Origin of the sequence: Ochrobactrum sp. P6BSIII, from assembly GCF_014138065.1 — a bacterium.
Classification (GTDB): domain Bacteria; phylum Pseudomonadota; class Alphaproteobacteria; order Rhizobiales; family Rhizobiaceae; genus Brucella.
Map to the genome: position 1 here is coordinate 168,993 of NZ_JACGXB010000004.1, position 57,671 is coordinate 226,663.

Genomic DNA, 57,671 nt, shown 5'->3' on the forward strand with positions numbered 1-57,671 from the left:
ATGCAGTGCTTTCGGATGAGGATTATCGCCCGACCACGTCGATGCCGCATTTCGCAGCTGCACAGCAGACGGCCAGCGCACCTGCACCGGACGTTGAAACGCTGAGCGTTGCCGAAAACAAGGTTGAGCAGACCCATTCCCTCGATCTGCCGGAAGTCAATTACGGTGAAGAGGAAACCGCTGCCGGTCTTGGCGATCTCGAAGCTGAATTTGCCGAGGTCTTCAATACGGTTGGCGTTGATGAGCTGAACACGCCTACCGAAGCGCAGAGCGAAGCCGACAAGGCCTTTGAGGATATTTTCCGCGAAAGCGCATCCAGCTATCTGCCGAATGCCGGCGTTGCTGCAGGTGCTGCAACAGTTGGTCTCGGCGCAGCCGTTGCCGCCGCTGCAAGCTCTTATGGCCGCTCGCAGCCGCGCCAGACTGGCGATTATAATGCGGGCGAACAGGCTGGCAGCGAAGATGATTTCTACAATCATTGGGCCGCCCAGGGCGCGCAGACCGTCGAAGGCGGCGACTATGGCGCACGTGCCGCCATGCAGCCGGAAGACGATCTTGGCAAAGCGTCGGAAGCCTATCGCAATCGCCCGGTTCGCGGTCGTCGCGGCCTGATTCTGGCCAGTGTTGCCGGTGCTGTCGTATTGCTCGGTGGTATCGGATATCACTTCATGGGCGGCGGTTCGCAGGAGCCGGTCGTCATTCATGCCGACAACCAGCCGATCAAGATGCAGCCGGAAAACCCCGGCGGTGCGACGGTCCCGAATCAGGACAAGGCGGTTTACGATCGCGTTGCCGGTACGTTGCCGAACAATCCGGAACAGAAATCACTGATCACCTCGGGTGAAGAGCCAGTCGATATTTCCGGCACGGACGGCAATGAAGCCATGACTGATACGCCGGACTCATCGGCTGAAAACGGTCAGGCCAATGCTGGTGCTCAAAATGGACAGAACGCGCAGGAAAATGCGCCTTTGATCCAGCCTCGCGAAGTTGAAACCATGATTGTTCGCCCGGATGGCACGATCATGCAGCCGGAACGCGCTCCGGAACCGGCAGCACCGCAGACGGCCAGCAACAGTGCGCAGCCTTCGGCACAGCCATCCGCTCCGGCTGGTGGTGACGAAATCGCGGCAATCGCTTCGGGTAGTGCTTTGCCAGCACCGGCCGCAACTGCACCGCAGGCCCAGCAGCCAGCGGCACAGGCACCTGTCGCTCAGGCACCGGCTGCAGAAACGCCGCGCCTCCCGGCACATGCTCCGGTTGTTCCTTCGCGTCCAGCTGAACAGCCGGTCAACATCGTGGGCAACGTTCCGCAGCGTACGCAGACGCAGGCGCCTGCCGCAGCTGCTCCCGTTGCTAACCAGCAGGTTGCATCGGCTGCCGGTGGCGCTGCTGGTGCAGGTGGATATTTCATCCAGATCGCATCCCAGCCTTCCGCTGAACTGGCGCAGAAGTCCTATGCCAACATGGCGCAGAAATATGCCAATGTGATCGGCGGACGTGGCGTGGATATCAAGCGCGCCGACATTCCGGGCAAGGGCACCTACTACCGTGTCCGCGTTCAGGCTGGTTCGCGTGATGATGCCAATGCGTTGTGCGGTCGCTTGAAGTCGGCTGGCGGCAGCTGTCTCGTAACGCGCTGAGCCATAACAACAGACAAGAACAGGGCGGCTTGAGCCGCCCTTTTCATATGCACTATCGAGCGCATGGAATTTTAGTTAGAACAACTATCTAAGTGGCGGAAAATACGAGGGATATTCGCATGAAACAGTGCAAGGCATGGATTGCCGGTGTGTCGGGTACAAAGCTTACACCGGATGAGGTTGCCTTTTTCCGCGATGAAAGGCCTTGGGGCTTCATTCTGTTCGCCCGCAATGTCGAAAGTCTCGAACAGGTTGCCGAGCTGACCGCGCATATGCGCGATGTGACGGGCCGCGATCAGACGCCGGTTTTCATCGATCAGGAAGGCGGGCGCGTGCAGCGTCTGCGTCCGCCGTTAGTGCCGAATTATCCGTCCGCTGGAGAGATTGGTGCGATCTTTGCGCGCGACCGCGAAGCAGGCCTGCGCGCCGCATGGCTGCACGCACGTTTGCATGCCTTCGATCTTCTGAAGGTTGGCGTCACCTCCGACTGCCTGCCGGTTCTCGATGTGCCCGTCGAAGGCGCGCATGATGTGATTGGCGCGCGCGCTTATTCCAAGAACCCGCATGCGGTGGCCGAGATGGGCCGCGCCGCTGCCGAGGGTCTGCTGGCTGGCGGTGTGTTGCCGGTCATGAAACACATGCCGGGCCATGGCCGCGCCTTCGCGGATACGCATAAGGAACTGGCCCGCGTGAGCGCGCCGCTGAGCGAATTGCTGGCGCATGACTTCGTGCCGTTCAAGGCGCTGAATGACCTGCCCATGGCCATGACGGCGCATGTCGTGTTCGATGCGCTCGACCCAAAGCGTCCGTCCACTTTGTCGCCGACCGTGATCAACACGATCATTCGTGACGTGATTCAGTTCGACGGTCTGATCATGAGCGACGATATTTCGATGAAGGCGCTTTCGGGTGAACTGGGCGATATTGCCGAGGGCATCATCGGTGCAGGCTGCGATATCGTTCTCTATTGTGCAGGCGTTATGGAAGAGCTGGTACAGGTTGCCGCTCGCGTGCCAGTGCTTGAAGGCAAATCGAAGCGCCGCGCTGATCTGGCCGAAGTCTATGCCGGTGATCCGGACCTCTCCGATGAGGCTGAACTGCGCGCCGAATTCAATGGCATGTTCGAAGCGATAGCGTAATCGTTAAAACTTGTTAAACTGCACAGATGCGCCGCCCGGCCTGTCCGGGCAGCGTGAGTGACGACTGCGCATCGAGAGGCTAGCGGCTTGGCAGCATCAGGAACCAACACAGACGGAAAAGACGGCACGCTCGTGCCGATGGATTCGCTGTGGCAAAGCGATGCCGAAAGAGCTTTAAGCGAACCATCATTGCTCATCGACGTGCAGGGCTTTGAAGGCCCTCTCGATCTTCTGCTGCATCTGGCGCGCAACCAGCGTGTCGATCTGGCACGTATTTCCGTTCTGGCGCTGGCCGAGCAATATCTCGAATTCGTGGAGCGAGCCCGGGCAGTCCGGCTTGAGCTTGCCGCCGACTATCTCGTTATGGCGGCGTGGCTCGCTTATCTGAAATCCAAGCTGCTTATTCCCAAGCAACAGGGTGATGATGGCGAAACCGGCGAGGAGCTTGCAGCATCCCTGCAATTCCGCCTGAAAAGGCTGGAAGCAATGCGCGATGCGGCAGCCGCTCTGGTTAATCGCAATCGGCTGGGACGCGATGTCTTTGCACGCGGTATGCCGGAAGTGGTGATGGTCGACCGTGCCAGCCAGTTTTCCGCAACACTCTACGATCTTCTGACGGCCTATGCCTCGCAGCGCCAGAGGCAGGCGGTGTCTCATGTTCAGATCACCAAGCGCTCCGTTTGGTCGCTTCAGGAGGCGCGGGTCGCACTGGTGCGTCTGATGGGCGGCGATATTGAGGACTGGATTTCACTCGACCGTTTTCTGATCGACTATGCGCTGTCGCCGCAGGAGAGGGCGTCGGCACTGGCAAGCTCCTTTGCCGCCAGTCTGGAACTGGTGCGGGAGGGCAAGCTGGAAGTCCGCCAGAATGCGCCATTCGAGCCGATTTATATGCGGGCCAAGCCCGGTTTAAGCGAATTTGACGAGGACGAGGATGTCTGAGGCGGAACGCCAGCTGGCGGAATTCGATATGGATAATGAGTTTGAGGAAGCACAGCTTCCGGCAAGTGGGCTGGCGGATCTGGCGCGTATCGTCGAAGCGATCATTTTTGCTTCCGCCGAACCGGTGTCGGAGCGCGCACTTCAGGAGCGTTTGCCGCCTAATGCCGAACTAGCGCCGATTTTGCAGCATCTCCAGAAGGTTTATGAGTCGCGCGGCGTGCATCTCGTGCAGGTCGGTGCGGCCTGGGCATTCCGCACCGCGCCGGATCTGGCCTTCCTGATGAGCCGTGAAGCGGTGCAGCAGCGCAAGCTGTCGCGCGCTGCAATGGAAGTGCTGGCGATCATTGCTTATCACCAGCCGGTCACCCGCGCCGAACTGGAAGATATTCGTGGCGTCGAAACCTCCAAAGGCACGCTGGACGTGCTGATGGAAACGGGCTGGATCAAGCTGCGCGGACGTCGCCGCACGCCGGGCCGCCCGGTGACATATGGCACGACGGAATCGTTCCTTGATCATTTCGGATTGCCGGAAATCCGCGATCTTCCGGGGCTGGAAGAGTTGCGCGGGGCAGGGCTTCTGTCCGCCCGCATGCCTTCAAGTTTTGCCGTTCCGGTGCCGAATATCGACCCGGATGAGCTGACGGATGAGGAAGAGCCGCTCGAGGATATTGATCTCGAAGATCTTGGTTTGCTGGCTCCCAAGGGGTAAGTCAGCGCCCGACTTCCTTATCATCCACAATTTGCTGCACATAAAGAGGACACATGCGACGAATAAAATCGTCACATCTGCCTTCACAGCTATACTTCCGTTTGAAAGATTGCTTGAAAGCGCTTAAATCACTATCGACATTGCAGGAACAGGCTGCGTTTAAGCGGCGATGAGAGGAATGAAATGGGTAGCTTTTCCATCTGGCACTGGCTGATCGTTCTAGCGGTTGTGCTGCTTCTTTTTGGCCGCGGCAAGATTCCCGAGCTGATGGGTGACGTTGCCAAGGGCATCAAGAACTTCAAGCAGGGCATGAACGACGAAGACGCAGCCAAGGACGCCCGGGACGATGGTCGCACGATCGACGCCAAGGCGGAAGAAACCGTCAACGACGTCAAGAAAACCACCAAGTCCTGATCTATCGGATCAAGAATGCTGCGTGTCAAAACGGATACGCAGCATGTTTGCCATCTGTAAAAGTGCGGTTTTCCGCCGAAAGACGGGACACGCGCGCAGTGCGCGGGGTATAAAATGCTCGATGTCGGTTGGTCTGAATTGCTGGTCATTGCGATCGTGATGATCGTTGTTGTCGGCCCCAAGGATTTGCCGAAGATGCTTAGAGCCTTCGGCAAGGCAACAGCGCGCATGCGCGCGACAGCCAATGAGTTTCGCAACCAGTTCAATGAAGCCTTGAAAGAGGCGGAGCTGGAAGACGTCAAGAATATCATCGACGAAACACGCAAGCTCGATCCACGCTCCAAGCTTACACAGGTTTTCGATCCGATTCGAAGTGCAGGCGAAGACCTGAAATCGAGCATCAAATCCTCGACTTCCATGTCTCCGGCGACACCGGATACGGTTGCAGAAGTGACCACGCCGGTCGACGCGAGCGGAGCGCCCGTTCCTGCAGCAGCGCCTGTTCAGTCTGAAGCGGCTGCGGAAAAGCCTGCGAAGGCGCCGCGCGCTCCACGCAAGACAGCAGCAAAGGCAGCGCCTAAAGCTGCGGTAGCGAAAGCTGAACCCGCTGCGCCGAAGGCTGCAAAGGCCAAGGCCGCGACGGCAAAGCCAGCGGCTGCAAAGCCTGCTGCCGCAAAAACGGCTGCTCCTGCCAAAAAGACCACCAAGAAGACAGGAACCAAAGCGTGACCCGTGACGAGGATGAAATCGAGCAGAGCTCTGCGCCCTTGCTTGAACACCTGATCGAACTGCGCCGCCGCCTTATCTGGGCAATCCTGGCATTTTTCGTGGCATTTGCAGTTTGCTTCGCATTCGCAAAGCACCTCTTCAATCTGCTTGTCGTGCCCTACCAGTGGGCCATCGACTGGGCGGGCATGGATCGTTCCAAGGCGGAGCTGATCTATACCGCGCCGCAGGAGTTTTTCTTCACGCAGGTGAAGGTGGCGATGTTTGGCGGTATTGTGCTCGCTTTCCCGATCATCGCGGCGCAGATCTACAAGTTTGTCGCGCCGGGGCTCTATAAGCATGAGCGCATGGCTTTCCTGCCATTCCTCATTGCATCACCGATTTTGTTCCTGCTCGGCGGCGCGCTCGTCTATTTCTTCTTCACCCCGATGGTGATGTGGTTCTTCCTGGCCATGCAGCAGACGGGTGGTGCTGGCGAAGTGCAGATTTCGCTTTTGCCGAAGGTTTCGGAATATCTGAGCCTCATCATGACGCTCATTTTCGCTTTCGGTCTGGTGTTCCAGTTGCCGGTCGTCACAAGCCTCATGGCGCGTGTTGGTCTCGTGACTTCGGCTGGCCTGAAGGACAAGCGTAAATATGCGATTGTGATCGCGTTCATCGTGGCGGCTGTTCTGACACCGCCCGATCCGGCGAGCCAGATCGGTCTTGCCTTGCCGACGATCCTTCTCTACGAGATTTCCATTATCGTGGCTCGTATGATCGAGAAGAAGCGCGACGAAGCAGAGAACGCAAAAGAAGCTGAAAACGACGCTTCTTCCTCCTGATCGTAGACTACGATTTCCGCTGGCCGCAGTCTTTGCGGCCCGCTTCTGTTCAATTTCACGAAACGGCTTTTCCCATGCTCGACATCAAATGGATTCGCGAAAACCCTGAAGACCTCGACAAGGCGCTTGCAAAGCGCGGGGCAGGGCCGCTCTCGTTCGAATTGATCGCGCTCGACGAAAAGCGCCGCGAAAATGTCGGCAAGGTTCAGGCTGCGCAGGAGCGCCGCAATGCCGCTTCGAAAGAAATCGGCAAGGCGATGGCTGAAAAAGATGCCGCCACCGCCGACAAGCTGAAAGCGGAAGTCAGCGAACTCAAGAATTTTCTTGCTGAGGCAGAAGAAGAAGAGCGCCGTCTGGTCAAGGAATTGAATGACGCTCTGTCGACAATCCCGAATGTTCCGCTCGGCGATGTGCCGCTTGGCAAGGACGAAGCCGACAATGTCGAGATTCGTCGTGTCGGCAATCAGCGTAATTTCTCTTTCCAGCCGAAAGAGCACTATGAGCTGGGCGAAGCACTCGGCCTGATGGATTTCGAACGCGCAGCGAAAATCGCCGGTGCGCGCTTCACCATCCTGAAGGGCGGTCTGGCGCGTCTTGAGCGTGCGCTCGGACAGTTCATGCTCGATCTGCATACGACCCAGCATGGCTATACCGAAACCATGCCGCCGCTGATGGTGCGCGACGAGGCGGTTTATGGCACCGGCCAATTGCCGAAATTCTCGGAAGACCTGTTCCGCACCACCGATGGTCGCTGGCTGATTCCGACGGCGGAAGTGCCGCTGACCAATCTGGTTGCGGACGAGATCGTCGATGTGAAGACCCTGCCGCAGCGCTACACCGCGCTGACGCCTTGCTTCCGTTCGGAAGCCGGTTCCGCCGGTCGCGATACGCGCGGCATGCTGCGCCAGCACCAGTTCCTGAAAGTGGAAATGGTATCGATCACCGATGCAGACAGCTCGGTTGCCGAACATGAACGCATGACGGCTTGCGCCGAAGAAGTGCTGAAGCGTCTTGAGCTGCCGTTCCGTACCGTCGTGCTTTGCACTGGCGATATGGGCTTCGGCGCGCAGAAGACCTATGACATCGAAGTCTGGCTGCCGGGGCAGAACACTTATCGCGAAATCTCCAGCTGCTCGGTCTGCGGTGATTTCCAGGGCCGCCGCATGAACTCCCGCTATCGTCCGGAAGGCGAGAAGTCGACGCGCTTCGTCCACACCCTCAACGGGTCTGGCGTCGCAGTAGGTCGCGCGCTCATCGCCGTCATGGAAAACTACCAGCAGGAAGATGGCAGCATTCATATTCCTGAAGCACTGCAGCCCTACATGGGCGGCATCACGCGCATTGAAAAGGCTGCGTGACTCAGGATTTCAACAATTAGGACAGGAGTGAAGACGTGCGAATTTTGCTGACGAACGATGATGGTATCCACGCTGAAGGCCTCGCAGTTCTGGAGCGAATCGCACGACAGCTCTCGGACGATGTCTGGGTTGTTGCGCCCGAAACCGACCAGAGCGGCCTTGCGCATTCGCTGACCCTCTCGGAGCCGCTGCGTCTGCGCCAGATCGACGACACTCATTTCGCGTTGCGCGGCACGCCGACCGATTGCGTTATCATGGGTGTCCGTCACGTTCTGCCGGGTGCGCCGGATCTCATCCTGTCCGGTGTCAATTCCGGTGCGAATATTGCAGACGACGTGACCTATTCCGGCACCGTGGCCGGTGCAATGGAAGGCACGCTGCTCGGCATCCGCTCCATCGCTCTGTCCCAGGAATATGATTACGAAGGCGACCGCCGGATCGTTCCGTGGGAAACGGCTGAAACCCATGCGCCGGACCTCATTCGTAAGCTGGTCGCTGCCGGTTGGCCGGAAGGCGTTCTGCTGAACCTCAATTTCCCGAATTGCGGTGCCGATGAAGTGCAGGGCACACGCGTGACGGCGCAGGGCAAGCTTAGCCATGATGCGCGTCTCGACGAGCGCCGCGACGGTCGCGGTTTCCCGTATTTCTGGCTGCGTTTCGGTCGCGGCAAGGCTCCGGTCGCCGACGACAGTGATCTTGCAGCCATTCGTTCGGACTGCATCTCGGTCACGCCGTTGCACCTTGATCTGACCGCGCATAAGGTTCGTGCAGAACTGAGCACAGCGCTCGGTCTTGAAGCTTGAAGCGGGGGGAAGCATGAGGCAGGCAACGTCTGAGCGGCCAAGGCTTTCGGACCGGGAAGGATTTGCATCTTTCGTCTTGCGCATGCGCGCGCGTGGCATTGATGATCCGCGCCTCTTTGCAGCCATTGAAGCAACACCGCGCCAGAGCTTTCTTGCTTCGGCGTGGTCGCATCTTGCCTATAGCACTCGCACGGCGCCGCTCGATTGCGGCGAATATATCGAAGGCATTGACGATCAGGCGCGTGTGCTGGCAGCGCTCAAGCTGGAACCGGGTCATCGCGTGCTGGAAATCGGTACGGGGTCGGGCTTTACCGCCGCCGTCATGTCGTCGCTATCGGGCCGTGTGACGACGGTGGAGCGTTATCGCAAACTTTGCGATCACGCCTTGCAGCAGTTCGTTTCGCTGAAGCGTGAAAACATCATGGTCAAGCATGCCGATGGACGCCATGGCATGCCGGGTGGTCCGTTTGACCGAATCATTCTCTGGCTGGCTTGCGAAGAAGTCCCGCGCCATTTTGTGGAATTGCTCGCAACACATGGTGTACTCATCGCGCCGATCGGTCCCGGCGACGGCGAACAGATCGTGACGCGAATCTCGAAGGTCGGTAGCCGCTTCGAGCAGGAAAACCTGATGGTTGTCCGCTATCAGCCCTTCATTGAAGGCGTTTCTTCGGTTCTTTAGAGCACATCCCGAAAAGTGTGAAACGGTTTTCGGATGAGATGTGCGTTTCAATAAACATTTAGAGCGCCGATCTGATTGAATCAGATCGGCGCTCTAAATTGCCATTTTCTAATCTTACCATGCCATCCATTCCGGTTTTCATCGGAAGGGTGGCTGCGCGCCAATGTTCGCTTATGGTGTTTAATTGGTGAATCTTTTTTCAAAGTTGGGTCGTTCTTAACCAGCGAGTAACATTAACGCGCTTTAATCGTCTTACTGAGTTTCGAGTATGGACGAGTTGAACATGCGTTTCCCAATTTTGCAGCATACGTCCGAACGTCTCCTGCGGAATGTCGCAATCGTTCTGATTGCCGGCTTTGGAGCCGGGTGCAGTTCCGATACGATGCGTTTCACCGACGGCATCTTTACCGGTTCGACGTCCAATCAGCGCGTTGCGCAACAGCCCGCAGGCGATGTTTATGCGTCAGCCCCAATAGCGCCGGCTCCGCGGGTTTCCAGCGGAACGGTACAGCGTAATTCGCTGCCGGCACCATCAGCCGTATCTTCCGCCCCAATGGCGGCACCGGTTGCGGCAGCACGTCAGTCGGTTCAGGCCCCTGTCGCTGCAGCCTCCACGCAGATGCAGAATCAGGTTGGTCAGGCCCACACTATGGCAGCCAACCAGGTCAATGGTGCAGAGACCCGCGTGGCAAGCGCGGCAACCACGACCCACAACGCCGTGAACGGTACTGTTAACGGCGCGAAGGAAAAGGTTCTGGGTCAGCTTCCGGCAACGCCGGGGCAGGGTGCTCCGCGTCCGATGGACAACAACATTGCCGTTGTCCCGGCAGCCCCTTCGGTCAACGGCAAGAAGTCGTCTGCCGCTACCGATATGGCTTCCGCAGGTGCAAACACCGCAACACCTCCTGCGCCAAAAGGCGGCTATACGGTTCAGAGCGGTGATTCGCTGTTCTCGATCGCACAGAAGCACAATGTTCCGGTTGAAGATCTGAAGCGGGCTAACGGCCTCTCCAATGGTGCAATCCGCGTCGGTCAGACACTGGTGGTCCCTGCAGCAGGTGCCGCTGCTGTAACGCAAGTTGCCGCTGTCACGCCGCAGCCAGCAAGCCCGGCCAAGGCCGCAGCCGCTGCAAACGATGCGGACGCCGGAAATGTGAAGCCTTATACACCGCCGCAGGCGAGCAACAAGGTGATCGAGGATGCCGAGAAGGATCAGGCCGCAGCGCCTTCCTCCACCGGCATTTCCCAGATGCGCTGGCCGGTTCGCGGTCGCATCCTGGCAAGCTTCGGTCAGCGTGATGGTACGGCAGTCAGCGATGGCATCGACATCATGGTTCCGGAAGGAACGTCGGTTAAGGCCGCTGAAAACGGCGTCGTCATCTATGCTGGTGATGGCCTGAAGGAATTCGGCCAGACGGTTCTGATCCGCCACGACAACGGGCTTGTGACGGTTTACGGCCATAACAGCCAGATACTGGTGCAGCGCGGCCAGAAGGTTCGCCGTGGCGAGGATATCGCCAAGTCGGGCATGAGCGGCAACGCGAAGTCGCCGAAGCTGCACTTCGAAGTGCGCAAGAATTCCTCGCCGGTCAATCCTTCCAAATATCTGGAAAGCTGATCCGGAAAGGACAAGGCAAACAAAAAGGCGGGCTGAAAAGCCCGCCTTTTTGTTGATGCGCGTTTTTTACATGGCCACGCCAAGTCGTCCGGCAAGGTCTTGAACATATTGCCATGCCACACGACCGGAGCGATTGCCGCGCGTGGTTGACCATTCCAGAGCTTCTGCGTGAAGCTTGGCATTGTCGTAGCTCAGTTTGAAATGGGCCGCATAGCCGTCGACCATGGCGAGATAATCGTCCTGGCTGCATTTGTGGAAGCCGAGCCACAGACCAAAGCGGTCCGACAGCGATACTTTTTCCTCGATGGCTTCCGACGGGTTGATCGCTGTAGAGCGCTCATTGTCGATCATGTCACGCGGCATGAGATGGCGGCGGTTCGACGTGGCGTAGAAAATCACATTGCCCGGGCGGCCCTCGACGCCGCCTTCGAGCGCAGCCTTCAGCGACTTATATGACGTGTCGTCATGGTCGAAGGAGAGGTCGTCGCAAAACAGGACAAAGCGGTATTCCGTATCCTTGATCATGTTCATCAGGGTCGGGAGGCTGTCGATATCCTCGCGGTGGATTTCAATCAGCTTGAGCGGCTTCTGGGAGGCCAGTTCGGCGTTGACGCTGGCCTGTGCGGCCTTCACCAACGAGGATTTGCCCATGCCGCGAGCGCCCCACAGCAGAACATTGTTTGCCGGATAGCCATTTGCGAAGCGACGGGTATTGTCTACGAGCTGATCACGCACCAAATCTACGCCACGGATCAGGGAGATATCCACGCGGTTCACCCGCTTCACCGGATCAAGCGTCAGTCGTTCCGGCGCCCAGACAAAACAGTCTGCGGCGTCGAGGTCTGGCGTTTTGGCTTCCGGTGGCGCGATACGTTCGAGCGCGGCGATCAAACGGTCCAGTTTCTGGCTGAGTATGTTTTCGGTCGTCATTTCATGCCCCTAGTGGTCTTATTCCGACATTTGCTTCCCGGTGTTACAATCGGTCCCAGCGAATGTCAGAATCGAAAAGATCACCAGATGCTGTAAGACTCTCGTGGATTTTTCCAGTTTGACGTTTGAACAAGCGTTTGTGACAAACGAAGTTCAACGTTCAAATTCAATCCGCGCGTCGTAGGCGAACGGCTTAACATGCCACAGCGGAGGCGAAAAGTGTGCGACCTTGGCGCAGGCGGGGTGATCGTCGGTTGCAATTGGCGCGCCAACCATTGTAATGCCCTTAACAAATTGTCTTTGAGACTTCAGAGGAGTTCCTAATGTTCGTAACACCGGCTTTCGCTCAAGCACCTGGCGGCGGCGCTTTTGGCCCAGACATGCTGATGAGCATTCTGCCGTTCATCCTGATCTTCGTTATCATGTACTTCCTCATCATCCGCCCGCAGCGGACCCAGATGAAGAAGCGTCAGGAAATGCTGACCGCAGTTCGCCGTGGCGATACGGTTGTGACCGGCGGTGGCATCGTCGGCAAGGTGCAGAAAGTCGTCGACGACAATGAAGTCGAAGTCGAAATCGCCGAAGGCGTTCGCATCAAGGTTCTGCGCAGCACGCTGATGGATGTGCGCGTCAAGGGCGAACCTGTCGCCGATAATAAGAACAAATAATCTCTTTTTGAGATGAAACGGGCTCCGGTAAGCTTTCACTAACCGGAGCCCGTGCAATATTCGGTCGGCGCGACCTTCATAAGCGCGCTTACCTCAAGGCCGGAGAGCGGTGCGCATTCGCACCCCGGCATGCTCTGTCCAGGCCAAAACGGGCCAAGCTGAAACGGAATTGCTGCTCTATGCTCTATTTTTCACGCTGGAAATCGGCCCTGATCTGGTTGGCGGTACTCGTCAGCTTCGTCATCGCTTCCCCTAATTTTTTCTCGCGTGAAACGCTGGCAAATCTGCCCGGTTTCCTGCCGAAGAAACAGGTCGCACTCGGCCTTGATCTTTCCGGCGGCTCCCGCCTTGTTCTGCAAGTTCAAAATGCGGGCAAGAACGATCTGGAACGCTCCGCCGAAATCATGCGTCAGCGTCTGGAAGAGCTGGGTTACGGTCATCCCGTTGTGGAAACCGAAGCGCGCAACCAGATTCGCGTTGAAGTGCCGGGCCTTTACGATGCGCAGCTTCTAAAAGATATTCTGAGCATTCGCGGCGATCTTTCGTTCCACGCTGTGGATGATTCCGTTTCGCCGGACGACGCCATTCGTGGCACGCCGCCAGCGGATAGTGAAATCGTCTATTCCTATGACGATCCGCCAGTTGGCTATCTCGTCAAAAAACAACCAGTTCTCACCGGCGCAAATATCACCGACGCGAAGGCAACGCTTTCTTCCGATGATAATGAGCCGGTTATCACCCTGACCCTCGATGATGCAGGCCGCAAAGGTCTGGCCGCCCTGACCGCCAATGCGACGGGCAAGAGCTTTGCCATCGTGGTCGATAATCAGGTCGTGTCTGCGCCGGTCATCAGCGAGCCGCTCGACACAAACGAATTGCAGATTTCTGGTGCCTTCGATTTGCAGGCCGCCAATAATATGGCCGTTGTTTTGCGCTCCGGCACATTGCCGCAAGCGGTGACCGTGCTGGAAGAACGCACTATCGCATCAGCGCTTGGCGAGGATTATGCCAGCGCCGCCGTGACGGCAGCGCTTCTTGCCGCACTTCTCGTCGGCCTGTTCATGGTGCTGTCCTACGGCATTCTGGGCGTCATCGCGATGGTGGCGCTTGTGGTCAACATCATCATCCTGACTGCGGTCATGTCGCTGATCGGGGCTTCGATCAGTCTTGCCAGCGTTGCGGGTCTGGTGCTGATCATCGGCATGGCGGTCGATGCGAATATCCTGATCTACGAACGCGTGCGTGAAGATCGCCGTAAGGGCTATTCGGTCGTGCAGGCGATGGAATCGGGTTTCTACCGCGCGCTGTCGACCATCGTTGACGCCAATCTGACGACATTGATTGCCGCACTGGTTCTCTTCCTGCTCGGCTCCGGCACGGTGCATGGCTTTGCCCTGACCGTTGCGGTCGGTATCGGCACGACGCTGTTCACCACGCTCACCTTTACCCGTTTGCTGATCGCCCAGTGGGTGCGGACGGCGAAGCCGAAGGAAGTGCCGAAGCGCCGTCTCAAGCTTGTGCCGACGGTGACGCATATTCCGTTCATGCGCCTGCAGTTCATTACGCTTGGCATTTCGGTGCTGGCCTGCGCGATCGTGGTGGCGCTGTTCGTGAATATCGGCTTCAACTACGGCATCGACTTCCGTGGCGGTTCGATGGTCGAGCTTCAGGCGCGCAGTGGCGACGCCAATCTGGAAGACATTCAGGATCGCCTCTCCGAACTGAATATCGACAGTGCCCGCGTTCTGCCTGCCAAATCGCCGCGTTCGGCGCTTGTGATCATCGGCAGTCAGGAAGTGGGCGACGATGCCGAACAAACGGTCGCCGTGAAGCTTCGTGGTGAATTTGAACAGGATTATTCGTTCCAGCGTGTCGAGGTGGTCGGTCCGACCGTTTCTGAACAGCTGTCACGCGCCGGTATTCTGGCCGTTGTTCTGTCGCTGATCGGCATTTTCATCTATGTCTGGGTTCGCTTCCGCTGGCAGCTGGCGCTTGGCGCGGTGCTTTCGACATTGCATGACGTGGTCATTCTCGCGGGCATGTTCATTGTGTTCCGCATGGAATTCAATCTCTGGAGCGTTGCGGCAATCCTGACGATCATCGGCTACTCGCTGAACGATACGGTGGTGATCTATGACCGCGTGCGTGAAAATCTGCGCCGCTATAGCAGCGCGCCGCTGCCTGCGATTATCGATGCTTCGATCAACCAGACCTTGTCCCGTACCTTGCTGACATCATTTGTCACGTTCCTTGCGCATATTCCGCTTTACGCCTTCGGCGGCGCCGATATCCGCATGTTCGCGCTGGCGCTGAGTGTGGGTATTATCGTGGCGAGCTATTCGTCGATCTTCATCGCCGCACCGCTGCTGGTTCAATTCGGACTGAAGCCGCGTGGTCCCGAGCAGGATGAGGAAATGGGCGACGAACTGGCGCAGTCGCTGAATCTGGAAAGCTGAGAATGGCCAAGGGAATAGAAATACGCGAAGCGCATTTTCCGGGGCGCGCTCCGATTGATGCTTACGGCGATGGCGGTTTTCGCTTCGCCGAAATGTCGCATCGCGGTTCAATCTTGTGTCTGCCATCCGGTATTCACGGCTGGAAGCCTGCAACGCCGCCCGTGCTGTCACGCGCCGATCTGGAGCTTATTCTGGAGCAGGCCCCGGATATCGAGATTCTGCTGGTTGGAACTGGTATGGATCTGCGGCGTATTCCGGAAGATGTGCGCGCCGTTTTGCGGGAACACCGCATTTCGTCTGATCCGATGAGCACAGGTGCTGCCGTGCGGACCTATAATGTGCTCCTCGCGGAAGATCGCGCGGTCGCGGCGGCGCTTATTGCAGTAGAATAACGATCATGAACCAGAATGAGGCACATTGCCTGGCCCTTCTTCGTGAGGCTGACCGGGACCGTTACCTGTCGGTGCTCTATGCGCCGGAGGATAAACGCGGCGGTCTGGCCGCACTTTATGCCTTCAATGCGGAAGTGGCGCGCATTCGCGATCTGGTTCACGAGCCGTTGCCGGGCGAAGTGCGCCTGCAATGGTGGCGCGACCTGATCAATGGCGAGGCGAGGGGTAGTGCCGAGGCACATCCCGTTGCCGCTGCTCTGGTCGAAACGATCAACAAATACGAGCTTCCGCGCACCGCTTTCGACAATTATTGCGAAGCACGCATCTTCGATCTTTACGATGATCCGATGCCGAGCCGGAACGATCTTGAGGGCTATTGTGGTGAAACCGCATCTGCAATCATTCAGTTAGCCGGCTTTATTCTGGATCGCGATGCGGCGCAGGCGCATAGCGAAACTGCCGGTCACGCAGGTGTTGCTCAGGCAGTCACGGGGCTGCTGCGTCTTCTGCCGACTCATCGCCGTCGCGGCCAGCTTTATGTCCCGGCCGACATGTTGGCTTCGGTGGGTGTAATGCGGGAGGCATTTTTAGGCAGCGACGATCCGTCGGCGTGCGAGCGCGTGGTCAGTGTGATGCTGGCGCTGGCGCGTGAACATTTGGCGATTTTCGATAAGGCAAAGGCGACATTGCCAAAAAGCCTCGCGCCCGCATTCTTGCCGATGGCCATCGTGCCCGCTTATCTGAAAGCGATTGAACGCCTTGGCGGCAAGGCGGCGGAACGGACAGCCGATATATCGGCTATCCGCAAGCAATGGCTGATGTTTAGCGCCAATTTCTGACCGTCAGGCCAGTTGTTCCAGCCATAGACGGAAATCCGCAAGAGCGCGGGCGGAAAGCGCACGCTTCTTGGCGATGGTCTTTTCCTTGCCACGCAGACGCTTGTCTTCTTCCTTCGGAACTTCGACCGGCGGAAACAGGCCAAAATTGACATTCATCGGCTGGAACGATCGTTTGCCGGGTTCCGCATCATCGGCGACAATGTGGCCGCCGGTAATGTGTCCAAGCAACGCGCCAAAGGCGGTTGTCGGCGGTGGCGGGACGGCGGCATTGCCCAGTCGTTCTGCTGCGGTGAAGCGACCAGCAAGAAGGCCGATAGCCGACGATTCGACATAGCCCTCGCAACCCGTCACCTGACCAGCAAAGCGCAAGGTCGGGCGCGACTTCAGGCGCAGCACGCTGTCGAGCAGCACGGGCGAATTGAGGTAAGTGTTGCGATGTAATCCGCCGAGACGTGCGAATTCGGCATTTTCCAGTCCGGGAATCATCTTGAAGATGCCCGTCTGCGAGCCGTATTTCAGCTTCGTCTGGAAACCGACCATGTTGTAGAGCGTGCCCAGCGCATTGTCCTGACGCAGTTGCACGACTGCATAGGCTTTCACCGTCGGGTTATGCGCATTGGTCAGGCCCATCGGCTTCATCGGGCCGTGGCGCAGCGTTTCAGGTCCGCGTTCCGCCATGACTTCGATCGGCAGACAGCCGTCGAAATAAGGCGTGCCTTCCCATTCCTTGAATTCCGTCTTGTCGCCTTCGACAAGCGCCGCCACGAACGCCTCATACTGCTCCTTGTCCATCGGGCAGTTGATATAGTCCTTGCCGGTGCCGCCGGGGCCGACCTTGTCGTAACGGGACTGGAACCAGCAGACGTCCATATTGATCGAATCGAAATGCACAATGGGCGCAATCGCATCGAAGAAGGCGAGCGCGTCGGCATCCGTTTCCGCAGCGATGGCTTCGGCCAGCGACGGCGCGGTCAAGGGACCGGTGGCAACGATTGTCGTGCCCCATTCTGCTGGCGGCAAGCCGGTGACTTCCTCACGCTGGATGGTGATCAGCGGATGCGCTTCGAGCTTTTCGGTGACGGCTTGCGCAAATCCCTCGCGGTCCACGGCAAGTGCGCCGCCCGCCGGGACCTGATGCGCATCGGCGCAGGCCATGATGAGTGAACCCGCAAGGCGCATTTCGGCGTGGAGGACACCAACAGCGTTGGTTTCGGCATCGTCGGAGCGGAACGAATTCGAGCAGACGAGTTCTGCCAGCTGCTCGGTCTTGTGCGCATCGGTGCCGCGCACGGGGCGCATTTCATGCAGCACGACAGGAATGCCTGCCTGCGCTATCTGCCAGGCGGCTTCGGAGCCAGCGAGACCGCCGCCAACGACGTGAATGGGGGTGAGATCGGATGTGTTTGGCGATGTGTTTGTCATGGCCCTTCCCATATCGCCTTTGCGGGCGGCCATCAATGGGCGAGCCGTATCCCAAAAAACAAATGGCATCCGTCGCGGGAGGAGGTGCGACGGATGCCATATGGAAAGACCGGATTGGGAGGAAACCGGTCTCGTTGTCGCTAAGCCTGGGAGGAGGAGGGCTTGGCGACAAGCCAGGGCTGGTGGGAGGAGGATCCAGTCCTGGTGGTATTCACAGCTCGAAACTTCAATCTGAAATTTTCATCGAAAGGCGTTCAGCGTAATGCAATCGTCGCGAACAGCTTCTCGGTCTTCAGCTTGATGCTTAGCGAGCCTTGCTCTGACGAGCGACGTAAGGGATGTCGGCGCGGGAGATGCCGAGATCGTTCAGTTCGCGAGTCGAAAGCTGGTTCAGTTCGCTGACGGTTTCACGGTAACGGCGCCAGTTGTTGTAAGAGCGAAACAGGTTCATGGTCTTAATCCTTCAGTGTGCGATGGTATCGCTTGGGTTCAATTAATCTCTTTTGTTGCCCATGATATAAGCTATTGTTTTTGCAAGTTGCAGAGACGACTTTGCATAGATGCTCTGCGGATGCTGCAAGACGGTTTAAATCGATTGGACTGTTCCGGCACAAAATTGCCGCAATGCGATTTGATCGCTTGGTTTGCTGGTTGCGAAGTTTCTTATATGTTCTCAGCCGGTTGCGATTGTGACCGTCATCTCAGTTCGTTGACCCGGGAGTCATTTTGTCTTTTTCAATCTCAGTGGAGCGCCTGATTGTGCGCTGGCAGCAGGAAGGTCTGATCGATGCGGTTACCGCGTCGCGCCTGAATGCGGATCTTGAAAAACGAGCCACGGGTTTCAGCCTCGGTGCAGTGCTCGCCACGCTTGGCGGTCTGCTTCTTGGTGCCGCCGTCATCATGCTGGTTGCCGCCAACTGGCAGGATATGCCGCGCCTGATGCGGATCGGGCTCGTGCTTGCACTCATCTGGATTGGTTATCTTGGCGGCGCGTGGCGGCAGGCAAAGGGCGACAAGGTGTTCTCGTCCGCTCTTTATGTCGTCGGTGCTGCATCCTTCGGCGCGGGCATCGCGCTTGTCGGGCAGATGTATCACGTGTCCGGTGATGTTCATTCCGCTGCCGTCTACTGGACCCTCGGCGTGCTTGCGTCAGCCTTCCTGCTGCGTGCGCCGGTTCTGGCCGCTTTTGGCGCAGGCGTTGCGTGCTTTTATCTTTCAACATTCGTGTTTGACGGCACACCGGCGGACAATGCCGATTTGGCCTATCGCTGGATTGGTCCACTTCTGCTGCTGGTCGGTGTCGGTGCAGCGCTCCTCACGCGCTCGCGCCATGCGGCTCATCTCTGGGCGCTGTTCGCGATTGGCTGGGCCTTGCTGGTTTATGCCAAGAATGAAAACGATGTGGTGTTGTGCCTTATGATTGCGGTCGGCATCGCTTTCATGCTGGCGGATGCTTTCGCGCATGACACGATGGAGCGGCTCACACGCTTTGCGCAGCCGCTGGCGTCCTATGGTCTGATGCTGGCGCTGTTATCGCTCGGCATTCTGCAACTCAATCATATGTTCTCGTCTTCGGGCAGCTCTGCCTCGCTCGATCAGGACGTGCTTTATAGTATTCTGATCCTTGGCCTATCGATTGGCGCCATCGCATTGTGCGGTCGCGATAATGGCGGATTGCGCTCCATTGCCTATGCGGCGTTTTCATTTCAGGTGCTTTATCTGGCATTCACGACCGTGGGCACGATGATCGGCACGTCCGGCTTCTTCCTGACGGCAGGTGTTCTTGTGTTGCTTCTGGCGGCGTTCGTCCGCCGGATGGAACGGCGGTTCGGTAAAAAGCGCGAAGTGGGGAGCCAGTCATGAGCAGGAAGTGGCTTTATATAGGTGCTGCCGTCTCCGCCTTGCTGCAAAGCGGCATTCTTTATGCGGGTATCGAGCAGCGCGCATCCATATTGCGCTCAGGCCATGAAATCGTGTTGCAGACCGAGCCGGTCGATCCGCGCGATCTGATGCGCGGCGATTACGTCATTCTGGGCTATGAGATTTCCAGTGTCATGGGCAAGGACGTGCAGGGCAAACCTTCGGGCGAGCCGCGAACCGTCTATGTCGCCGTGAAGCCGGATGCGGAAAAGCTGTGGCATTTCTCGCGGGCGGCGCTCAGCCCGTTCACCGACCTCGCGCCGGATGAGGTGCAGATTCGCGGCCAGTCCACCTATCGGATCACAGACGATCCGGATCAGACCATTCGCCTCAATTTCGGCATTGAACGCTATTATGTTCCTGAAGGGCAGGGTCGCGATATCGAAATCGGGCAACGTGAAAGCCGGATTTCTGTTGTCGTTGCTGTCGATGATAGCGGTACGGCAGTCATCAAGGCTTTGCGGGACGAGGGGCGGCAACTCTATGAAGAACCGCTCTATTGATCAGGGTTTCCCGCTGTTCCGGCAGTCTTATCCGGCTACTTCAAGCTGAAGTTTATCTCAGGCTTGGCATGCGCGGAATGATCGCTATATAGAGGGGCAGAGTGCCGGAAGTGTTTCGTCTTGCCAAACCGGAAAATCTATACCGGGAAGGCGGCTTTTTTCCTTTGAACCGGGAAAATTGGATGATATAGAGACGCGCGCTTTCGAGGGCAGTTCAAGATCTGAGACGAATTTGGTGCGTTCTAAAGAATGCGCTTCGGTTCAGAAGCGGATATGGCGAAATTGGTAGACGCACCAGATTTAGGTTCTGGCGGGAGACCGTGGGGGTTCGAGTCCCTCTATCCGCACCAACTGCCAATAAGGCCAAAGAATTTCTCTCCCGCGTCTAGAGGCCCAGCGTCTAGAGCAAGGTGCCGGAAACGGCGGGATAATGACAAGAAGTGAAGGTTTGAACATGCAGGTTACCGAAACGCTCAATGAAGGGCTGAAGCGCGAGATTAAAGTCGTGGTTCCGGCCGGAGATCTCGAAGCCAAGCTCGCTGAGCGGCTCGATACCGCGCGCGGCCGCGCCAAGATCAATGGTTTCCGTCCGGGCAAGGTGCCTGCCGGTCACCTGCGCAAGATGTATGGCCGTTCTTTCATGGCCGAGATCGTCAATGAAATCCTGAGCGATTCGTCGCGTTCGGTTCTCGCAGACCGTAACGAAAAGTCGGCTACCCAGCCTGAAGTCATCATGTCGGAAGACGAAAAAGAGGCCGAAAAGGTTCTCGACGGCAAGGCCGATTTCGTTTTCTCGCTGAACTACGAAGTTCTGCCGGCTATCGACGTCAAGGATTTCTCCAAGATCGCCGTGACCCGTGAAGTCGTCGAAATCTCGGAAGAAGAAGTTGACGAGCAGGTCAAGCGCATCGCTTCCTCGACCCGCACCTTCGAAACCAAGAAGGGCAAGGCCGAAAACGAAGATCGCGTCACGATCGACTATCTCGGCAAGCTCGACGGCGAGCCGTTCGACGGCGGTGCAGACAATGACGCCCAGCTTGTTCTGGGTTCGGGCCAGTTCATTCCGGGCTTTGAAGAGCAGCTCGTTGGCGTCAAGGCTGGCGACGAAAAGGTCATCAATGTGACCTTCCCGGCTGAATACGGCGCAGCGCACCTTGCAGGCAAGGAAGCTACCTTTGACATCAAGGTCAAGGAAGTTGCCAAGCCGAACGAACTGGAACTCAACGACGAAACCGCTACGAAGCTCGGCATTGAGTCGCTTGAGCGTCTGCGTCAGGTTGTTCGCGAACAGATCGAAAGCCAGTACGGCCAGATCACCCGCCAGAAGGTAAAGCGTCAGATTCTCGACGCTCTGGATGGCGATTATCAGTTCGAAACCCCGCAGAAGCTGGTTGACGCCGAATTCAACAACATCTGGCAGCAGATCAACTTCGACCTGCAGCAGGCTGGCCGTACCTTCGAAGACGAAGAAACCACGGAAGAAGCTGCTCGCGAAGAATATCGCAAGCTCGCAGAACGCCGCGTGCGTCTCGGCCTCGTTCTCTCCGAAATCGGCGAGAAGGCTGGCGTTGAAGTTTCTGAAGAAGAACTGCAGCGCGCTGTTTACGACCAGGTTCGCCGTTATCCGGGCCAGGAAAAGGAAATCTACGACTTCCTGCGCAAGACGCCGGATGCCGTTGCTAACCTCCGCGCACCGATCTTTGAAGAAAAGGTCGTTGACCATCTGCTGGCCAACATCAACGTGACCGACAAGAAGGTCTCGAAGGAAGAGCTGACGGCTGAAGACGAAGACGGTTCGGAAGCAAAGCCTGCAAAGAAGGCTGCGCCGAAGAAGAAGGCCGCTCCGAAGAAGAAGGCCGACGAAGACAAGTCCGAAGAGGCTTAATCTTCTCTGTCTAGAGCATTTCCAGCAAAAGTGCGTAGCGGTTTTGCGTAGGATAATGCTTAACAATAAATAGATAGAGCGGTTCTACGATTCCGTATTAAACGGAACCGCTCTAGCGAATTTGGAACTGGCCGCGCATTGCGCGGCCTTTTCCGTTTCAACCCACGGATAAACGGCTGAAAAGCTTGCATCCATGGGGGCTTTGCTCTAGCCAGTAATCAATCCGTTTTTAGCTCAATCAGAATATTTGCGAGCCAGCATGTCCCTTATTGATACGCGCATACCGGAACCGAAACGCTTCATCTCCGGCGCCACTGGCGACTGGGAAGTCGTCATCGGCATGGAAGTCCATGCGCAGGTCACGTCCGAGTCGAAGCTGTTCTCAGGCGCTTCCACTTCGTTCGGCGCCGATCCGAACGCCAATGTGTCTCTGGTGGATGCCGCCATGCCGGGCATGCTGCCGGTCATCAATCTGGAATGCGTCAAGCAGGCTGTCCGCACGGGTATTGGCCTCAATGCCCAGATCAATCTGAAGTCGGTTTTCGATCGCAAGAACTACTTCTATCCCGATCTGCCTCAGGGCTATCAGATTTCGCAGTTCAAGCAGCCGATTGTGGGCGAGGGCAAGATCATGATTTCGGTCGGCCCCGACAATAAGGGCCAGTTCGAAGATGTGGAGATCGGTATCGAGCGTCTGCATCTGGAACAGGACGCGGGCAAGTCGATGCATGATCAGCATCCGACCATGTCCTATGTCGACCTGAATCGCTCTGGCGTGGCACTGATGGAAATCGTCTCCAAGCCGGATCTGCGCTCGTCGGATGAGGCGCGCGCCTATCTGACCAAGCTGCGCACGATTGTCCGTTATCTCGGCACCTGCGACGGTAATATGGACGAAGGCTCCATGCGCGCCGACGTCAACGTTTCCGTGCGTCGTCCGGGTGGCGAATTCGGCACGCGTTGCGAAATCAAGAACGTCAACTCGATCCGCTTCGTTGGTCAGGCTATCGAATATGAAGCGCGCCGTCAGATCGGCATTCTGGAAGATGGCGGTTCCATCGATCAGGAAACGCGCCTGTTCGATCCTGTGAAGGGCGAAACCCGTTCGATGCGCTCCAAGGAAGAAGCGCATGATTACCGCTATTTCCCGGATCCTGATCTGTTGCCGCTCGAATTTGATCAGGCATTTGTGGATGCATTGGCTGCCGAACTGCCGGAACTGCCGGATGAGAAGAAGCAGCGTCTGGTCGAAAAGCAGGGCATTTCGATCTACGACGCCTCTATCCTGGTCACGGAAAAGGCGATTGCCGACTATTACGAATCTGTAGCTGCTGGCCGTGATGGCAAAGCTGCAGCCAACTGGGTCATCAACGATCTGCTCGGCGCGCTCAACAAGGCGGGCAAGAGCATCGAGGAATCGCCGGTCAGCCCTGAACAGCTTGGTGCGGTCATCGATCTCATCAAGGACGGCACGATTTCCGGCAAGATCGCCAAGGACCTGTTCGAAATCGTCTGGAACGAAGGCGGAGACCCGAAGAAGCTCGTTGAAGAACGCGGCATGAAGCAGGTCACTGACACCGGCGCCATCGAAAAGGCGGTCGACGACATCATTGCCGCCAACCCGGAGAAGGTTGAACAGGCCAAGGCCAAGCCGACGCTGGCTGGCTGGTTTGTCGGTCAGGTCATGAGGGCCACGGGCGGCAAGGCCAACCCACAGGCTGTGAACGATCTGGTCAAGGCCAAGCTCGGGATTGAAGAGTAATGTGGGTTCGCAGCGCCACCGAGGCTGATCTGAAGGCAGTTCACGAGCTGCTCGTATCGACCTGGCACGCGACTTTCGACGACATTCTGGGCCGGGAGATGGTCAACGCCGTCACCGGCCAGTGGCATAGCGTTGCCGCGCTGAAAGCCAATCTGCGCAAGCCTTATTCGGAATTCATCGTCGCCGATAACGGCGAGGGCGGTATCGATGGCATGGCTTTCGCCAGCCAGTCCGAGGAAGGCAAGGCATCGCTGCACCAGCTCTATGTGCGTCCAGACGTGCAGGTTCAGGGTGTGGGTACGATGCTGCTTGCGGAAATCGAGATGGCTTTCCCCGATGTGCGCGCTATCAAGCTCGAAGTGATCGAGAAGAACGCCAAGGCGGTAAAGTTCTACGAACGCAAGGGCTATGCCATCGTCGGTCGTAACGAGGACTGGGGTGATCCGAACTGCAAGGAACCGGTTCTCGTGATGGAAAAGTCGCTCGACGGCTGGAGCATGTGAAGCGCGTCTTGCCCAAGCGAAAAGCCGAAAGCTGACGAGTTTTAGCCTCTTCATACTCTTGTGACAGCGGCAACTTGACCCTTGCCTTGATCGGGCGATAGGGCCATAAGCAAGGACAAAGCGACAGTTTCGTCTGTCCGCGATGATGATGGATCTGGAAAAGGCCATGATGAAATTTCTTACGCAAGTCTTCACCTGGTGGAATGGTCAGACGCTCGGTACGCGTTTGCACACATGGCGCAAAGGCGAGCGCGTCGGTGAAGACGAGTTCGGCAACATCTACTATCAGGGTGGCAAGGACTCCGAAGGTCGCACACGTCGCTGGGTCATTTTCAATGGCTATGCGGAAGCAAGTGCAATTCCTGCGGGCTGGCACGGCTGGATGCATCATCGCGTCGATACGCCGCCGAGCAAGGAAGACTACAAGCCGCGCGACTGGCAGAAGCCGCATTTGCAGAATCTGACAGGTTCGCCGCTTGCTTATCGTCCGAAGGGCTCGATTGCCCGTCCGGGTACGGAACAGGCCGAGCGTCCGCGCGTGACGGGCGAATACGATGCCTGGACACCGGGCAACTGAGACTGAACAAGTTTACAATCCGGCGTGATTTTCACGCCGGATTTTCTTATTTCCCGCTACGTTTTGGCTTTTTAGACTTAAAAGGCCGGGATAGACGGGCGACGAAGGTCTGTTCCGGCCATTGCACCTTGCAGCAGGGCAACGAATCGTCACATTTCGAGCCTAGGAACGATTCCAGTTCATTTGATCAATCTTTGATGCGGGTTTCCGTTTTGACGAAGCATTCCCCCGGCACGGCTGGCAACGGAAAAGATAAAATCAAGAAGGCTGCACATGTGGCCCTGATTTCGCTTTTTGCGGCTGTCGGCAGCTTGCATGCAGCTCAGGCAGAACGTGTTTCCAATCCGGTCGCGGAGTTTTCGGGACTGGACAAGATCACGGGCCGCATCACGACATTTGACGTCTATATCAATGAGACGGTTCAATTCGGCGCGCTTCAGGTGACACCGAAGGTTTGCTATTCCCGCACCGAGAATGAAGCGCCGCGCACCGACAGTTTTGTCGAGGTTGAGGAAATTACGCTGGATCGCAAGATTCGCCGTATCTTCACGGGCTGGATGTTTGCTGACAGCCCCGGTCTCAACGCTGTTGAGCATCCGATCTATGACGTGTGGCTGAAAGACTGCAAGCAGAAGTCCGACGTTCCGGCACCGGCTGCACAGCAGAACTGATCCCAACTTTTTCCGGTCAAGTTAGAAACGGGCAATGTTCTCAAGGGCTTGCTCGAGAATTTTCTCGTATTTCTTGCGGGGGACTTCGATTGCACCGAAACGCTCAAGATGCGGCGTGGTGAACTGGGTATCGAGCAGCAGGAAGCCCTGCTTGACGAGATGCTGCACCAGAAAAGCGAGACAGACTTTTGAAGCATCGCGCTTGCGCGTGAACATGCTCTCGCCGAAAAAGGCTCTGCCGAGCGTTACGCCATAAAGGCCGCCGACCAGCTTGCCCTCGTGCCATGCCTCGACCGTATGGCAATGTCCGATTTCAAACAATTTGCCATAGGCTTCGCGGATTGGACCGTTGATCCAAGTGCGCGCGCGTTCGCCGGCGCCGCTGGCGCATCCGTCGATGACGCCCTCGAAATCACTGTCGAGCCTGATATCGAAAATGCCCTGCCGAATGGTCTTTTGCAGGCTGCGGGGGATATGAAATCCATCAAGCGGTATGACACCGCGTTTTTCAGGGCGTACCCAGAAGACCTCTGGATCATCCGCCTCTTCGGCCATCGGAAAAACCCCGGTGGCGTAAGCGCGCAGGAGCAATTCCGGTTCGATTGTATAGTCGTCCGGCTTTGCTCCTGCTGTCACTTATTTAAGCGCCTTCGCTCTCGGACTGGCTAGCCAGATATTTTTCTAGCCAGTGGATATCATAGGCACCATTGGCGATGTCCTGATTTCCGATCAGCTCCTGGAACAGGGGCAGGGTCGTCTTGACGCCATCCACCACGAATTCGTCCAGCGCGCGACGCAGACGCATCATGCATTCGACGCGGTTGCGTCCATGCACGATGAGCTTGCCGATGAGGCTGTCGTAATACGGCGGAATGCGATAGCCGGAGTAAACGCCGGAATCCACACGGATGCCGAGGCCGCCAGGCGTATGGTAGTGGGTGATGAGACCTGGAGACGGCGTGAAGTTACGCGGGTCTTCCGCATTGATGCGGCATTCAATGGCGTGGCCAGAGAAACGCACGTCCTTCTGCTTCACCGAAAGGCCGAGACCCGCAGCTACGCGAATCTGCTCATGCACGAGATCGATGCCGGTGATGGCTTCCGTGACCGGATGTTCCACCTGCAGACGGGTGTTCATTTCAATGAAATAGAACTCGCCGTTTTCATAAAGGAACTCGATCGTGCCTGCGCCGCGATAGCCAAGCTCGGCAACGGCGTTGGCGCAGATCATGCCGATCTTGTCGCGTGCTTCCGTGTTGAGAGCCGGGGAGTTGGCTTCTTCCCAGACCTTCTGGTGACGGCGCTGCAAGGAGCAGTCGCGTTCGCCCAGATGGATCGCGTTGCCCGCACCGTCGCCCATGACCTGAACTTCGATGTGACGCGGCTTTTCGAGATACTTCTCGATGTAAACGGCATCGTCACCGAACGCGGCAGCCGCTTCGGAACGCGCGGTTGCGAGAGCAATCGACAGGTCTTCCTCAGTGCGGGCCACTTTCATGCCGCGACCGCCACCACCAGCCGAAGCCTTGATGATGACCGGGAAGCCGATTTCCTTCGCCACGCGTGCAGCTTCAACATCGTCGGTGATGCCGCCATCCGAACCGGGAACGACCGGAATACCGAGGCGCTTGGCTGTGCGCTTGGCTTCGATCTTGTCACCCATGATGCGGATATGGGAGGCTGTGGGGCCGATGAAGGTGATGTTGTGTGCTTCGAGAATTTCCGCGAACTTGGCGTTCTCGGACAGGAAGCCGTAGCCCGGATGGATCGCATCCGCGCCGGTGATCTCGCATGCAGCAACGATCTGATGAATGTTCAGATAGCTGTCGCGCGATGGCGGCGGGCCGATACAAACACTTTCATCTGCCAGACGGACATGCATCGCGTCGGCATCTGCCGTGGAGTGAACAGCGACCGTCTTGATGCCCAGTTCCTTACAGGCTCTGAGCACGCGAAGAGCGATTTCGCCACGATTGGCTATGAGGATCTTTTGAAACATGCGCTTGCTGCCAGTTCCGGTTTCGTGAAGTGAAGACGCGTCAAACAAGGGTTGAACGACGCTTACTCGATCACGACGAGCGGTTCGTTGAATTCAACCGGCTGGGCGTCTTCGATCAGAATGGCCTTGACCGTACCAGCGCGCGGGGCGGGGATCTGGTTCATGGTCTTCATGGCTTCGATGATGAGGAGAGTCTGGCCTTCCTTCACCTGCGTGCCAACTTCGATGAAGTTGCGTGCGCCCGGTGCCGGAGCAAGATAGGCAGTGCCAACCATCGGCGACAGAACGGCGTTCTTTGCCAGTTCAGCCTTGGTCGGCTCGGCTGCTGCCGGAGCGGCGGCAGGTGCTGCTGCAGCGACCGGTGCTGCGGCCGGGTAGACGGTCGCTGCGGCCTGAACCGTTACATTGCGCGAAACGCGGATACGCAAATCGCCATGTTCGATTTCGATATCGGTGAGGTCGGTATCGTTGAGGATGTCCGCGAGATCGCGGATGGTTTCTTTGTCGATGACAGTATTTTTGCTGGACATATCAGGCCCCTTTTACGCTTTGCCCGTTGTGTTCTTGTTCTTTGGCAATTGCCGCGAGCGCGCGTAGGCCGAGCAGATACCCTTCCGCGCCAAAGCCGCAAATGACGCCTTTGGCGACTGCGGATACATAAGAGTGATGCCGGAAGGCCTCACGCGTATGAATGTTCGAAAGATGCACTTCCACAACCGTGACCTTCGCTGAGCGGATCGCGTCGTGGATGGCAATTGAAGTGTGGCTGTAGGCTGCCGGATTGATCAGGACATAGGCGTTTTTTTCGCCCGCTTCCTGAATCCAGGTGACCAGATCGCCTTCATAGTTGGACTGGCGAAAATCAACTTCGAGATCAAGAGAACCGGCTTCGCGCTTGCAGGCCGCTTCAATGTCGGCGAGCGTCGCAACGCCATAAATTCCCGGTTCACGCTTTCCCAGAAGATTGAGATTGGGACCGTTTAGAACAAAAACCGTCTTTGTCATTTGTGTCCGCGCCAAATCCTTTGCAACCGATATCGTGTTACCACGAAAATTTAGTAACACTTCGCTTTCCATATAGAGAGCTTGGATGCAAGCCGAAACCCTATAATTCAGTGCAGATGTTCTGCCTGACCGGTTTTTCCCGCTATTCTTTGCGAGATGCACCGGCATTACGGCATTTTTTCTTCAAGACCCGGTAATCACCGGTTTTTGATAAGTCTGTGCCCGATAGGCTTTCAGTCAAGAAAGCCTATCGGGCACAGGGTGTCATTTTCACATCTTGGCGGCAGTGCGTGCGGCGGCGATTCTCTCGATAAGGCCGTCGGCGCCGATAGCGCCCGGCACCAGCTCATTACCGATGATGTAGGACGGCGTGCCGGTGATGTTGAGCTGCGTTGCCAGCTGATAGGTGTCCTGGAAAGCGCCGGTGATCGCCGGGTCCTTCATCTTTTCACGCAGCGCGGCTTCGTCAGCGCCGAGCTTGACGGCATCTGCAATGGCGGATGCTTCGGTGGCGCGTTCCTGTGCGCCGAGCAGGACACTATGATATTCGGCATATTTTTCCGGCATCAGTGCCTTGAAGGCCTGCGCAACAATATGCGCCTTCACCGAATCCGGGCCGAGGATCGGGAATTCCTTCATGACGAAACGAACATTCGGATCGTTTTTCAGGATGGCCTGCATGTCGGGCAGGGCGCGTTTGCAATAGCCGCAATTGTAATCGAAGAACTCGTAAACGGTCACATCGCCGTTCGGATTGCCGAAAACGGCGTCATGCTGCGGATTGTAAAGTGCGCTCTGATTGGCGGCCAGAACCTTTTTGACCTGTTCTTGAGCATCATGCGCCTGCTTGGTTTCCAGTGCGCTCTGCACTTCCAGCATCAGTTCAGGATTTTGGAGAAGATAGTTGCGCACCACATTTTCAATGGCCTGCTCGTTAAGCGGTGCTTCAGCCGTCGTTGCCGCCGTGACCGGCGCAGACGCATGGCGCGACAGCCCTGCGCCATAACCAAGAGCCAACGCTGCCAAACCGACAATGCCGCTCGCCAGCGTGATGGAAACTGCATTCTTCATCGTGAAATTCCAATCCGTTCAAAAATACGCCGTGACCAATATAGACCAATACCGGGCGTTATTTGCTTTTCTTCGTACTGATAATGTCCTGCGCACGCAACCAGTCGGGGGTTCCGGATTTCAGCTGCTTCTGTGCGCGGATCGCGAATATCTGGGCATCCTGTAGTTTGCCCGAATAGAAGTTCATGTCGGCAGTCGCAAGGTCTGCAAGTCCCATGCTGCCCTGCTGGCCATAGGCTTGCGCGAGATATCCATAGCCGCCCGGGAATTCCGGATCGGATGCGATGCCCGCTTTGATCTCCTTGATTGCTGTCGGCATGTTTGCTTTCGCGCCCGTCAGCATGAGCGCGCGCCCATAGCTCATGCGCAGCAGCGGAGATTTGCGCGGATCGAGTGACACGGCGGTCTGGAAAGCCTTGGCGGCACCGGCAGCATCATTCGCCTTGATAAGAACCTCGCCACGCATTTCGTAGAAATAGGGGTTCTTTGGTTGTTCCTTGATCAGGGCATCGAATTTGGGCTGGGCAGAACGCGCCGAGCCGTTCAGATAGGTGGTGATCGCGCTGCCATAGCGCGCGGGAAGTCCGCCGGGATTGCCCCGGAACATACGCTGCAACTCGCCCATATTGCCCGAATAGGCCGCGATCTTGGCGCGCGCCATGTCATGGCGCAATTGCAGGGCAGGCGAATCCGTCTTGTTGAAATTAGGGCTCTTCTTGGCCAGTTCTTCGAGATTGGCGATGCGCTCGCGCGGAAGCGGATGGCTGATGCGATATTGGTCGATCTGCGTGCCCGATAAGGAGAGGGCGGAGGCAAAACGCTGGAACGTGTCCAGCATGCCCTTGGTCGATTGCCCGGTCGCGTTGAGATAGTTGACCGCCATACGGTCAGCCGTCATTTCCTCGGTGCGCTGATAGCTGAGAACGCTGCGCATCGCCGCTTCGGCGCTGCCGAGCGCGATGCCGCCGCCCGCACCGGCTGCCGAGCCGCTGCCGGCTGCTGCGCCTGCAACACCGGCACCCACGCCAAGCAGCATGCCGATCACCGCCATGGTCCGCGCACGGCTCAACTGTTCACGCAGACGGTCCTGATGCCCGCCTGCCAGATGGCCTGCCTCATGCGCGATCACGCCGATGATCTCGTTGGGCGTATCGGCCTGCATGATGGCGCCGGTATTGATGAAAATACGTCGTCCATCGACGAAGGCGTTGAAGCTCTGCGAATTGACGAGGATGACGCGCACGCCGCGGCTGGAAAGACCGGCGGCCTTCAGGATCGGCGCAGCATAATCCGCGACCAGCGCCTCGATTTCTGCGTCGCGCACGATTGGTACGCCGCGCGACTGGGCGGAAGCGGGGAGAACGCCTGTAACCGCCACGGCAAGGGCCGAAAGTGCCGCCACGGAACGGCGCACGAATCTTCCAAAGGATAAGGTCCCGGTCGGGAACGGCGCGATCAATGCTGCCATAATGCTCGTCGTCCTCCTCTTAGTGTCCGCGAATCTCGCAGTGGTTTGCTCATTCTATCGGCAAACGGGTTTCGGTTCAGGACCTTATAACCGTCCGGTTGCATTTTAAACGGCATATGGACAAGGCAGCATGATCTTAAAAAGCCCGATATTGGCCGTGCAATCTCTGCCGACTTTCCTATCCGGTCAATTCCGATATTGTTGCCATCAACCTTTAGACCCCAATGTGCGTGAAGGCCGCGCTACAGGCGTCCTTTACAAGCAATCATCCAGGACATTGCACCCAATTTCCTAAAAGCGCTGTTGCTTTACCAATCCGGCGTTTATACGGCGGTGATAATATGTTCTGTCCATGCGGCGCTTCAGGGGAGTGCTTGCAGTGTTCTGGAGGTAAAGTTGATCAGTCTTTCAAGTCGCAGTGCGGTCGAGCCATTTCACGCCATGGATGTTCTGGCAGAGGCAAACCGCCGCCGCGCCGCAGGCCATCCGATTATTTCCATGGCGGTGGGCCAGCCCGCAGATCCGGCGCCGCAGATCGTGCGACAGGCAGCCGAGCAGGCACTGAAAGACGGACGCATCGGCTATACCGACGCTCTTGGGCTAATTGAACTGCGTGAGGCAATTGCCGCGCATTATGCGGATCATTACGGCGTTTCCGTTTCGGCGGATCGAATCGCCGTGACGACTGGTTCTTCGGCAGCCTTCAATCTGGCCTTCGTGGTCTATTTCGATCCCGGTGACCGGGTGGCGATCACGCGTCCCGGCTATCCCGCCTATCGTAATATTCTGACGGCGCTTGGGCTGGAAGTGGTGGAAATACCGACCGGCAACGGCACATCGGCGGCTCTGACTGCCGAGGCACTAGCCGCAGCGCACGCCGAAAAGCCATTGAAGGGTGTGCTGTTTGCAAGCCCGGCCAATCCAACGGGCGCAGTGATTGCCAAGCCCGAACTGAAGGCGATCATTGATACGGCCCGCTCGCTCGGTATTCGCGTGATCTCGGACGAAATCTATCATCGGCTTTCCTATGAAACCGACGATGTTACGGCGCTCGAAATTACCGACGATGTTACGATCATCAATTCCTTCTCGAAATATTATTGCATGACGGGCTGGCGCATTGGCTGGATGGTTTTGCCGGAGGGCGATGTGCGAGCCATCGAACGGCTGAGCCAGAGCCTTTATATTTCCGCACCCGAACTTTCGCAGCGTGCGGCCATCGAGGCTTTCCACGCTACAGCCGAGCTGGAGCGCATCAAGGATCGTTATCGGCAGAACCGCGCAATCCTGCTTGAACATCTGCCACGCATGGGCCTGAAACTGGCGGCACCTATGGATGGCGCGTTCTACGCCTATTGCGATGTTTCGCGCTTCACCAATGACAGCATGGAATTCGCACGCAAGATGATTGCAGAGATCAATATTGCTGCAACGCCGGGCCGTGATTTCGACCCGCTGGATGGCCACCGCACCATGCGTTTCTCCTATGCAGGAAAAGTCGAAGAGATGCAGGAAGCCGTTCGTCGACTGGAAGACTGGCTACCACAACAGTCAGCCTGATTAAATTGACCGACAAAAAAACCGGCGTTTCCGCCGGTTTTTTTTATTCGTACTATCGGGCAGGGCTTAGAAGAAACCCTTCTTCTGCCACCATCCGCCGCGCTTCGGCTTCTGCTCGTCGGTATCGCTCGACGTGACGACAGGCTCGGTCTGCTTGGCCGGTTCTTCGATAACAGCCACTTCGGCTTCAGCCTCAACGGCCACAGCTTCTTCGACTTCCGCAACCGGCTTGGCAGCTGCCTTACGCGTGCGGCGCTTCGGCTTTTCAGCTTCGACTGCTTCAGGCGTTTCTACCGCTTCCGGTGCGGCTGGGGCGTCATCAGCCTTCTTGCGAGACCGGGTGTTCTTCCGGGCTGGCTTGGCTGGCGCTTCTTCAACTTCCGCCACCACGACTTCTTCTGCAGCTTCCTCAGTCTTTGCAGGCTTGCGGGCGCGCGGCTTGCGGGCAGTCTTCGCTGGCTTTTCGGTTTCAGCCGGGGCTTCTGCAGCTTCCGTTACGACGGCAACGGCTTCCACAACCTCAACGATTTCGGCCTTGGCAGCGACGACTTCGGCAGTGGCGGCTTCAATAGCGGCCTCGACCTTTGCCGGCAGAACAGGCGTATAGCCGACGAATTCCGGATCCGGAACCTTGCGACCGCTTACTTCGTCTTCACGACGGTTCTTGCGTCCGCCGCGACGGCCACGACGACGCTTCTTGCGGCGATCATCGTCGCTCAATGCCGCATCCGAACGGGCTTCAGAAGCTTCGTCGCCATCTTCTGCATCGTCATCTGCTTCATCGGAAGCTGCATCGTCCTGAGCGGTCTGTTCGCGGCTATCGCGATCCTTTCCGCCACGACGACGGCGACGACGGCGACGCTTGCGATCGCCTTCTTCGCTGCGTTCTTCACGGGCCGGTGCTTCGGCCTTGACGTCTTCTTCTTCCTCGTCTTCCTCGACCGGAATTTCAGGATCTTCGAAGTCGTCTTCAATATAGGCCATCGGCTGGACAGGCGGCTGCGTCACCGGACGGGTGGACGGCGCGCCCTTGTCGATAGCGAAATGCTGGTGACCGACACTTTCGTCGGCATCGATGCTGATGGCAACGCCAAAGCGGCCTTCGAGATCGGCCAGCAACTGGCGCTTGTGGTTCAGCACATAAAGGGCCGAAGCCGCTGGCGTGCGAACATTGATGTCAAAGCCCGAATGGCGCAGCAGATAATCTTCAATGCCGCGAATGATGTGCAGGGCCATCGAAGAGTCCGAGCGGACATGTCCGGTGCCGCCGCAATGCTGGCAGACCTGCATCGTGCTTTCGAGCACCGATGCACGGATGCGCTGGCGCGACATTTCAAGAAGGCCGAAATGCGAGATGCGACCAACCTGAATGCGAGCGCGGTCGTCCTTCAGGCAGTCCTTCATCTTCTTTTCGACAGCGCGGTTGTTGCGCTTTTCTTCCATGTCGATGAAGTCGACGACGATCAGACCGGCAAGGTCGCGCAGACGCAGCTGGCGCGCCACTTCCTCGGCAGCTTCCAGATTGGTCTGGAGCGCGGTGTCTTCGATGGAATGCTCGCGCGTCGAACGACCGGAGTTGACGTCGATGGCAACCAGCGCTTCGGTCTGGTTGATGATCAGATAGCCGCCCGATTTCAACGTAACCTGCGGCAGCAGCATGCGGTCGAGCTGCGCTTCGACGCCGTTGCGCGTGAAGATCGGCACCTGTTCGCGATAGGGCTGGACCACCTTGGCATGGCTCGGCATGAGCATGCGCATGAAATCCTTGGCCTCGCGATAGCCGTTCTCGCCGGAAACGAGGATTTCCGTGATGTCCTTGTTATAAAGGTCGCGGATCGAGCGCTTGATCAGGCTGCCTTCTTCATAGACGAGGGAAGGCGCCGTCGACTGCAAGGTCAGCGTGCGGACATTTTCCCAAAGGCGCATCAGATATTCGTAGTCGCGCTTGACTTCCGCCTTGGTGCGATTGGCGCCAGCGGTACGCAGGATCACGCCCATGCCCTGCGGCACTTCGAGTTCCTTGACGATTTCCTTCAGGCGCTTGCGGTCCTGTGGCTGGGTGATCTTGCGGGAAATGCCGCCGCCACGCGCGGTGTTCGGCATCAGAACCGAATAACGACCGGCCAGCGACAGATAGGTGGTGAGAGCTGCGCCCTTGTTGCCGCGCTCTTCCTTGACCACCTGCACCAGCAGAATCTGGCGGCGCTTGATCACTTCCTGAATGTTGTACTGGCGGCGATGGGTGCGGGTATGCGTCGGCAGTTCTTCCAGCGCATCTTCCGAACCGACCGATTCAACCATGTCTTCTTCATGTTCGATATCGTCTTCGTCGCCGCTGTCGACGGCTTCAGAAATCACGTCGCCCTTGTGCGACAGGGCGCTTGCAGGCGTTCCCGGTACATAGTTTACGAAACCAGGGCCGACAGGCTCTGCTGCGGGCAGGCCGTTATCCGAGGTGCTGGCCTGCGCCTTGTTCTGGTTGTCGCGACCACCGCGGCGGCGATTACGGCGCGAGCGGTCGTTCGACCGTTCACCCGAGCGCTCGCCAGACCGTTCGCTCTTGGCGCGCGGCTCGTCGTCATCGTCGTCTTCGGCGCGCTGCGCCTTGGCTTCCGCTTCAAGCAGAGCCAGACGGTCGGCGACCGGAATCTGGTAATAATCGGGATGGATTTCCGAAAAGGCGAGGAAACCGTGACGGTTGCCGCCATATTCCACAAACGCAGCCTGAAGCGAAGGTTCGACGCGCGTGACCCGCGCGAGGTAAATATTGCCTTTCAGCTGCTTCTTGTGTTCCGACTCGAAGTCGAATTCTTCAATCTTGTTGCCACGCGTGACGATGACGCGGGTTTCCTCCGGGTGGGAGGCATCGATGAGCATTTTGTTGGACATTATTGTCTTTCCTGCCGGCGCGAAGACGCAAAACACGTGCGCCGGACGAAGCCCTGAAGGCTGCCGACCTAACCGTATTGCATCTGCCGGATGGTTCTGGGTTCGCCGGAACATAAGCTGTTGCCTGTACGCGCGACGGCCTCGTGGCGATCACGGTCTTCAGGCTTGCAATGGTCAGTCTTACTAGACCCATAGCTGTTCCGAACGAAACGACCTCAATATATGACCCGGAGACCGGGCCGATTTCGTTGCTCTTCTCGAGCGTTAAAGCGCCGTGCGTCCATCTGGGCGCACAAGGACACCTTAAATTCTCAAATCCACGCACCGTTCTATCCTGAAGCCAGACCCGGCTTTAAGCTCGATGCGGTGGCGACAGCGCGTAACAATGCGCAATCGACCAATCAAAAGTGGAGGGCGGGGGAGCCACATCTCCACTGAATTCTGTTCCGGCTACCGGGACTGTGAGCGTATAAACCACTGTTCTCGCTCTCGTTCTCTCCGGCCATATTTAAAAACCGGCAAACGATTCTGACAGCTAACCCGTAACCTGCATTAGCTTTTATGGCGTCGGATGCATGATGACAAGTACGAATATCAGTTGACATCCGCATCGCAATTTCGTCGTAACCCGAGTGTAGGTGATATTCGCGGCTCAATTGCGGCTGGAAATCCTTCGTTAACCGTAGTTCTGTACGACAGTTTGAAGAGTTGCGTGCGGCGGGTCGGATGGACAATCGCGCATTGAGGCGCACATAAATCGCGCTGGCATCGCTATTTGGTGTCACCAATTCAATTTTAGTCGATCGTGTGGCGAATGCATTTTCGAAACGGTGAAAAAGCAACGACAATCTCTTCAGGCGTGCGGCAATGGCTCGCGCTTGCGATGTTTTTCTTTGTTGGTCTCTTTCACAGTGGTGCCGCTCTGGCAGCCGAGCAGAACGACAAGCCGCTCACGGCGCTCACATTCCGCTTGGCTGGCGACGATCTGCGCACCCGCATTGTCGTTATGTTCGACCATGAGCCGACGCTGACCACGAGTCTCTTCGACAATCCGCATCGTCTGGTGGTCGAACTGCCCGAGACCCGTTTCGGTTTCGATGAAAAGAGCGTCGAACCCCGGGGTCTTGTCTCTCATGTCCGCTATGGATTGGCCGGGAAGGGGCGTTCGCGCCTCATTCTGACCTTGCGCGGCCCCTTCAAGGTTGAAGACCTTCGCGTTTTGAAAAATGAAAGCGCATCGGGCTATCGTCTCGTTGCGGATATTGTCGCAACTTCCGACCGCGAATTCGCGGCGCAACTGCAAGGGCGCTCCGAAATTACCAGTTCCACCGAGCGCAAATCGGCGACAGCTCCGGACGCGGGCAAAAACGAGCCTCGCCCCTTCACGGTCATGATTGATCCGGGGCACGGCGGCATCGACAGCGGCGCCGAAAGCCTGAGCGGCATCAAGGAAAAAGACCTGACGCTGGCCTTTGGTATCGAATTGCGTGACCGTCTGGCGCAGGAAAAGAATATCCAGGTCCTGATGACACGCGACGACGATACCTATCTTCGTCTATCCGAACGTGTTCGCATTGCGCGCCAGCATGAGGCCGATCTGTTCATCTCCATCCACGCGGATACGATCAACCAAAACGATATTCGCGGCGCGACGGTTTATACGATTTCGGACAAGGCGTCCGATGCCGTGGCGCGCGCAATGGCGGAGCGTGAAAACAAATCTGACAATCTAGGGGGCGCTGCGCCGGATGAAATGCCAGAAGTTGCCGATATCCTGCTCGATCTGACTCGCCGGGAGACCCACACATTCTCGCTGAGCTTTGCGGAAAAAGTGATCACCCATTTGCAGGGGCAGGTGAATCTCATCAACAATCCACATCGTTTCGCAGGGTTTCAGGTCCTGCGCGCGCCGGACGTGCCTTCAGTGCTGATCGAGATCGGTTATCTGTCTAATGCAGAAGACGAAAAACTGATAAGCAATCCGGAATGGCGCAAAAAATTAGCTGACCGTCTTGCTTTGGCAATTAAGTCGTTCGAAACATTACGGCGACCAGCTATTGTAACGAAAGGTTGATGGTCACCATAACGATGCACGCATGCAACAGTTTGTCGTATTTTTGTGCGGGGACCGAGCGTAAAGGCGTTAATTCTGTTAAAACCGACAAACGATCTTGCGTTTGACGCATTTGGTGGTCACTAAGCCTTAGTATCATGAGACCTTGCGAGGCTCGTGGGTTGGCGGTTGGCGCTTTGACGCTTATCATGGGACTAATCTGACGGCAGGATTCTGCGAATATGGTAAGGCTTATCGGATATTTCTTCGGAATTGGAACGGTGCTGTTGCTCCTGGTGGCAGGCGGCGTCGCCCTTTACGTGGGAAGCCTTTCCAAGGATTTGCCCGATTACGAAGTGCTCGCGAAATACGAACCCCCGGTGATGACCCGCGTTCACGCGTCGGATGGTAGCCTGATGGCAGAGTTTGCGCGGGAACGCCGCATGTATCTGCCGATCCAGGCCGTGCCGAACCGGGTCAAGGCTGCATTCATCTCCGCTGAAGACAAGACATTCTACGAGCATCATGGTCTCGATTTTGGCGGTCTGGCACGCGCCGTTCTCACCAATGTCAAGAATATGGGCTCGGGTCGCCGTCCGATGGGGGCGTCGACCATTACACAGCAGGTGGCGAAGAACTTCCTTCTGTCATCGACCCAGACCTATGACCGCAAGATTCGTGAAGCGATTCTGGCCATGCGTATCGAGCAGGCCTACTCGAAGGATCGCATTCTCGAACTTTACCTGAATGAAATTTTCTTCGGCCTTGGCTCTTATGGTATCGCCAGCGCAGCGCTGACCTATTTCGACAAGTCGGTCGGCGAGCTGAACATCGCTGAAAGCGCATATCTCGCGGCGCTCCCGAAAGGCCCGAACAATTATCATCCCTTCCGTCAGCCAGCCCGCGCTCTGGAGCGCCGCAACTGGGTGATCGATCGTATGGCCGAAAACGGCTACATCACGACGGCGGAAGCGGAAGACGCCAAGAAGCAACCGCTCGGCGTCACCTCGCGCAGCGATACAAACTACGTCTTCGCATCGGAATATTTCACCGAGGAAGTGCGTCGCCAGATCATCCAGAAATATGGTGTCGATGCCCTTTATGAAGGCGGTCTGTCCGTCCGCACAACGCTGAATCCGACCTTGCAGGCCGAAGCGCGCAAATCGCTGCAATCGGCTCTGCTGCGCTATGACGAAGCGCGCGGCTGGCGCGGTCCGTTGAAAAATGTCGAACTCGGCAATGATTGGGGCACGGCCTTTGGCGACATGCAGTCCTATTCGGATGTTCCGGAATGGCAGCTTGCAATTGTGCTCAATGTTTCCGCTGCGGGTGCCGATATCGGCCTTCAGCCGCAAGTCGAAGCGACCGGTTCACGCAGCAAGGAACGCAAGCGCGCCTTTATCTCTGCCGACGACATGAAGTGGGCAATGCGCGTCACCAATATTGGCGGCAAGCGCAGCAGTGCGAAGTCGCCTGAAGGCGTGCTCAACACCGGCGACATCATCTATGTCGCGAAAGAAGGCAACGGCTATCGGCTGCAGCAGCCGCCGAAGCTTGAAGGCGCGCTCGTCGCCATGGACCCGCATACAGGCCGTGTTCTGTCGATGGTCGGCGGCTTCTCCTATGCGGAGTCGGAATTCAACCGTGCAACGCAGGCCTATCGCCAGCCCGGTTCTTCGTTCAAGCCGTTCGTCTATTCGGCAGCGCTCGACAATGGTTATACGCCGGCATCCGTGGTTCTCGACGGTCCGCTGGAAGTCAATCAGGGCGGTTCGCTCGGCGTCTGGGCTCCGAAAAACTATTCCGGCAAGTTCGCCGGTCCGTCTACGCTTCGCTACGGTATCGAGCAGTCGCGTAACGTCATGACCGTGCGTCTGGCGCAGGATATGGGCATGAAGCTTGTCGCTGAATATGCTGAACGTTTCGGCGTTTACGACAAGATGCTGCCGGTTCTCTCCATGTCGCTCGGTGCTGGTGAAACCACCGTGCTGCGCATGGTGACAGCCTATTCGGTTATCGCCAATGGCGGCCAGAGCATCACCCCGTCGATGATCGACCGCATTCAGGATCGCTACGGCAAGACCGTGTTCAAGCACGATGGTCGCCAGTGCGAAGGCTGCAATGCGCAGGATTGGGCCAATCAGGAAGAACCAACCCTGATCGACAATCGCGATCAGGTGCTGGATCCGATGACCGCCTATCAGATCACGTCGATGATGGAAGGCGTTGTTCAGCGTGGTACGGCGCAGATCCTGAAGAGCCTTGACCGTCCACTGGCTGGCAAGACCGGTACGTCCAATGACGAAAAGGACGCATGGTTCGTCGGCTTTACGCCTGACCTCGTGGTCGGCGTATTCATGGGCTACGACACGCCGACTTCGCTTGGACGTGGCGGCACCGGTGGCGGCCTTGCTGCACCTGTGTTCAAGTCGTTCATGGAACAGGCTCTGGCTGGAACGCCCAAGGTGGACTTCCGCGTGCCGGAAGGCATGACGCTGATTGCGATCAACCGCAAGACCGGCATGCGCACCAATCAGGGCGATCCGAACCTCATCATGGAAGCCTTCAAGCCGGGCACTGGACCGTCTGACAGCTATTCGGTCATCGGTATGGATTCGTTCCGCGAAGGCGCGCCTGTCGCACCGCAATCGCCGCAGGCCACGCGCGCGATCAGCTCTGGTTCGGGCGGACTTTACTGATTGGAATAAAGGGCTTTTCCCTTTACACAGCGGGGCGTCGTCACTATGGTCCGCGGCGCTTGGACAGACTGTCCGATGCTGGAAATGACGAGCCGGGCTTTGCGTTCGGCTTGGTTTTCCCACCGAAATACGAATTACTGAAGGAACGATTTGCCCATGCGCGCGGAAATCGAGACGCTGGTTGACGAAATCAAGCAGGCCATAAGCCTGCTGAGGAGGCATCTTTGACTGGGATCAGGCGATAAAACGTCTCGGCTATCTCAACCAGAGAGCCGAAGATCCCACACTTTGGAATGATGCCCAGGAAGCCCAGAAGCTGATGCGTGAGCGCCAGCAGCTGGAAGACAGCATTAACGGCATCAATCAGCTTACCCAGACATTGAACGACAGCATCGAACTCATCGCCATGGGCGAAGAGGAAGGCGACAAGTCGATCATAGAGGACGCGGAAAAAACTATCCGCGAACTCAAGGTCGAGATTGATCGTCGCCAGATCGACATGCTTCTGTCAGGCGAAGCCGATGCGAACGACACCTATGTCGAAGTGCATGCCGGCGCCGGCGGTACGGAAAGCCAAGACTGGGCGTCGATGCTGCTGCGCATGTATACGCGCTGGGCGGAACGCAACGGCCGCAAGGTCGAGGTGATGGAAGTGCACGAAGGCGAAGAAGCGGGTATCAAATCCGCGACCATTCTCGTCAAGGGGCACAATTCATACGGCATGATGAAAACCGAATCAGGCGTTCATCGTCTGGTCCGCATTTCGCCTTATGACTCCAACGCCCGTCGTCATACGTCCTTCGCCAGCATCTGGGTTTACCCGGTGATCGATGACAATATCGATGTGCAGGTGACGGAAGCAGATGTTCGCATCGATACCTATCGTGCATCGGGTGCGGGCGGACAGCACGTCAACACGACCGACTCCGCTGTGCGTATCACGCATATCGCGACCGGTATTGTGGTGCAGTGTCAGGCGGAACGTTCGCAGCACAAGAACCGTGAAAAAGCATGGTCCATGTTGCGCGCGCGTTTGTATGAGGAAGAGCTGAAGAAGCGCGAAGAAGCGACCGACGCAGCCAATGCCACCAAGACCGATATCGGCTGGGGGCACCAGATTCGTTCTTACGTTCTGCAGCCATACCAGTTGGTGAAGGATCTGCGCACCGGCGTGGAAAGCACCAATCCGCAGGAAGTGCTGGACGGCGCGGTAACGCCTTTCATGGAAGCAGCGCTTGCCCATCGTATTCAGGGCGGTGGCGAAATGATCGACGATATCGACTGATATCGCTTCAAAATCTCCGAATAAAAAACCCGGCCTCAATGCCGGGTTTTTTATACCTGTTATTAGAGAAGCGGCTCTATCTGCTTGCCAGCCTTGAGAAAATTGACCGGGTTGACCGGGCGACCATTCTCGCGAACCTCATAGTGAAGGTGACTACCGGTCGATCGCCCGGTGCTGCCCGCCTGTCCGACGACCGCGCCACGCGCAATTTTCTGGCCATCGTGGACGAGAACCTGCGAGAGATGCGCAAAGCGCGTGGCAAAGCCATTGCCGTGGTCGATCTCGACCATATTGCCATAGCCACCGAAACGTCCGGCTTTTGTGATTGTTCCTGCTGCCGTGGCTCTCACCGTCTGGCCATAGGCCGCGCGAAAATCGATGCCCGAATGAAAGGCTGTACTTCCGAAAAACGGATCGCTGCGATATCCGAAAAGGCTTGTCACCGGCATGCCGGGGGCAGGGTTTGCCAGCGGCATTGCCTTGATCTGCTTGCGAACGCTGTCGAGCCGCTCGAGCGCACTATCAAGATTACGAATCTGCATGTCGAAATCGTTGATGACTGTGCCCGGCGCTGAAATCGGGATCAGCGGACCACCCATGGCGGAATGCGCACTGTCCGACGTTTCGATGCGTAAGCCTGCGGAATTCAGCGTATCGACGATGGTGTCGGCTTTTTCAGAAGCCGCATCGGCCAGATTGCGCACCTTGCCGTTCTGCTCGCTTTCAATGCGATGCAGGGTCTGATTAATGGTAGCGAGTAGCTTGTCGGAGGTTTCGATCGTGGATTCACCCGACATGCCGCCAGCAAGACGCAAGCCCAGCGGACCCGCATCAGCGCGACGTTCCGGCTTGATGTCTTTGGGCACTGGCCCGGTTATGATCGGATCGATGCCGGGAAAATCCCGTCCGCCAATCGCTTCGTCCGGGACAAGCTGGCTGTGTTCTTCGGCAAAGGGGGCTGCCTGTGTCGGCATATCCGGCATTGGCTGCAGCTTCGAGGCCCGTTCCAGCAAAGGTGCAAGCTTGCCGTCGCGCGCGCTCAGCGTCTGCTGGCGCTGCATCAACTCGGCGAGCTTGTTTTCCATGACTTGCTGATCGAGCATCTGACGGCTTGTGATGCGGTCCACTTCCGTGCGCAGCAAGGAGATGCGGTCTTCATAAAGCTGCTGATTGCGGGCCTGCCGGGCAATACCCGAACTGATCAGATCATCGCGCAGCACAAGATAGGCAGTTGAGCCGAGATAGGCGGCTGAAAGCGCCAGAAAAGCAGCGCCGCCTGCGATGGCCATCCATGGGCGAAAGGTAAAATGGCTGATTTTTTCGCCGCGAGCGATAATGACGACAGGCGGCTCCTTGCGTTCGCCGAAGACCGTCTTTCCCGTTGTTTTCGCCCGCTTATTTGTCATGGCACCCGCATGCCCCTCAGTAGAGCAGCCCGGAACCTGAATTCAGCTGGTGAATGAAGGTAAGGACCGCAGAAGTTTGGCGGAACGTTTCAGAAAACGCACCGATTCCCTAAGTTTGATTACAACTTATTAGGGTTAACAAAGCTTTGCATTTCTGGCTTGCGCCAGCCATGCGGGCCAGAATTAGCCTCAGATCGAGACGGGAGACAAAGTGCGATAAAAGGATGGCGTGAGACCAGCTTCGGCACGCGCCAGGTCGTTGAATGGCGGCTTGAGATCGCCTCGAAAATTCGTTCGCACCAGTTCCTGAAAACGGGCGACAGGGTCGATGCGATTGCGAGCGCAGAAAAAGCGAAACCATTTTGCACCAACCGCAACATGGGTCTTCTCATCATTGTAGATGACATCGAGTATCGCCGCCGTCTCGTGGTCGCCGGTTTCGATCATCTTTTCCAGAAGCGAAGGTGTTAGATCAAGGCCGCGTGCTTCCAGTATGAGCGGAACCACGGCGAGCCGCGCCTCCAGATCGTTGCGCGTCTGGTGTGCCGACTGCCACAGCCCGTCATGGGCGGGCATGTCACCATAGTCCGCGCCAAGGTCGTTCAGGCGATTGCGCAGCAGGGTGAAATGGCGGGCCTCGTCATCGGCGACCTTCATCCAGCCATCAAAAAAGCTGCGTGGAATGGGTTTGGCGGCAAAGCGCGCCACGATATCCAGCGCCAGATCGATGGCATTCAGCTCAATATGCGCGAGCGCGTGCATGAGCGCGATACGGCCATGTTCTGAATGGAGCGAGCGCTTCTTCATCATGCGCGGCGGCACAAGTTCCGGCTTGTCCGGACGTCCCGGGCGATCCGGCAAAGGCGGATCAAGCGGGCTGCGCACTGAAAGTGTGCGCCCAAACCAGCGTGCAGCTGTCTCGCGGGTGAGGCGCACTTTTTCGTTCAGATCGGCTGAGGCAATGGCACGAATGGCATTGCCGCGCAGCGTTTGTTCTGGGGATTTTGTCTCACGCATCTGAAACAGATACCGCTTTAAAGCGCGCGCGCCGCTTCGAGTACCTCTTCAGCGTGACCGGCAACTTTCACCTTGTTCCAGACACGGGCGATGCGGCCAGCAGCATCGATCAGAAAGGTCGTGCGCTCGACGCCCATATATTTGCGGCCATACATGCTTTTCTCGACCCATACGCCATAGGCTTCAAGCGCGGTACGCTCTTCGTCTGCGACGAGGTCGACGGTCAGATCATGCTTTTTGCGAAACTTGGCATGTTTCGTGGCGCTGTCTGGCGACAGGCCGATCACGCGTGCGCCGATCTTATCGAATTCCGGCTTCAATTGTGAAAAGGCAATCGCTTCCTTGGTGCAGCCGGACGTGTCATCCTTTGGATAAAAATACAGGACAACAGGCTTGCCTTTCAGCGATGACAGGGTGAGTTGGCCGCCGCCCGAAAGTCCATCTGACGGCAAGCTGAAATCCGGTGCCGTTTCGCCAACTTGGGGATGAGCCATATCTGTGCCTTTCTTTTATGGATTAGCATGGAAATCACCTGTTACAGTCCGAGCTATCGCATTCGAGTGACGCTTGTGCAACCATGGAAACCACATCGTTTCGCAGATTGGCGAAATGTCGGAAAATGGACGCAAGCGTGAACCGTGGACACCGCCTCAGATGGAAAGGGTGAGTAAAATCAATTCCATACGTTTGTTTCATGATTCACTTTATGAAACAAACGTCGATTGCAGCACTTGATATCCGGCTGGGTTATTGACAGAGAAACCGAAACGAATCCGCTTCAGTAAGCGGGAAATGGACAGAATCGAGCGTCTGGCCGCTGATGGCACAGATGGTCTCGCAGACGGCCCGCCGCGCTCGGGACGATCTTTTATTTCGCGTTGTTCCCATGCTTTCGTTTCAATCTGCATTCTGCTCATTCTCATCGGCGGTGCCGGTTTTCTCATTCTCCGTGGCGGTGTGAACAGCGAGCTTTTGCGCAATGAGGCGCAGAAAGCTCTGATCGGGGTGCTGGGCGATGGCGCAACGGCATCGATTGGCAGCGCCGCATTGTCGCTCGATCAGGACAGCCATGTTGCCATGGAAGCACGCGATGTTTCCGTGGCTGATCCCAAGCAAGGTGTTGAAATCAAAGGAATCCGGTCTGTGCGCCTCGGTCTGGCGCCTCTGCCGTTGCTGACTGGCTCGGTTCGCGTGGCGCAGCTCGAAGTCGAGGGCGTGACTTTCGATATGCCGGAGGCCAAGGGCGACGGTTTCTGGAAATCTCTGCCTTATGATGAGCGCGGCATTGTCGATTTCGATGCGGTGTCGGAGCAGATTTTCGCGGCTATGCGCAGGAGTGTGGAGCTTCTGCGCCAGCAAGACACGCGTGCAATCAGCATTTTCAACAGCACGATCCGCTTTAATGCGGGCGACGGGCAACAGTCCGTCAATATCCAGAGCGCGAGACTGGTCGAAGATCAGGGAAAGATCGCCATTACCGGTGATCTGCTATGGCAGGGCAAGAGAATAGCGATTGACGGCAAGATTGATCGCAATGTGGCGGATAACAGCCTTCAAGGCTTTACGCTCAACATCAATGATATTCCGGTGACGCTCGGTTCGCCGCCTGAAGTAACGCCCGTCATGGCGAACAACAGGATCAACCCGGCGCATTTCGAACTGGACGGTCAGGCGAAAATTACGCTTTCCGGTACAGCGGCCACATCTGATCAGCCAGAACGCCTCGGCGTCGATCTGGGCGTCGATGGCATCGACATGCAGATGGGCCGGGTCGAGGATATTCGCGGTCACGCGCTTTTGAGCCTTGAGCATCAGGTTGGCAGCCGCAAGATCGAGATCAAGCAATCGCAATTACAACTGGGCGGGCTACAGGCGCAATTCAACGGCGCATTTGGTCCTGAACCGGAAGATGCGGGCAATCAGGACGGCCCGGCCTATCGTTTCGAGGTTCTGACCAGTTCTGCCACAAGCATGCCTGCTGAATCGACCGAACAGCCGCTCTCCTTTGCGACCCGCATATCCGGTCGTTTTCTCGCCAACCAGTTACGCGTGCAGTTCGCCAATCTCGATGTCCAGACCGAGAATGGCCAGCTTTACGGGCAGGGCGGCATGGCCTTCGGCAATGGTTCGCCGGAAATGATCTTCATGCTGCGCATTCCGAAAATGCCGGTGGCAGATGCCAAGCATCTCTGGCCAATCGATGTGGCCGACGGCGCCCGCGAATGGGTGCTGAAAAACCTCTATGGCGGTACGCTGAAAGACAGCCAGATCGACATTTCGCTGGCTGCGGGACGCTTCAACGGTCCGGGTCTGCCGCCACCGCTCACGGGCGATGAAATCAAGGGTGATTTCAAGGTATTCGACACGCGTCTGGATGTTGTCGGTGAATTGCCGCCAGTTCGCGATGCGGATGGCGTGATCACCGTTCGCGGCGCGCATACGACGATCAAGCTGCCTAAAGGCGTCGTCTACACGGCGAACAACAGAAGAGCGGATGTTTCCAACGGCACGCTGATCATTCCGTGGGGTCCGCAGCGTCCGGTTATTTCCGATCTCGATATTACGGTTTCGGGCGATGCATCCGCCATCGCCGAGATTGCCGGCAAAAAGCCGATTGATGTGTTGAAAAACGTGCCGTTCCTGCCGGAAGACGTCTCAGGTGATGTCAAGGCGCAGGTTAAGGTTAGCTTCGCCGTGTCGAAGGACCCGCCGCCCGGTACGTTGAAATGGAATGCCGATATCGGTTTCAACAATCTCGATATTGCAAAGCCGGTTGGCGGCTCGAATGTCAGCAACGCCACAGGCACGATCAAGGTCGACCAGACTGCCGCTGTCATCACGGCGGATGCAAAGCTCGACGGCGTGCCGGGCAAGGTGACGATGGTCGAGCCGGTCGATCTCTCCGGCCCCGCGAAACGCGATCAGAAGATCAGGCTGGAAATCGACGACAAGACCCGCAACGCGGTCTTTCCGGGGCTCAATTCCGTCTTTTCTGGGCCGATGTCGGTCGATCTTAGCATGGCAGACGGCGGAAAACGCCACGTCACCGCCGATCTTGCCAAGACGCAGGTGGACCTGTCATGGCTTGGATGGCGCAAGGGCGCAGGCATTCCGGCCAAGGCGACTTTTGATTTTTTCCAGAACCCGGACGACAAGAGCAAGATCGATATCACCAATCTGGTCTTCACAGGTGATGCCTTCGGTGTGAAAGGCAATCTGTCGATTGCCAAGGGCGACTTCCAGTCGGCCGATTTCAGCGAATTGCGTCTCAATCGAAATGACGATTTGTCGGTCAAAGCCACCAAGGGCGCCAATGGCTACCGTGTCACTGTGTGCGGATTGCAATTCGACGCGCGTGCTTTGATCAAGCAAGCGTCGGATCTGGGCGGCAGGGGCAGCAGCGGCAAAAGCAAGGGACCACGCGTGGTCGTGAGCGCACAGGTAGATGAAGTCAGCGGCTTCAACGGCGAATCCTTGCGCAATGTTGCCATTTCCTACGAAAGCTCCGGCAATCGCATTGCCGGCGTTTCTGTCAATGCCCAGACCGCATCCGGTCAGTCATTCGTCGCCACCAACAATGATCAGGGCGACGCCCGTTCGATTTCGCTCCAGTCCAACGATGCGGGCGCGGTGCTGCGCTTCTTCGACTTGTACGACAAGATGCGCGGCGGCAAGATAACGGTTGGCCTTGCTGCACAGGGCGATGGTCCATTGCGCGGGCAGATTGATGCGCGCAATTTTGCGATCATCAACGAGCCGCGTCTGGCCAAGCTCGTATCCAGCCCACCTGCTACCGGCGGTGCGAGCCTCAATCAGGCGGTAAAGCGTGATATCGATGTGTCGCGCGTCGATATCGAGCGCGGCTTCTCGCTGATTGAAAAGGGTGATGGCTATCTCAACCTGTCGAAGGGCGTGGTGCGCGGGCCATCGGTCGGGACCACCTTCCAGGGAACGCTTTACGACAAGCAAGGCAATATGGCGATCACCGGCACCTTCATGCCAGCCTATGGCGTGAACCGCCTGTTCGGTGAAGTGCCTATCGTGGGCATGCTGCTGGGGAATGGTCGTGATCGCGGCCTGATCGGCATCACCTACAAGCTTTCGGGAAGCGCCAAGCAGCCACAGGTTATCGTCAATCCGATTTCGATCATAGCACCGGGTATCTTCCGCTCGATCTTCGAATTCTAGAGCGGTTCTGTGTGGAACTACCGAGCATAAAAAAGCCGGGCGATAAGCCCGGCTTCTTCATTTTAATTCCTATCGACTAGCCAGATCAGGCTGGGCGGATAAGCACGTGTCGCTTCTTGCCAAGCGACAGCTTGATGATGCCCTGATCGTTCAATGCACCGGCATCGATCATCATGCGCGGATCGGTGACCGGTTCGTCATTGATACGCACAGCACCGCCTTCGACGTGACGACGTGCTTCGCCATTCGTCGTGCAGAGTTCCGCCAGAACCATCAGCGCCAGAATGCCGATGCCGCTATTGAGCGTGGCCTTATGGACGCCGACCGTCGGAAGATTTTCAGACAGTTCGCCATCTTCAAAGGTCTTGCGGGCGGTTTCGGCGGATTCCTCAGCTGCGTCGCGGCCATGCAAAATAGCCGTTATTTCAGTCGCGAGAATCTTCTTCGCTTCGTTGATCTCGGAGCCTTCGAGCGCTGCCAGCTTGGCGATCTCATCCATCGGAAGCGTCGTGTAGAGCTTCAGGAAGCGCTCGACGTCGGCATCTTCGGTGTTGCGCCAGTATTGCCAGAAGTCATAGGCGCTTAGCATTTCCGCATTGAGCCAGATGGCGCCGCCCAGCGACTTGCCCATCTTCTGGCCGGACGCGGTGGTGAGCAGCGGGGAGGTCAGGGCATAGAGCTGCGGCGTCCCCATGCGGTGGCCGAGGTCGATACCGTTGATGATATTGCCCCACTGATCGGAGCCGCCCATCTGCAGACGGATATCATGGCGCTTGCTCAGCTCCACAAAATCATAAGCCTGCAGGATCATGTAGTTGAATTCGAGGAAGGACAGCGACTGCTCACGGTCGAGGCGCGTCTTCACCGAATCGAAGGACAGCATGCGATTGACCGAGAAGTGACGGCCCACGTCGCGCAGGAATTCGAGGTAATTGATGTTGCGCAGCCAGTCGGCATTGTTCACCATCAGCGCGTCGGTAGCGCCATCACCGAAGGTGAGGTAGTTCGCGAAGACGCGCTTGATGCCGGCAATGTTCTCGGCAATCGTATCTTCGGTCATCAGCTTGCGTGCTTCGTCCTTGAAGGACGGATCGCCAACCATGCCCGTGCCGCCGCCCATCAGGGCGACAGGCCTGTGGCCGGTCTGCTGGAACCAATGCAGCATCATGATCTGGATAAGGCCGCCCGCGTGCAGACTTGGTGCCGTCGGGTCGAAGCCGATATAAGCCGTCACGGTTTCCTTGGCCAACAATTCGTCGAGGCCGCTTTCATCAGAGATTTGATGAATGAAGCCACGCTCGGAAAGCGTGCGAAGAAAATCGGATTTGAAACCGGACATTCCTTTTTCCTGACTGATAAGGCGAAGTTGAAACTGGAGTAAGCGGATGCTTACAACAAAGTGATAAGTTGGCCTTTAGCACCAATCAACCGCCAAAAACAAGGAAACTCCCCAAGGACTGGGGAAACACGTAATTTGCGCAGGTTTCGTCAACAGCTTCGACTGTTCAGTGCTGTGCGGTGCCTGAAAACAGATTGAGCACGATGACACCGGCGATGATCAGTCCCATGCCAGCCACGGCGGCAAAGTCGAGCTTCTGGCCGAAGACAAGCCAGCCAATCAGTGCGACCAGTGTGACGCCGATCCCCGACCAGACAGCATAGGCGATGCCGACGGGAATGGTCTTCAAGGTCAGAGACAAGAAATAAAATGCCAGTCCGTAGGCGATGATCACCACGACAGATGGGCCAAGGCGGCTAAAGCCGTCCGAAGCCTTGAGGCTCAATGTGCCGATAACTTCAGAGCAGATGGCAATTGCGAGAAGAGCATAGACCGGCATGGCGCACCTGCTGAGAAACGAATCGACCTGACGAAAACACTATGCACAAAAAATCCGGCGGAGCGATCCGCCGGATAAGACCAGATAAATCTGGTTTGCGACTGAGGCTGAAGCGTTGCTTAGCGCAGTCGCTTTGGACGCGCTTCGACCAGTTCGCCCATCAGGCGGCGGTCGAGATACTCCGAGCATTCTTCGATCAGCTGGTCGCCATGGCCCGCAAAGAAGTGGTTGGCGCCTTCAATTGTGTTCTGCGTAATGGTGATGCCCTTCTGGGTCTTGAGCTTGTCCACCAGCGCCTGCACGTCCTTGGGCGGTGCAACCTTGTCCTGATCACCATGGATGATGAGACCAGACGAAGGGCAGGGCGCGAGGAACGAGAAATCATAGGTGTTCGGCTGCGGCGCGACCGAGATGAAGCCTTCGATTTCCGGACGACGCATCAGAAGCTGCATGCCAATCCAGGAACCGAAGGAATAACCGGCAACCCAGCAATTCTTGGAATCCGGATGCAGGGCCTGTACCCAGTCGAGCGCGCTCGCCGCATCAGACAATTCGCCTGCGCCATGATCGAATTCGCCTTGGCTGCGACCGATGCCGCGGAAGTTGAAGCGCAGTGTCGTAAAACCGCGCTGCTGGAACATGTAGAACAGATCGTAGACGATCTTGTTGTTCATCGTGCCGCCGAACTGCGGATGCGGGTGCAGGATGAGCGCGATCGGCGCATTCTTTTCCTTGGAAGGCTGATAGCGGCCTTCGAGGCGTCCGGCAGGTCCGTTAAAAATGACTTCTGGCATGTGTACTCCGCTTGTAACGGGAAGACCGGACCGGAAGCTGCGAACTTGACGTTGGGGGACGCCGCTTCTAGAACCGATTTGAAATTTTGACAGGCTGAACCTGAAGTTCAGCACTCAGTAATGGCTTAATAGGCTTTTCCGGATTGAAAATTCAAGGAAATTGCGCTCGAAGCCCATACTTGACGTTATTTAGGAGATAGGGACTGTGAACGGGAGCGGCAAGAGGCTGTATCTGGACTATAATGCCAGTGCGCCTTTGCTCGATGAGGCGCGTGATGCGGTCATCGAGGCTTTGGGCATTACGGGCAATCCGTCCTCCGTGCATCGTGAGGGCCGTGCTGCGCGTGCGCTGGTTGAAGCGGCCCGCCGCAACGTTGCATCGCTGGTCAATGCCAAACCCGAACATGTCTTCTTTACCTCCGGCGCAACTGAAGCTGCATCCACGCTTTTGACGCCGAATTACATGATGGGCCGTTCGCCGGTGCGTCTTTCGCATCTTTATGTCAGTGCGACCGAACACCCTTGCATGACCGCTGGCGGCCAGTTTGCGGCGGAGAGTGTCACCACATTGCCTGTCGATGAAAACGGCATTCTACGGCTGGATGTGCTGACGGAAACGCTCGCTGCCCATGACAAGAGCAAAGGCTTGCCGCTGGTCGCCGTGCAGGCTGCGAATAACGAAACCGGCGTCATTCAGCCCGTGGCGGAAATTGCTGCTATCGTGAAGGCCGCGGGGGGCATCTATGTGGTGGACGCCGTTCAGGCCGCAGGGCGTATTCCGCTCGATATTTCAGACAATTGCGGCGATTATCTCATTGTTTCGTCCCATAAGATCGGCGGCCCGAAGGGTGTCGGCGCAGTTATCGCCGTTTCCGACCTTATGATGCCGCGCGCGCTGGTGCGTGGCGGCGGCCAGGAAAAGGGCCACCGTGCGGGCACAGAGGCTTTGCCGCTGATTGCAGGCTTTGACGCGGCTGCCGCCACTGCGAAAAAGCGGCTTGATGCAGGCGGCTGGTCTTCCGATATGCGGGACAGACTGGAAGCGGGCATTGCAGAAATTGCACCGGGCGCTGTCATTCACGGCAAGTCGGTCAGCCGTTTGCCCAATACGACATTCTTCTCGCTCAATGGCCAGAAGGCGGAGACGGTTCAGATCGCCTTCGACCTTGGCGGAATAGCGCTTTCGGCGGGTTCGGCCTGTTCGTCAGGCAAGGTCGGCCCTAGCCACGTGCTGGCGGCCATGGGCCATGAGGATGGTCCCGGCGCGATCCGTGTTTCGCTGGAGCCGGATGTCAATGCGGATTCGGTCGACGCGTTTCTCGCGGTCCTGCGCACAATCGTCGAACGCCACACCAGAAAAGCCTCGATCTAAAAATCGAGGCCGAGTTTCTTCTTCGCAGCTGCGATATAGCCTTCATAGCGGGTTTTGAACTCTTCCCGCTTGGCAATATCGTCTGCGATATCGGAGGAAGCACTGGCATTTGAAATATTAAACTTGTCGTGGGCGTTCTGAAAGAACTTCAGCTGTTCGATGGTTTTGCCCTCATCATTCACCTGCTGCTCGAGGAATTTCACATAGTCCTTCAGATCACTGGTGCTCATCATGGTTTTCCTTCCATGCTGAACTACATATGAGCAAGCCCGCAGACGGCAAGAGCGCCGATGATTCCTTTGCTCGGCCTGAACGCCAGAGTTTTTGAAGGAAAATCAACGCTTCAAAGCCGGTATTGGCTTTTCCTGCGATACGTTTCATCGGACTGTTTCAATAAGTTGATCATTTTAATCGGCATTTTTAGGGGCAAATTTGAAACCGGCGCTTGAAATTCAGTTTAGAGAGGTTTTAAAGAAGGGCCACGCACACTATATTGAGGCGGTATTGTTCAAGACATATCACCTTGACGTTTGCAACTGTCGGGCCTTGACCCCGACGAGGATGGAGAACGCCAATGCCTGCAGTGCAGGAGACCATTGATCAGGTCCGCGGCCTTGACGTGGATCAGTACAAGTACGGCTTCGAAACGACGATCGAAGCAGAGAAGGCTCCCAAGGGCCTGAACGAAGACATCATTCGCTTCATCTCCGCCAAGAAGAACGAGCCGGAATGGATGCTGGAATGGCGTCTGAAGGCCTATGAACGCTGGCTCACCATGGAAGAGCCAAGCTGGGCGCGTGTCGACTATCCGAAGATCGATTTCCAGGACGCCTATTATTACGCGGCCCCGAAGAACCAGAGCGGCCCGAAGTCGCTGGACGAAGTCGATCCGGAACTTCTGAAAACTTACGAAAAGCTTGGCATTCCGCTGCGCGAGCAGGAAATTCTTGCCGGCGTCCGCAAGCAAGGCGATCCGAGCGAAATAGACGGCAATCCTTCCGACAATGTCTATGCATCCGGCCGCGTGGCCGTCGATGCCGTGTTCGACAGCGTTTCGGTTGTGACCACCTTCAAGGAAGAACTGTCCAAGGCGGGCGTGATCTTCTGCTCGATTTCGGAAGCGATCCGCGAGCATCCGGAGCTGGTCCAGAAATATCTGGCTTCGGTCGTTCCGGTGTCGGACAACTATTATGCGACGCTGAATTCGGCTGTCTTCACGGATGGATCGTTCGTCTATGTTCCGAAGGGCGTTCGCTGCCCGATGGAACTTTCGACCTATTTCCGTATCAACGAGAAGAACACCGGTCAGTTCGAGCGCACCCTCATCATCGCTGATGAAGGCGCCTATGTTTCCTATCTGGAAGGTTGCACCGCGCCGCAGCGCGATGAAAACCAGCTGCACGCCGCCGTGGTTGAACTGGTTGCGATGGAAAACGCCGAAATCAAATATTCGACGGTCCAGAACTGGTATCCGGGCGATAGCAGCGGCAAGGGCGGCATCTACAACTTCGTCACCAAGCGTGGCGATTGCCGTGGCGACAATTCCAAGATCTCCTGGACACAGGTTGAAACCGGTTCCGCCATCACCTGGAAATACCCGTCCTGCATTCTGCGCGGCGACAATTCGCGCGGCGAGTTCTACTCGATTGCCGTTTCGAACGGTTATCAGCAGATCGACTCGGGCACCAAGATGATCCATCTCGGCAAGAACACGTCGAGCCGCATCATTTCCAAGGGTATTTCGGCTGGCAAGTCGAACAACACCTATCGCGGACAGGTTTCGGCCCATCGCAAGGCTGAGAATGCCCGCAACTTCACCCAGTGCGACTCGCTTCTGATCGGCAACGATTGCGGCGCGCATACGGTGCCGTACATTGAAGCAAAGAACGCTACGGCGCAGTTCGAGCACGAGGCAACCACCTCCAAGATTTCCGAAGACCAGCTGTTCTACGTGATGCAGCGCGGCATTCCGGAAGAGGAGGCAATCGCTCTCATCGTCAATGGCTTCGTGAAGGAAGTCATTCAGGAACTGCCGATGGAGTTCGCCGTCGAAGCTCAGAAGCTTATCGGCATCTCGCTTGAGGGTAGCGTCGGTTAACCGACGCATTCCTCCCTTCTCGCATCAGATTTTCTGGCCAGCCTTTTCCTGGCATTAGAACAAGGTTTACATTCATGCTTGAGATCAAGAACCTCCATGCAAAGATCGCCGACACGGATACCGAGATCATCCGTGGCCTGAACCTCACCGTGAACAAGGGTGAAGTGGCTGCGATCATGGGTCCGAACGGTTCGGGCAAGTCCACGCTGTCCTACATCCTCGCTGGTCGCGATGATTACGAAGTGACCGAAGGCGACATTCTCTATAACGGCGAGTCGATCCTCGAACTCGACCCGGCAGAACGCGCCGCCAAGGGCATTTTCCTCGCCTTCCAATATCCGATGGAAATACCGGGCGTTGCCACGATGGAGTTCCTGAAGGTTGCGATGAACAGCCAGCGCAAGGCGCGCGGCGAGCCGGAACTGAAGATTCCGGAATTCATCAAGCGCGTGAAGGACGTCGCCGGCGGCCTTAACATCGACATGAACATGCTCAAGCGCCCGCTCAATGTCGGCTTCTCGGGCGGCGAAAAGAAGCGTGCTGAAATTCTTCAGATGCAGCTTCTGGAGCCAAGCCTCTGCGTGCTCGACGAAACCGACTCCGGCCTAGACATCGACGCGCTGAAGATCGTTTCGGAAGGCGTCAACGCGCTGCGTTCGCCAGATCGCGCCGTGATCGTCATCACCCACTATCAGCGTCTGCTCGAATACATCGTTCCCGATAGCGTGCACGTGCTTTACAAGGGCCAGGTGATCAAGTCTGGCGACAAGAGCCTCGCACTGCATCTGGAAGAAAACGGTTATGCCGAAGTAATCGGCGAAGCAGCCTGAGGAGGATTGGATTATGAATATCCAGACCACTCAGACCGCAAAGCCGAGGACGCCTGCTGAAAGCGCGCTGATCGACAGCTTTGGCGATCTTATCGGCAATTTGTCCGGTAATGGCGATGTCGTTGTTGCACGCGATACGGCGCTTGAACTGCTCAAGACCAACGGGCTGCCGTCCCGTCGCGTTGAAAGCTGGCATTACACGGATTTTCGCACGCTTTTGAAGGGCGTTGCGGCATTCGACAGCTCTGCGGGTACGCAGCCGCTTTCGGCATTGCTTGCCGGTTCCACCATTCTGGCCACCAGCAATGGCGTTGCGCTGGACGCCAAGGCACCTGAAGGCGTTTCGCTGACGCCGGTTCGTGAAGCGCTGGCCGATGGCTCGCTGGCCCTCCAGCTCAAGACGCGTGGCACCGACGATACAATTGGCCAGATCAACGCTGCCTATGTCAGCGATGGCTGGATGATCTCGATTGCCGATGGCACCGAGCTGGAAGAGCCTCTTGAAATCCAGAACATCCAGAAGACCGGGCAGGGCCATACGCGCTTTCCGGTTCGCATCGGTTCCGATGTCAAGGCAACGATCATCGAACGCCAGAACGGCGGCGAAGGCGATGCTTTCTCGACGTCGGTGAGCCATGTTTCGGTTGGTGACGGTGCAGAAGTCCTTTGGGTCATCCTGCGCGATTTCGGCCAGGCGACACAGCTTTCGCAGTTCAATGCGACGATCGGCAAGGGGTCCAAGCTCACGCTCTACATCGTCAATGCGGGCGGCAAGCTGGTTCGTCAGGAAGTGCACGTCAATGTGACGGGTGAAGATTCCGACTTCGAGCTTCGCGGCCTCAATCTTCTGGCCGACGACACGCACACCGACATTACCATGACTGTCGGTCACCTGGTGGAGAACACCCGTTCGACCCAGATCATCCGCAATGTGGTCAAGGACCGCGCGCGCGGCGTTTTCCAGGGCATGATCCGCGTTGCGCAGATCGCCCAGAAGACCGATGCGCGCATGGCCTGCAACACGCTCTTGCTTTCGGATGAGGGCGAGTTCGATGCCAAGCCGGAACTCGAAATCTTTGCGGATGACGTGGCCTGCGGTCACGGTGCAACGGTTGCCGAGCTTTCCAAGGACTATCTGTTCTATCTGATGGCCCGCGGTGTTCCGGAAAATGAGGCGCGTGGCCTGCTGATCAAGGCATTCATCGCCGAGATCATCGAAGAGCTGGAAGACGAAACGCTGGTTGACGCACTGGAATCCGTGCTGTCCAACTGGCTCGCCATTCATGCCTGAGTAAATCGGGCCTGAGTAAATCGGGCCTGATTGAATGAGACAGCGCGCAGATGTGCGCGCTGTCCTTTCCTGCCGAACGGCAAAAGGTACGATCATGGACCAGAAGAATCCGCTTGTTGCGGCCTATGACGTGGAAGCCATCCGCCGGGATTTCCCGATCCTGTCGCGCGAAGTACACGGCAAACCGCTTGTCTATCTCGACAATGGCGCTTCGGCGCAGAAGCCGCAGAGCGTCATTGACGCCGTGACGCATGCCTATTCCAATGAATATGCGAATGTTCATCGCGGCCTGCATTTCCTGTCGAATGCCGCAACCGATGCCTATGAAAAGTCGCGCGAAAGCGTTCGGCGTTTTCTGAATGCTGGCTCAGTCGATGAAATCGTCTTCACCAAGAACGCTACTGAAGCGATCAATACGGTCGCGTATGGCTATGGCATGCCGCATATCGGTGAGGGCGACGAGATTCTGGTCTCGATCATGGAGCACCACTCCAATATCGTGCCATGGCATTTCATTCGTGAACGTCAGGGCGCGAAGCTGGTTTTCGCTCCGGTGGACGATGAAGGCATCTTCCACATCGAGGAATTCGAGAAGCGTCTGACGGACCGCACCAAGCTGGTCGCCATCACGCATATGTCGAATGCGCTCGGCACTGTGACGCCGATCAAGAAGATCGTTGAACTTGCCCATGCGCGCGGCATTCCGGTGCTGGTCGATGGCAGTCAGGGCGCAGTGCATCTGCCGGTCGACGTGCAGGATCTGGGTTGTGACTGGTATGTTTTCACCGGCCACAAGGTCTATGGCCCGTCCGGTATCGGCGTTCTGTACGGACGCGCCGAGATGCTGGAAAAGATGCGTCCTTTCCAGGGCGGCGGCGAAATGATCGAGGAAGTCACGGAAGATAACGTGACTTACAATCATCCGCCGCACCGGTTTGAGGCTGGTACGCCGCCAATCGTTCAGGCGATCGGTCTCGGCGCAGCACTTGAATATATGGAAAAGATTGGCCGTCACGCCATTCTCGCCCATGAGGAAGATTTACGCGATTACGCCCACGAACAGCTGGGCAAGATCAATTCGCTCCGCATTTTCGGTCATGCGCCGGATAAGGGAGCGATCATCTCGTTTGCGCTGGAAGGCATCCATGCGCATGATGTGTCGATGGTGATCGACAGGGCCGGGGTCGCTGTGCGTGCGGGCACGCATTGCGCGCAACCCCTCTTGAAACGCTTTGGCGTCACCTCTACATGCCGTGCATCCTTTGCCATGTACAATACCCGCGCTGAAGTGGATGCATTGGCGGAAGCCTTGGAAAAGGCGAGGAAGTTTTTCGGATGACCGAGATGGAACAAAAAGTTCAGGATCAGGCTGAAACCAAGCCTGCCGATGAAACGGCGAAAGCCGAGGGCGGCTCTGTGTTT

Annotated in this window: 51 protein-coding genes, 1 tRNA gene and 1 pseudogene (2 of these 53 cut by a window edge); 35 read left to right on the forward strand and 18 right to left on the reverse strand. The window is 57.1% G+C overall.

From position 1 onward, the window contains the following. The 11 genes from FHW00_RS07240 to dipM all read left to right on the forward strand — a co-directional run. Window positions 1-1,643, forward strand: the 3' portion of a protein-coding gene (locus FHW00_RS07240) for an SPOR domain-containing protein (RefSeq protein WP_078338489.1). It extends 1,465 nt beyond the left edge of the window; the window shows 1,643 of its 3,108 coding nt (coding positions 1,466-3,108); its start codon lies off the left edge, out of view; its stop codon occupies window positions 1,641-1,643. A 119-nt stretch (window positions 1,644-1,762) separates the two neighbouring features. Beyond that, the gene (gene nagZ / locus FHW00_RS07245) at window positions 1,763-2,782 is read left to right on the forward strand and encodes a beta-N-acetylhexosaminidase (RefSeq protein ID WP_078338490.1); all 1,020 of its coding nucleotides are present in this window, start codon (window positions 1,763-1,765) and stop codon (window positions 2,780-2,782) included. A gap of 87 nt (window positions 2,783-2,869) precedes the next feature. Then, window positions 2,870-3,724 (forward strand): segregation and condensation protein A, encoded by an 855-nt coding sequence (locus FHW00_RS07250; protein ID WP_078338491.1) that lies wholly within the window; start codon window positions 2,870-2,872, stop codon window positions 3,722-3,724. After that, window positions 3,717-4,433, forward strand: coding sequence for an SMC-Scp complex subunit ScpB (scpB, locus tag FHW00_RS07255; protein ID WP_078338492.1), 717 nt, complete (start codon window positions 3,717-3,719; stop codon window positions 4,431-4,433). The genes FHW00_RS07250 and scpB overlap by 8 nt, the downstream gene beginning before the upstream one ends. Window positions 4,434-4,616: 183 nt before the next feature. Next, window positions 4,617-4,847 (forward strand): twin-arginine translocase TatA/TatE family subunit, encoded by a 231-nt coding sequence (locus FHW00_RS07260; RefSeq protein ID WP_078338493.1) that lies wholly within the window; start codon window positions 4,617-4,619, stop codon window positions 4,845-4,847. Window positions 4,848-4,961: 114 nt separating this feature from the next. After that, window positions 4,962-5,576 (forward strand): Sec-independent protein translocase protein TatB, encoded by a 615-nt coding sequence (gene tatB, locus FHW00_RS07265; RefSeq protein WP_078338494.1) that lies wholly within the window; start codon window positions 4,962-4,964, stop codon window positions 5,574-5,576. Further along, on the forward strand, window positions 5,573-6,397 hold the full coding sequence (gene tatC, locus FHW00_RS07270) for a twin-arginine translocase subunit TatC (RefSeq protein WP_078338495.1): 825 nt from the start codon (window positions 5,573-5,575) through the stop codon (window positions 6,395-6,397). Before tatB ends, tatC begins: the two co-directional genes overlap by 4 nt. A gap of 74 nt (window positions 6,398-6,471) precedes the next feature. After that, a complete protein-coding gene (gene serS, locus FHW00_RS07275) occupies window positions 6,472-7,755 on the forward strand; it encodes a serine--tRNA ligase (RefSeq protein ID WP_078338496.1) in 1,284 nt (427 codons plus the stop codon). A gap of 35 nt (window positions 7,756-7,790) precedes the next feature. Next, on the forward strand, window positions 7,791-8,558 hold the full coding sequence (surE, locus tag FHW00_RS07280) for a 5'/3'-nucleotidase SurE (RefSeq protein WP_078338497.1): 768 nt from the start codon (window positions 7,791-7,793) through the stop codon (window positions 8,556-8,558). A gap of 13 nt (window positions 8,559-8,571) precedes the next feature. Then, a complete protein-coding gene (locus tag FHW00_RS07285) occupies window positions 8,572-9,240 on the forward strand; it encodes a protein-L-isoaspartate(D-aspartate) O-methyltransferase (RefSeq protein WP_078338498.1) in 669 nt (222 codons plus the stop codon). 268 nt (window positions 9,241-9,508) lie between these two features. Further along, window positions 9,509-10,858: a cell division endopeptidase DipM gene (dipM, locus tag FHW00_RS07290; RefSeq protein ID WP_078338499.1), complete on the forward strand. Its 1,350-nt coding sequence runs from the start codon at window positions 9,509-9,511 to the stop codon at window positions 10,856-10,858. Window positions 10,859-10,924: 66 nt separating this feature from the next. Here dipM and FHW00_RS07295 read toward each other — a convergent pair whose 3' ends face one another. Beyond that, window positions 10,925-11,788 (reverse strand): ATP-binding protein, encoded by an 864-nt coding sequence (locus FHW00_RS07295; protein WP_078338500.1) that lies wholly within the window; start codon window positions 11,786-11,788, stop codon window positions 10,925-10,927. 323 nt (window positions 11,789-12,111) lie between these two features. On the opposite strand from FHW00_RS07295, the gene yajC reads away from it, so the two are divergent. The 4 genes from yajC (at window position 12,112) to FHW00_RS07315 (ending at window position 16,143) form a co-directional block, all read left to right on the forward strand. After that, a complete protein-coding gene (yajC, locus tag FHW00_RS07300; protein ID WP_078338501.1) occupies window positions 12,112-12,456 on the forward strand; it encodes a preprotein translocase subunit YajC in 345 nt (114 codons plus the stop codon). A 179-nt stretch (window positions 12,457-12,635) separates the two neighbouring features. After that, entirely contained in the window at window positions 12,636-14,912 is a 2,277-nt protein-coding gene (gene secDF, locus FHW00_RS07305; protein WP_078338502.1) for a protein translocase subunit SecDF, read from the forward strand. A 2-nt stretch (window positions 14,913-14,914) separates the two neighbouring features. Further along, window positions 14,915-15,304 carry an Mth938-like domain-containing protein gene (locus tag FHW00_RS07310; RefSeq protein ID WP_078338503.1) on the forward strand — a complete coding sequence of 130 codons (390 nt, stop codon included), beginning with the start codon at window positions 14,915-14,917 and terminating at the stop codon, window positions 15,302-15,304. A 5-nt stretch (window positions 15,305-15,309) separates the two neighbouring features. After that, the gene (locus tag FHW00_RS07315; protein ID WP_078338504.1) at window positions 15,310-16,143 is read left to right on the forward strand and encodes a phytoene/squalene synthase family protein; all 834 of its coding nucleotides are present in this window, start codon (window positions 15,310-15,312) and stop codon (window positions 16,141-16,143) included. Window positions 16,144-16,146: 3 nt separating this feature from the next. Here the strand turns inward: FHW00_RS07315 and trmFO are convergent, their stop codons facing one another. Next, a complete protein-coding gene (gene trmFO / locus FHW00_RS07320; protein WP_078338505.1) occupies window positions 16,147-17,565 on the reverse strand; it encodes a methylenetetrahydrofolate--tRNA-(uracil(54)-C(5))-methyltransferase (FADH(2)-oxidizing) TrmFO in 1,419 nt (472 codons plus the stop codon). 304 nt (window positions 17,566-17,869) lie between these two features. Next, on the reverse strand, window positions 17,870-18,016 hold the full coding sequence (locus FHW00_RS07325) for a DUF1127 domain-containing protein (protein WP_078338506.1): 147 nt from the start codon (window positions 18,014-18,016) through the stop codon (window positions 17,870-17,872). A gap of 275 nt (window positions 18,017-18,291) precedes the next feature. Between FHW00_RS07325 and FHW00_RS07330 the strand changes: the two genes are divergently transcribed. From FHW00_RS07330 to FHW00_RS07370, 8 genes are all read left to right on the forward strand, one after another. Further along, window positions 18,292-19,428 carry a DUF2157 domain-containing protein gene (locus tag FHW00_RS07330; RefSeq protein ID WP_078338507.1) on the forward strand — a complete coding sequence of 379 codons (1,137 nt, stop codon included), beginning with the start codon at window positions 18,292-18,294 and terminating at the stop codon, window positions 19,426-19,428. After that, on the forward strand, window positions 19,425-19,988 hold the full coding sequence (locus FHW00_RS07335; RefSeq protein ID WP_113533549.1) for a GDYXXLXY domain-containing protein: 564 nt from the start codon (window positions 19,425-19,427) through the stop codon (window positions 19,986-19,988). The genes FHW00_RS07330 and FHW00_RS07335 overlap by 4 nt, the downstream gene beginning before the upstream one ends. 267 nt (window positions 19,989-20,255) lie before the next feature. Then, window positions 20,256-20,338, forward strand: a tRNA-Leu gene (locus FHW00_RS07340). A 104-nt stretch (window positions 20,339-20,442) separates the two neighbouring features. Continuing rightward, the gene (tig, locus tag FHW00_RS07345) at window positions 20,443-21,873 is read left to right on the forward strand and encodes a trigger factor (protein ID WP_268898815.1); all 1,431 of its coding nucleotides are present in this window, start codon (window positions 20,443-20,445) and stop codon (window positions 21,871-21,873) included. A 259-nt stretch (window positions 21,874-22,132) separates the two neighbouring features. Continuing rightward, window positions 22,133-23,635, forward strand: a complete 1,503-nt coding sequence (gene gatB, locus FHW00_RS07355; protein ID WP_078338509.1) for an Asp-tRNA(Asn)/Glu-tRNA(Gln) amidotransferase subunit GatB — start codon at window positions 22,133-22,135, stop codon at window positions 23,633-23,635. Next, window positions 23,635-24,138 (forward strand): GNAT family N-acetyltransferase, encoded by a 504-nt coding sequence (locus tag FHW00_RS07360; protein WP_078338510.1) that lies wholly within the window; start codon window positions 23,635-23,637, stop codon window positions 24,136-24,138. The genes gatB and FHW00_RS07360 overlap by 1 nt, the downstream gene beginning before the upstream one ends. A gap of 166 nt (window positions 24,139-24,304) precedes the next feature. Further along, window positions 24,305-24,715, forward strand: coding sequence for an NADH:ubiquinone oxidoreductase subunit NDUFA12 (locus FHW00_RS07365; protein ID WP_078338649.1), 411 nt, complete (start codon window positions 24,305-24,307; stop codon window positions 24,713-24,715). A gap of 197 nt (window positions 24,716-24,912) precedes the next feature. Continuing rightward, complete coding sequence (locus FHW00_RS07370; RefSeq protein WP_078338511.1) at window positions 24,913-25,386, forward strand: DUF2155 domain-containing protein; 474 nt, start codon at window positions 24,913-24,915, stop codon at window positions 25,384-25,386. 21 nt (window positions 25,387-25,407) lie between these two features. Here the strand turns inward: FHW00_RS07370 and aat are convergent, their stop codons facing one another. The 6 genes from aat to FHW00_RS07400 form a co-directional block, all read right to left on the reverse strand. Further along, a complete protein-coding gene (aat, locus tag FHW00_RS07375; protein WP_078338650.1) occupies window positions 25,408-25,977 on the reverse strand; it encodes a leucyl/phenylalanyl-tRNA--protein transferase in 570 nt (189 codons plus the stop codon). 49 nt (window positions 25,978-26,026) lie between these two features. After that, on the reverse strand, window positions 26,027-27,385 hold the full coding sequence (accC, locus tag FHW00_RS07380) for an acetyl-CoA carboxylase biotin carboxylase subunit (RefSeq protein WP_078338512.1): 1,359 nt from the start codon (window positions 27,383-27,385) through the stop codon (window positions 26,027-26,029). Between the two features lie 62 nt (window positions 27,386-27,447). Continuing rightward, the gene (accB, locus tag FHW00_RS07385; protein WP_078338513.1) at window positions 27,448-27,915 is read right to left on the reverse strand and encodes an acetyl-CoA carboxylase biotin carboxyl carrier protein; all 468 of its coding nucleotides are present in this window, start codon (window positions 27,913-27,915) and stop codon (window positions 27,448-27,450) included. Window position 27,916: 1 nt separating this feature from the next. Then, a complete protein-coding gene (gene aroQ / locus FHW00_RS07390; protein ID WP_078338514.1) occupies window positions 27,917-28,390 on the reverse strand; it encodes a type II 3-dehydroquinate dehydratase in 474 nt (157 codons plus the stop codon). A 270-nt stretch (window positions 28,391-28,660) separates the two neighbouring features. After that, window positions 28,661-29,461: a DsbA family protein gene (locus FHW00_RS07395; protein ID WP_078338515.1), complete on the reverse strand. Its 801-nt coding sequence runs from the start codon at window positions 29,459-29,461 to the stop codon at window positions 28,661-28,663. Between the two features lie 58 nt (window positions 29,462-29,519). Then, a complete protein-coding gene (locus tag FHW00_RS07400) occupies window positions 29,520-30,929 on the reverse strand; it encodes a M48 family metalloprotease (RefSeq protein WP_078338516.1) in 1,410 nt (469 codons plus the stop codon). A 396-nt stretch (window positions 30,930-31,325) separates the two neighbouring features. On the opposite strand from FHW00_RS07400, the gene FHW00_RS07405 reads away from it, so the two are divergent. Next, window positions 31,326-32,489, forward strand: a complete 1,164-nt coding sequence (locus FHW00_RS07405; RefSeq protein WP_078338517.1) for a pyridoxal phosphate-dependent aminotransferase — start codon at window positions 31,326-31,328, stop codon at window positions 32,487-32,489. Window positions 32,490-32,555: 66 nt separating this feature from the next. Here FHW00_RS07405 and FHW00_RS07410 read toward each other — a convergent pair whose 3' ends face one another. Continuing rightward, entirely contained in the window at window positions 32,556-35,378 is a 2,823-nt protein-coding gene (locus tag FHW00_RS07410) for an Rne/Rng family ribonuclease (protein ID WP_078338518.1), read from the reverse strand. 2 nt (window positions 35,379-35,380) lie between these two features. Between FHW00_RS07410 and FHW00_RS07415 the strand changes: the two are divergent. From FHW00_RS07415 to prfB, 4 genes and pseudogenes are all read left to right on the forward strand, one after another. Then, window positions 35,381-35,560, forward strand: a pseudogene (locus tag FHW00_RS07415) (hypothetical protein); the annotation flags it as partial. A gap of 632 nt (window positions 35,561-36,192) precedes the next feature. Continuing rightward, window positions 36,193-37,452, forward strand: coding sequence for an N-acetylmuramoyl-L-alanine amidase (locus FHW00_RS07420; RefSeq protein ID WP_078338519.1), 1,260 nt, complete (start codon window positions 36,193-36,195; stop codon window positions 37,450-37,452). Window positions 37,453-37,673: 221 nt separating this feature from the next. After that, window positions 37,674-40,130: a penicillin-binding protein 1A gene (locus FHW00_RS07425; protein ID WP_078338520.1), complete on the forward strand. Its 2,457-nt coding sequence runs from the start codon at window positions 37,674-37,676 to the stop codon at window positions 40,128-40,130. 156 nt (window positions 40,131-40,286) lie between these two features. Next, a protein-coding gene (gene prfB / locus FHW00_RS07430) for a peptide chain release factor 2 (protein WP_113533553.1) occupies window positions 40,287-41,415 on the forward strand; the annotation gives its coding sequence in 2 pieces (ribosomal slippage) (window positions 40,287-40,355 and window positions 40,357-41,415; 1,128 coding nt in all). Between the two features lie 62 nt (window positions 41,416-41,477). Here the strand turns inward: prfB and FHW00_RS07435 are convergent. The 3 genes from FHW00_RS07435 to FHW00_RS07445 form a co-directional block, all read right to left on the reverse strand. After that, a complete protein-coding gene (locus FHW00_RS07435) occupies window positions 41,478-42,821 on the reverse strand; it encodes a M23 family metallopeptidase (RefSeq protein WP_078338522.1) in 1,344 nt (447 codons plus the stop codon). Between the two features lie 189 nt (window positions 42,822-43,010). After that, window positions 43,011-43,838: a ferritin-like domain-containing protein gene (locus FHW00_RS07440; protein ID WP_078338523.1), complete on the reverse strand. Its 828-nt coding sequence runs from the start codon at window positions 43,836-43,838 to the stop codon at window positions 43,011-43,013. A gap of 17 nt (window positions 43,839-43,855) precedes the next feature. Then, window positions 43,856-44,332: a peroxiredoxin gene (locus FHW00_RS07445; RefSeq protein ID WP_078338524.1), complete on the reverse strand. Its 477-nt coding sequence runs from the start codon at window positions 44,330-44,332 to the stop codon at window positions 43,856-43,858. 298 nt (window positions 44,333-44,630) lie between these two features. Between FHW00_RS07445 and FHW00_RS07450 the strand changes: the two genes are divergently transcribed. Then, a complete protein-coding gene (locus tag FHW00_RS07450; RefSeq protein WP_078338525.1) occupies window positions 44,631-48,026 on the forward strand; it encodes a DUF3971 domain-containing protein in 3,396 nt (1,131 codons plus the stop codon). An 85-nt stretch (window positions 48,027-48,111) separates the two neighbouring features. Here FHW00_RS07450 and tyrS read toward each other — a convergent pair whose 3' ends face one another. From tyrS to FHW00_RS07465, 3 genes are all read right to left on the reverse strand, one after another. After that, entirely contained in the window at window positions 48,112-49,365 is a 1,254-nt protein-coding gene (gene tyrS / locus FHW00_RS07455; RefSeq protein ID WP_078338526.1) for a tyrosine--tRNA ligase, read from the reverse strand. A 166-nt stretch (window positions 49,366-49,531) separates the two neighbouring features. After that, window positions 49,532-49,864 (reverse strand): DMT family transporter, encoded by a 333-nt coding sequence (locus tag FHW00_RS07460; protein ID WP_078338527.1) that lies wholly within the window; start codon window positions 49,862-49,864, stop codon window positions 49,532-49,534. A 119-nt stretch (window positions 49,865-49,983) separates the two neighbouring features. Then, entirely contained in the window at window positions 49,984-50,658 is a 675-nt protein-coding gene (locus FHW00_RS07465) for an alpha/beta hydrolase (protein ID WP_078338528.1), read from the reverse strand. 205 nt (window positions 50,659-50,863) lie between these two features. Here FHW00_RS07465 and FHW00_RS07470 point away from each other — a divergent pair, with 205 nt between their 5' ends. Continuing rightward, window positions 50,864-52,030 (forward strand): cysteine desulfurase family protein, encoded by a 1,167-nt coding sequence (locus FHW00_RS07470; protein WP_078338529.1) that lies wholly within the window; start codon window positions 50,864-50,866, stop codon window positions 52,028-52,030. Here the strand turns inward: FHW00_RS07470 and FHW00_RS07475 are convergent. Further along, a complete protein-coding gene (locus FHW00_RS07475) occupies window positions 52,027-52,263 on the reverse strand; it encodes a hypothetical protein (RefSeq protein WP_445558200.1) in 237 nt (78 codons plus the stop codon). The two genes, FHW00_RS07470 and FHW00_RS07475, sit on opposite strands and share 4 nt — an antisense overlap. Then, window positions 52,247-52,411: a hypothetical protein gene (locus tag FHW00_RS07480; protein ID WP_162762613.1), complete on the reverse strand. Its 165-nt coding sequence runs from the start codon at window positions 52,409-52,411 to the stop codon at window positions 52,247-52,249. Before FHW00_RS07480 ends, FHW00_RS07475 begins: the two co-directional genes overlap by 17 nt. Before the next feature lie 193 nt (window positions 52,412-52,604). Between FHW00_RS07480 and sufB the strand changes: the two genes are divergently transcribed. From sufB to FHW00_RS07505, 5 genes are all read left to right on the forward strand, one after another. Next, window positions 52,605-54,128 carry a Fe-S cluster assembly protein SufB gene (sufB, locus tag FHW00_RS07485; protein WP_078338531.1) on the forward strand — a complete coding sequence of 508 codons (1,524 nt, stop codon included), beginning with the start codon at window positions 52,605-52,607 and terminating at the stop codon, window positions 54,126-54,128. A 74-nt stretch (window positions 54,129-54,202) separates the two neighbouring features. After that, a complete protein-coding gene (gene sufC / locus FHW00_RS07490; protein ID WP_078338532.1) occupies window positions 54,203-54,958 on the forward strand; it encodes a Fe-S cluster assembly ATPase SufC in 756 nt (251 codons plus the stop codon). 13 nt (window positions 54,959-54,971) lie between these two features. Next, complete coding sequence (gene sufD, locus FHW00_RS07495; RefSeq protein WP_113533556.1) at window positions 54,972-56,249, forward strand: Fe-S cluster assembly protein SufD; 1,278 nt, start codon at window positions 54,972-54,974, stop codon at window positions 56,247-56,249. A 94-nt stretch (window positions 56,250-56,343) separates the two neighbouring features. Continuing rightward, entirely contained in the window at window positions 56,344-57,588 is a 1,245-nt protein-coding gene (locus tag FHW00_RS07500) for a cysteine desulfurase (protein WP_078338651.1), read from the forward strand. After that, on the forward strand, window positions 57,585-57,671 hold the 5' end (the start) of the coding sequence (locus FHW00_RS07505) for an SUF system Fe-S cluster assembly protein (RefSeq protein WP_078338533.1). It continues 333 nt past the right edge of the window; 87 of the gene's 420 nt are visible here — the first part of the coding sequence; the start codon lies at window positions 57,585-57,587; its stop codon lies beyond the right edge, outside the window. The genes FHW00_RS07500 and FHW00_RS07505 overlap by 4 nt, the downstream gene beginning before the upstream one ends.

What these genes read in the sequence shown, in the direction of transcription:
- FHW00_RS07435 (WP_078338522.1), bottom strand. Translation starts at nt 42,821, where the DNA reads ATGACAAATAAGCGGGCGAAAACAACGGGAAAGACGGTCTTCGGCGAA.
- FHW00_RS07285 (WP_078338498.1), top strand. Translation starts at nt 8,572, where the DNA reads ATGAGGCAGGCAACGTCTGAGCGGCCAAGGCTTTCGGACCGGGAAGGA.
- secDF (WP_078338502.1), top strand. Translation starts at nt 12,636, where the DNA reads ATGCTCTATTTTTCACGCTGGAAATCGGCCCTGATCTGGTTGGCGGTA.
- FHW00_RS07400 (WP_078338516.1), bottom strand. Translation starts at nt 30,929, where the DNA reads ATGGCAGCATTGATCGCGCCGTTCCCGACCGGGACCTTATCCTTTGGA.
- tyrS (WP_078338526.1), bottom strand. Translation starts at nt 49,365, where the DNA reads ATGTCCGGTTTCAAATCCGATTTTCTTCGCACGCTTTCCGAGCGTGGC.
- gatB (WP_078338509.1), top strand. Translation starts at nt 22,133, where the DNA reads ATGTCCCTTATTGATACGCGCATACCGGAACCGAAACGCTTCATCTCC.
- serS (WP_078338496.1), top strand. Translation starts at nt 6,472, where the DNA reads ATGCTCGACATCAAATGGATTCGCGAAAACCCTGAAGACCTCGACAAG.
- FHW00_RS07295 (WP_078338500.1), bottom strand. Translation starts at nt 11,788, where the DNA reads ATGACGACCGAAAACATACTCAGCCAGAAACTGGACCGTTTGATCGCC.
- FHW00_RS07450 (WP_078338525.1), top strand. Translation starts at nt 44,631, where the DNA reads ATGGACAGAATCGAGCGTCTGGCCGCTGATGGCACAGATGGTCTCGCA.
- sufD (WP_113533556.1), top strand. Translation starts at nt 54,972, where the DNA reads ATGAATATCCAGACCACTCAGACCGCAAAGCCGAGGACGCCTGCTGAA.
- FHW00_RS07410 (WP_078338518.1), bottom strand. Translation starts at nt 35,378, where the DNA reads ATGTCCAACAAAATGCTCATCGATGCCTCCCACCCGGAGGAAACCCGC.
- FHW00_RS07425 (WP_078338520.1), top strand. Translation starts at nt 37,674, where the DNA reads ATGGTAAGGCTTATCGGATATTTCTTCGGAATTGGAACGGTGCTGTTG.
- nagZ (WP_078338490.1), top strand. Translation starts at nt 1,763, where the DNA reads ATGAAACAGTGCAAGGCATGGATTGCCGGTGTGTCGGGTACAAAGCTT.
- FHW00_RS07325 (WP_078338506.1), bottom strand. Translation starts at nt 18,016, where the DNA reads ATGAACCTGTTTCGCTCTTACAACAACTGGCGCCGTTACCGTGAAACC.
- FHW00_RS07440 (WP_078338523.1), bottom strand. Translation starts at nt 43,838, where the DNA reads ATGCGTGAGACAAAATCCCCAGAACAAACGCTGCGCGGCAATGCCATT.
- tig (WP_268898815.1), top strand. Translation starts at nt 20,443, where the DNA reads ATGCAGGTTACCGAAACGCTCAATGAAGGGCTGAAGCGCGAGATTAAA.
- FHW00_RS07260 (WP_078338493.1), top strand. Translation starts at nt 4,617, where the DNA reads ATGGGTAGCTTTTCCATCTGGCACTGGCTGATCGTTCTAGCGGTTGTG.
- FHW00_RS07395 (WP_078338515.1), bottom strand. Translation starts at nt 29,461, where the DNA reads ATGAAGAATGCAGTTTCCATCACGCTGGCGAGCGGCATTGTCGGTTTG.
- FHW00_RS07360 (WP_078338510.1), top strand. Translation starts at nt 23,635, where the DNA reads ATGTGGGTTCGCAGCGCCACCGAGGCTGATCTGAAGGCAGTTCACGAG.
- FHW00_RS07460 (WP_078338527.1), bottom strand. Translation starts at nt 49,864, where the DNA reads ATGCCGGTCTATGCTCTTCTCGCAATTGCCATCTGCTCTGAAGTTATC.
- trmFO (WP_078338505.1), bottom strand. Translation starts at nt 17,565, where the DNA reads ATGACAAACACATCGCCAAACACATCCGATCTCACCCCCATTCACGTC.
- sufC (WP_078338532.1), top strand. Translation starts at nt 54,203, where the DNA reads ATGCTTGAGATCAAGAACCTCCATGCAAAGATCGCCGACACGGATACC.
- aroQ (WP_078338514.1), bottom strand. Translation starts at nt 28,390, where the DNA reads ATGACAAAGACGGTTTTTGTTCTAAACGGTCCCAATCTCAATCTTCTG.
- FHW00_RS07365 (WP_078338649.1), top strand. Translation starts at nt 24,305, where the DNA reads ATGATGAAATTTCTTACGCAAGTCTTCACCTGGTGGAATGGTCAGACG.
- FHW00_RS07370 (WP_078338511.1), top strand. Translation starts at nt 24,913, where the DNA reads ATGCGGGTTTCCGTTTTGACGAAGCATTCCCCCGGCACGGCTGGCAAC.
- FHW00_RS07480 (WP_162762613.1), bottom strand. Translation starts at nt 52,411, where the DNA reads ATGAAACGTATCGCAGGAAAAGCCAATACCGGCTTTGAAGCGTTGATT.
- scpB (WP_078338492.1), top strand. Translation starts at nt 3,717, where the DNA reads ATGTCTGAGGCGGAACGCCAGCTGGCGGAATTCGATATGGATAATGAG.
- FHW00_RS07335 (WP_113533549.1), top strand. Translation starts at nt 19,425, where the DNA reads ATGAGCAGGAAGTGGCTTTATATAGGTGCTGCCGTCTCCGCCTTGCTG.
- FHW00_RS07465 (WP_078338528.1), bottom strand. Translation starts at nt 50,658, where the DNA reads ATGCCAGAAGTCATTTTTAACGGACCTGCCGGACGCCTCGAAGGCCGC.
- accC (WP_078338512.1), bottom strand. Translation starts at nt 27,385, where the DNA reads ATGTTTCAAAAGATCCTCATAGCCAATCGTGGCGAAATCGCTCTTCGC.
- tatB (WP_078338494.1), top strand. Translation starts at nt 4,962, where the DNA reads ATGCTCGATGTCGGTTGGTCTGAATTGCTGGTCATTGCGATCGTGATG.
- FHW00_RS07500 (WP_078338651.1), top strand. Translation starts at nt 56,344, where the DNA reads ATGGACCAGAAGAATCCGCTTGTTGCGGCCTATGACGTGGAAGCCATC.
- sufB (WP_078338531.1), top strand. Translation starts at nt 52,605, where the DNA reads ATGCCTGCAGTGCAGGAGACCATTGATCAGGTCCGCGGCCTTGACGTG.
- yajC (WP_078338501.1), top strand. Translation starts at nt 12,112, where the DNA reads ATGTTCGTAACACCGGCTTTCGCTCAAGCACCTGGCGGCGGCGCTTTT.
- FHW00_RS07420 (WP_078338519.1), top strand. Translation starts at nt 36,193, where the DNA reads ATGCATTTTCGAAACGGTGAAAAAGCAACGACAATCTCTTCAGGCGTG.
- dipM (WP_078338499.1), top strand. Translation starts at nt 9,509, where the DNA reads ATGGACGAGTTGAACATGCGTTTCCCAATTTTGCAGCATACGTCCGAA.
- FHW00_RS07475 (WP_445558200.1), bottom strand. Translation starts at nt 52,263, where the DNA reads ATGATGAGCACCAGTGATCTGAAGGACTATGTGAAATTCCTCGAGCAG.
- FHW00_RS07445 (WP_078338524.1), bottom strand. Translation starts at nt 44,332, where the DNA reads ATGGCTCATCCCCAAGTTGGCGAAACGGCACCGGATTTCAGCTTGCCG.
- FHW00_RS07310 (WP_078338503.1), top strand. Translation starts at nt 14,915, where the DNA reads ATGGCCAAGGGAATAGAAATACGCGAAGCGCATTTTCCGGGGCGCGCT.
- FHW00_RS07315 (WP_078338504.1), top strand. Translation starts at nt 15,310, where the DNA reads ATGAACCAGAATGAGGCACATTGCCTGGCCCTTCTTCGTGAGGCTGAC.
- accB (WP_078338513.1), bottom strand. Translation starts at nt 27,915, where the DNA reads ATGTCCAGCAAAAATACTGTCATCGACAAAGAAACCATCCGCGATCTC.